At 70.0% G+C, this 42,780-nt stretch carries 32 protein-coding genes; 18 read left to right on the plus strand and 14 right to left on the minus strand.

What is annotated here, in order from left to right; genetic code table 11:
• Nucleotides 1–104: 104 nt before the first annotated feature.
• Both ABZT49_RS02325 and dnaE read right to left on the minus strand, forming a co-directional pair.
• Nucleotides 105–1,952 (minus strand): DUF4209 domain-containing protein, encoded by a 1,848-nt coding sequence (locus ABZT49_RS02325; RefSeq protein WP_355282501.1) that lies wholly within the window; start codon nucleotides 1,950–1,952, stop codon nucleotides 105–107.
• A 346-nt stretch (nucleotides 1,953–2,298) separates the two neighbouring features.
• Entirely contained in the window at nucleotides 2,299–5,754 is a 3,456-nt protein-coding gene (dnaE, locus tag ABZT49_RS02330; protein WP_407943432.1) for a DNA polymerase III subunit alpha, read from the minus strand.
• Between the two features lie 510 nt (nucleotides 5,755–6,264).
• Here dnaE and ABZT49_RS02335 point away from each other — a divergent pair.
• From ABZT49_RS02335 to ABZT49_RS02360, 6 genes are all read left to right on the plus strand, one after another.
• Nucleotides 6,265–7,632 carry a glutamate--cysteine ligase gene (locus ABZT49_RS02335; RefSeq protein ID WP_355282504.1) on the plus strand — a complete coding sequence of 456 codons (1,368 nt, stop codon included), beginning with the start codon at nucleotides 6,265–6,267 and terminating at the stop codon, nucleotides 7,630–7,632.
• A 433-nt stretch (nucleotides 7,633–8,065) separates the two neighbouring features.
• Nucleotides 8,066–8,500: a hypothetical protein gene (locus ABZT49_RS02340; RefSeq protein ID WP_093568036.1), complete on the plus strand. Its 435-nt coding sequence runs from the start codon at nucleotides 8,066–8,068 to the stop codon at nucleotides 8,498–8,500.
• 113 nt (nucleotides 8,501–8,613) lie between these two features.
• Nucleotides 8,614–8,871, plus strand: coding sequence for a sulfurtransferase TusA family protein (locus ABZT49_RS02345; RefSeq protein WP_355282508.1), 258 nt, complete (start codon nucleotides 8,614–8,616; stop codon nucleotides 8,869–8,871).
• On the plus strand, nucleotides 8,868–9,500 hold the full coding sequence (locus tag ABZT49_RS02350) for an NUDIX hydrolase (RefSeq protein ID WP_355282511.1): 633 nt from the start codon (nucleotides 8,868–8,870) through the stop codon (nucleotides 9,498–9,500). The genes ABZT49_RS02345 and ABZT49_RS02350 overlap by 4 nt, the downstream gene beginning before the upstream one ends.
• A gap of 163 nt (nucleotides 9,501–9,663) precedes the next feature.
• A complete protein-coding gene (locus tag ABZT49_RS02355; RefSeq protein ID WP_355282513.1) occupies nucleotides 9,664–9,966 on the plus strand; it encodes a hypothetical protein in 303 nt (100 codons plus the stop codon).
• Between the two features lie 258 nt (nucleotides 9,967–10,224).
• Nucleotides 10,225–10,380 carry a hypothetical protein gene (locus tag ABZT49_RS02360; RefSeq protein ID WP_355282516.1) on the plus strand — a complete coding sequence of 52 codons (156 nt, stop codon included), beginning with the start codon at nucleotides 10,225–10,227 and terminating at the stop codon, nucleotides 10,378–10,380.
• 894 nt (nucleotides 10,381–11,274) lie between these two features.
• On the opposite strand, the gene ABZT49_RS02365 is transcribed toward ABZT49_RS02360, so the two are convergent.
• Nucleotides 11,275–12,063 (minus strand): enoyl-CoA hydratase/isomerase family protein, encoded by a 789-nt coding sequence (locus ABZT49_RS02365; RefSeq protein ID WP_355282519.1) that lies wholly within the window; start codon nucleotides 12,061–12,063, stop codon nucleotides 11,275–11,277.
• 138 nt (nucleotides 12,064–12,201) lie between these two features.
• On the opposite strand from ABZT49_RS02365, the gene ABZT49_RS02370 reads away from it, so the two are divergent.
• The 3 genes from ABZT49_RS02370 to ABZT49_RS02380 all read left to right on the plus strand — a co-directional run bounded on the left by ABZT49_RS02370 (nucleotide 12,202) and on the right by ABZT49_RS02380 (nucleotide 15,263).
• On the plus strand, nucleotides 12,202–12,573 hold the full coding sequence (locus tag ABZT49_RS02370) for a DUF3140 domain-containing protein (RefSeq protein WP_355282521.1): 372 nt from the start codon (nucleotides 12,202–12,204) through the stop codon (nucleotides 12,571–12,573).
• Between the two features lie 321 nt (nucleotides 12,574–12,894).
• Nucleotides 12,895–14,055: a hypothetical protein gene (locus tag ABZT49_RS02375; RefSeq protein ID WP_355282524.1), complete on the plus strand. Its 1,161-nt coding sequence runs from the start codon at nucleotides 12,895–12,897 to the stop codon at nucleotides 14,053–14,055.
• Nucleotides 14,056–14,135: 80 nt separating this feature from the next.
• On the plus strand, nucleotides 14,136–15,263 hold the full coding sequence (locus ABZT49_RS02380) for an FAD-binding domain-containing protein (RefSeq protein ID WP_355282527.1): 1,128 nt from the start codon (nucleotides 14,136–14,138) through the stop codon (nucleotides 15,261–15,263).
• A gap of 332 nt (nucleotides 15,264–15,595) precedes the next feature.
• On the opposite strand, the gene katG is transcribed toward ABZT49_RS02380, so the two are convergent.
• From katG to ABZT49_RS02420, 8 genes are all read right to left on the minus strand, one after another.
• Nucleotides 15,596–17,896 carry a catalase/peroxidase HPI gene (gene katG / locus ABZT49_RS02385; RefSeq protein ID WP_355282529.1) on the minus strand — a complete coding sequence of 767 codons (2,301 nt, stop codon included), beginning with the start codon at nucleotides 17,894–17,896 and terminating at the stop codon, nucleotides 15,596–15,598.
• Nucleotides 17,897–18,512: 616 nt separating this feature from the next.
• On the minus strand, nucleotides 18,513–19,445 hold the full coding sequence (locus ABZT49_RS02390; RefSeq protein ID WP_355282531.1) for a glutathione S-transferase family protein: 933 nt from the start codon (nucleotides 19,443–19,445) through the stop codon (nucleotides 18,513–18,515).
• Between the two features lie 32 nt (nucleotides 19,446–19,477).
• Nucleotides 19,478–19,912, minus strand: coding sequence for an ester cyclase (locus ABZT49_RS02395; protein ID WP_355282534.1), 435 nt, complete (start codon nucleotides 19,910–19,912; stop codon nucleotides 19,478–19,480).
• Between the two features lie 343 nt (nucleotides 19,913–20,255).
• A complete protein-coding gene (locus ABZT49_RS02400; RefSeq protein ID WP_355282536.1) occupies nucleotides 20,256–21,308 on the minus strand; it encodes a PAS domain-containing protein in 1,053 nt (350 codons plus the stop codon).
• 115 nt (nucleotides 21,309–21,423) lie between these two features.
• Nucleotides 21,424–22,188 carry an alpha/beta hydrolase gene (locus ABZT49_RS02405; RefSeq protein ID WP_355282539.1) on the minus strand — a complete coding sequence of 255 codons (765 nt, stop codon included), beginning with the start codon at nucleotides 22,186–22,188 and terminating at the stop codon, nucleotides 21,424–21,426.
• 82 nt (nucleotides 22,189–22,270) lie between these two features.
• The gene (locus tag ABZT49_RS02410; protein WP_355282542.1) at nucleotides 22,271–23,299 is read right to left on the minus strand and encodes a UDP-glucuronic acid decarboxylase family protein; all 1,029 of its coding nucleotides are present in this window, start codon (nucleotides 23,297–23,299) and stop codon (nucleotides 22,271–22,273) included.
• 145 nt (nucleotides 23,300–23,444) lie between these two features.
• Nucleotides 23,445–24,545: a glycosyltransferase gene (locus tag ABZT49_RS02415; protein WP_355282545.1), complete on the minus strand. Its 1,101-nt coding sequence runs from the start codon at nucleotides 24,543–24,545 to the stop codon at nucleotides 23,445–23,447.
• Nucleotides 24,542–25,636 (minus strand): glycosyltransferase, encoded by a 1,095-nt coding sequence (locus tag ABZT49_RS02420; RefSeq protein ID WP_355282548.1) that lies wholly within the window; start codon nucleotides 25,634–25,636, stop codon nucleotides 24,542–24,544. The genes ABZT49_RS02415 and ABZT49_RS02420 overlap by 4 nt, the downstream gene beginning before the upstream one ends.
• A gap of 169 nt (nucleotides 25,637–25,805) precedes the next feature.
• Between ABZT49_RS02420 and ABZT49_RS02425 the strand changes: the two genes are divergently transcribed.
• The 5 genes from ABZT49_RS02425 (at nucleotide 25,806) to ABZT49_RS02445 (ending at nucleotide 33,500) form a co-directional block, all read left to right on the plus strand.
• Nucleotides 25,806–27,746, plus strand: a complete 1,941-nt coding sequence (locus tag ABZT49_RS02425; protein ID WP_355282551.1) for an SDR family NAD(P)-dependent oxidoreductase — start codon at nucleotides 25,806–25,808, stop codon at nucleotides 27,744–27,746.
• Nucleotides 27,747–28,291: 545 nt separating this feature from the next.
• A complete protein-coding gene (locus ABZT49_RS02430; protein WP_355282554.1) occupies nucleotides 28,292–30,361 on the plus strand; it encodes a glycosyltransferase in 2,070 nt (689 codons plus the stop codon).
• Nucleotides 30,358–31,299 (plus strand): class I SAM-dependent methyltransferase, encoded by a 942-nt coding sequence (locus ABZT49_RS02435; protein WP_355282557.1) that lies wholly within the window; start codon nucleotides 30,358–30,360, stop codon nucleotides 31,297–31,299. Before ABZT49_RS02430 ends, ABZT49_RS02435 begins: the two co-directional genes overlap by 4 nt.
• 40 nt (nucleotides 31,300–31,339) lie before the next feature.
• On the plus strand, nucleotides 31,340–32,659 hold the full coding sequence (locus tag ABZT49_RS02440) for a hypothetical protein (protein WP_355282560.1): 1,320 nt from the start codon (nucleotides 31,340–31,342) through the stop codon (nucleotides 32,657–32,659).
• A 10-nt stretch (nucleotides 32,660–32,669) separates the two neighbouring features.
• A complete protein-coding gene (locus ABZT49_RS02445) occupies nucleotides 32,670–33,500 on the plus strand; it encodes a PIG-L family deacetylase (protein WP_355282563.1) in 831 nt (276 codons plus the stop codon).
• Between the two features lie 249 nt (nucleotides 33,501–33,749).
• Here the strand turns inward: ABZT49_RS02445 and ABZT49_RS02450 are convergent, their stop codons facing one another.
• The 3 genes from ABZT49_RS02450 to ABZT49_RS02460 all read right to left on the minus strand — a co-directional run bounded on the left by ABZT49_RS02450 (nucleotide 33,750) and on the right by ABZT49_RS02460 (nucleotide 37,578).
• Nucleotides 33,750–34,784, minus strand: a complete 1,035-nt coding sequence (locus ABZT49_RS02450) for a glycosyltransferase family 4 protein (protein WP_355282566.1) — start codon at nucleotides 34,782–34,784, stop codon at nucleotides 33,750–33,752.
• Between the two features lie 8 nt (nucleotides 34,785–34,792).
• Nucleotides 34,793–36,637 (minus strand): alpha/beta fold hydrolase, encoded by a 1,845-nt coding sequence (locus ABZT49_RS02455; protein ID WP_355282568.1) that lies wholly within the window; start codon nucleotides 36,635–36,637, stop codon nucleotides 34,793–34,795.
• Nucleotides 36,638–36,768: 131 nt separating this feature from the next.
• Nucleotides 36,769–37,578: a WecB/TagA/CpsF family glycosyltransferase gene (locus tag ABZT49_RS02460; RefSeq protein ID WP_355282571.1), complete on the minus strand. Its 810-nt coding sequence runs from the start codon at nucleotides 37,576–37,578 to the stop codon at nucleotides 36,769–36,771.
• Nucleotides 37,579–37,937: 359 nt separating this feature from the next.
• Here ABZT49_RS02460 and ABZT49_RS02465 point away from each other — a divergent pair, with 359 nt between their 5' ends.
• The 4 genes from ABZT49_RS02465 to ABZT49_RS02480 all read left to right on the plus strand — a co-directional run.
• The gene (locus ABZT49_RS02465) at nucleotides 37,938–39,320 is read left to right on the plus strand and encodes a lipopolysaccharide biosynthesis protein (protein ID WP_355282574.1); all 1,383 of its coding nucleotides are present in this window, start codon (nucleotides 37,938–37,940) and stop codon (nucleotides 39,318–39,320) included.
• A gap of 1 nt (nucleotide 39,321) precedes the next feature.
• Entirely contained in the window at nucleotides 39,322–40,338 is a 1,017-nt protein-coding gene (locus tag ABZT49_RS02470) for a glycoside hydrolase family 5 protein (RefSeq protein ID WP_355282577.1), read from the plus strand.
• A gap of 8 nt (nucleotides 40,339–40,346) precedes the next feature.
• Complete coding sequence (locus ABZT49_RS02475; protein ID WP_355282580.1) at nucleotides 40,347–41,504, plus strand: glycosyltransferase family 4 protein; 1,158 nt, start codon at nucleotides 40,347–40,349, stop codon at nucleotides 41,502–41,504.
• Between the two features lie 261 nt (nucleotides 41,505–41,765).
• A partial coding sequence (locus ABZT49_RS02480) for an IS4 family transposase (protein WP_355282583.1) occupies nucleotides 41,766–42,780 on the plus strand: 1,015 nt, incomplete at its 3' end.

Consider the following 42,780-nt stretch of genomic DNA (forward strand, 5'->3'; position numbering starts at 1 on the left):
GGGGCGCGGGAGGCGTTGGGGGTGGAGTTAGGAGTTTTGGCGGAATGGTTGGGTTTGAAAGAGGTATTCGATATGTTATCAATGAATTTTTATTAAATTAACCCCTAACTATATCCCTCTTTTGCAATTACTGATGCAACTTTATCCCACTGATGCACCAAAGGAGCCATCATCATTCGGTAAATTATCCAACATCCGAAAATGTGGCTCGCTGACCAAAATTCGCGATCCCTCGTAGTTCCGTGCGAAAGAGAATTACGTACATTAAACCCATGCCTACTATGAAAAATCATTTCAATTTGGAACATAACTGCCGATCCAAATATCTTGTCAAGTGGCTCGCGGAACCTTTCCAATAAAACTGAAAGCATTACATCTTCTTGCGTCAAAGAGTTTGTAATTTTTGTAACATCTATTCCAGTTTGCTTGAGCACATGCCTAAGCGAATTTTCTAACTGCGGTACTAGTATACAACACGCCTCTAAAATCGAACCCGCAAAAAATCGACTCAACCCTAGCGCAAACGCTCCTTCATGTCCCCTAGGAACAAAATCACTAGCTTGAGATAATATATGAAAAAGATTGTCGTCTAAATTGTGCTCACTCATAATGACATGCAAAGCTGGATTAATAGCGCATTTTACGCCAGTGACATGCTCAAAACTCATCATTTGCCCACAACGGACGCGAACATCATCATCGCTAATTTCTTTTCCCGGATCCAACGCAGGAATGTGCGATATTATTTTTCCTTCTTCATCATGCACCGTCTTATCAATTAATGCCATAAATGAAAATTCACGAACATTTTCTCTCACTTGGTTCTTATATTCATCCATGCCGGCCGGATCAAAAATGCATGCAAGTCCCACTAGGCAATCGGCGATTGGCTTTCCGCTATATGCCTCGACTATAGCGTTAAACTGCTCCGTAATATCCTCATAATATTCGTAAACACCCATTTCGTCATGCAGATCACGCTGTCTTTTCACTAGATCGGCCTGCAATTCCTCCAACCTTCCTTGTGGTCTATGTATTTTAGGAACTTCACGATATTGCTCTATGGCACGAATTATAGACCCTGTGGCATTCATAGCGGAGCCAGCCATAGCGATTGCTTCACGCACATGGCACTCAGCCGCATTTACTAAGCAAGCAGATCGCTCCGCAACATTTCGTGCAAGCTCGTATGCGTCTGCTGCGAGGAGCCAATTCCGACGCGCACCATCTTGGTCACCTCGCTTCTCATCTTGCTCAGCAAATTCTGTAGCTTGGCGGGCCACAATCGACACATCCGAGATACCATACTCAAGATCTAACTTCGCTGCCCTAACAAAAATTGCATGTACTTTGGTGTCGAATCCCAAATTTCGCATGCGTTGCAAAATTATTTTTGTTTCATTATATATGCCGACATCAGTGCCACGCGTACGACCTATCGATAATGCTCTCTGCAAATAATTTATACCAGTTGAAATATGATGTCTTTCCTCTTTCTCAAATAGAGCTTCACCATCAAGCACAAGGGCAACACTTTCGTTGAGGCCACTTATAGCAGCAGCTTTGGCGGCGGCGTCACTGCGGCGGCAAAGCCATGCAATGTCTGCCAAGCGTGCCCGCAAAGCTGGATTTTTCGTCATCAGAGCAATTTCACCTAATACAATAGCTTGATCCCCTCTGAAATCAGAGGGAACTAAAGTTCTTCTACCATCATCGAATGTCATCATCGGACCGTAAGGCTCGCCTCCATCACCGGGCTTGAAGTGGAAGCTACAAATACTGCATAGAAGACCGTAAACTCTTGCCTGAACATCATTGCCATTTGCTTCCGCTTCGATTTTTGCATTCTGATATAAATTACGAATATGATAATATCCAACATTTTTACTTCTAGACAATGGAGCTTCATAATCAAAAGATTTAAAGTCGGAAGACGCAACGATATTTCGCACCCTTTCTCCCGTTTTGACATTCGGCATAATTTTATAACCCCATCCATTGAGGGAGAATCACTTTCGACTTGTCATATTTTAGTAAAATGCAGCCCATTGTCAAACTTACGCAAGTGAAGTATGTTGAACTTAAATATTGAACAAAATCAACAAAATATCTGAAATATCATTCTATTGGAATCTGATCTTGTTTAACAATTCGAAAAATATATTATTATATATTTACCGAAACCGCGTTTGGTAAATCGCCTAAAACTGCCGGGGTCCGGAGTTTGCTGTACTCTTCCGAAATCGCAGCGCGCGCATAGTTCGCGAAAATCAAAAAGGATTTTGGATGGGATGAGAATCAACTCACCTCCACCTCCCGCTCACCCCCATCGAGGATCAGGATCAGCGACACCTCCCCCTCCCCCCGCACCTGCAACCGCTGCTGAACGCTCGAAATCGGGCGCTCGTCGCGCAGGTAGATTCGCATGCCCTTCTGGTGGCGGGAGGCGGCCTGGTCGAGGGGTTCGCAGGTCTGGATGCGGGCGCGCACGTCCTCGCCCTCGGTGCTGGCCTGGAGCTGGAGCACCAGGGCGGCGCCGGGCTCCAGCAGGTCGCGGTAATGCGAGAGCCCCTCGGAGAAGATGATCGCCTCGAAGTGGCCGGTCTGGTCGGAGAGCGTCACGATGCCGAGCTTGTTGCCGGTCTTGGTGCGGCGCTCGGCGCGGTCGAGCACGCTCGCCGCCACCCGGCCGACGCTCGAGGTGCCGGCGCGGACCGAGCGGCAGAACTCGGCCCAGGTCTGGACCCGGAGTTTTTGCAGCAGGTCGCCGTACTCGTCGAGCGGGTGGCCGGAGAGGAAGAAGCCGACGGCATCGTATTCGCGCTTGAGCCGGTCGGCCATCGGCCAGGGCTCGTAGGGCGGGATGCGCAACGACACCTCGGCCGCCGCGACGCCGCCGAACATGTCCATCATGCCGACAGTCTCGGCCTCGGCGGCGCCTTGCGCGAGGCGCATCATCGGCTCGACGGCGGCGAAGGCCTTGGCCCGGTCGGGCTCGATCGCGTCGAGGGCGCCGGCCGCCACCAGGTTCTCGAGCGTGCGCTTGTTGACGAGCTTCGGGTTGAGGCGCCGGGCGAAGTCGCCGAGATCGCGGAACGGCCTGTCGCCGCGGGCCTGCACGATCGCCTCGACGGCGGCGCGGCCGACGCCCTTGATGGCAGCGAGCGCGTAGCGGATCGCGCCGTCATGCACCTCGAAGGTGACGCCGGAGCGGTTCACGTTCGGCGGCTCGACCTTGGTGCCGAGGCGCTGCGCGTCCTGGCGCAGTTCGGCGAGCTTGTCGGTGTTGTCGATGTCGAGCGACATCGAGGCGGCCATGAACTCGACCGGAAAGTTCGCCTTGAGGTAGGCGGTCTGGTAGGTGATCAGCGCGTAGGCCGCGGCGTGCGACTTGTTGAAGCCGTAATCGGCGAACTTCGCGAGCAGGTCGAAGATCTCGTTGGCCTTGCCCTTGTCGAGGCCGCGCTCGACCGCGCCCTTCACGAAGCGGTCGCGCTGGGCGTCCATCTCCGCCTTGATCTTCTTGCCCATGGCGCGGCGCAGAAGGTCGGCGTCGCCCAGCGAGTAGCCGGCGAGGACCTTCGCCACCTCCATCACCTGTTCCTGGTAGACGATGATGCCGAAGGTCTCGGCGAGGATCGGCTCCAGCTTCTCGTGCGGATACCAGTTCTTCTCGTTGCCGGCATCGCGGCCGAGCTTGCGCTCGCAATAGACCGGGATGTTGGCCATCGGGCCCGGGCGGTAGAGCGCCACGAGGGCAATGATGTCCTCGAACCGGTCGGCGCACATCTCGACCAGCGCCTTGCGCATGCCGGCCGATTCCACCTGGAACACGCCGACCGTCTCGCCCTTGCGCAGGCGCTCGTAGGTGAGCGTGTCATTGATCGGCAGCGACGGGAGATCGACGTCGATGCCGCGCAGCTTCAGCAGGTCGGTCGCGGCGCGCAGGACCGTCAGGGTCTTGAGGCCGAGGAAGTCGAACTTCACCAGCCCCGCCTGCTCGACCCACTTCATGTTGAACTGGGTCACCCGCATCCCGGTCTTCGGATCGCGGTAGAGCGGCACCAGCTCCTCCAGCGGCCGGTCGCCGATCACCACGCCGGCGGCGTGGGTCGAGGCGTGGCGGTGCAGGCCCTCGAGCTTCTTGGCGATGCTCATCAGCCGCGCGACGACCGGCTCCTCCTCGATCGCGCTCTGGAGCTTCGGCTCGCCCTCGATCGCCTGGGCGAGCGTCACGGGGTTGGCCGGGTTCTGCGGCACCAGCTTCGTCAGCTTGTCGACTTGGCCGTAGGGCATCTCCAGCACCCGGCCGACGTCGCGCAAGACGCCGCGGGCGAGCAGGGTGCCGAAGGTGATGATCTGGCCGACCTGTTCCTCGCCGTAGCGCTCCTGCACGTAGCGGATCACCCGCTCTCGGCCCTCGACGCAGAAATCGATGTCGAAATCCGGCATCGAGACGCGCTCCGGGTTGAGGAAGCGCTCGAACAGCAGGCCGAAGCGGATCGGATCGAGGTCGGTGATGAGGAGCGACCACGCGACCAGCGAGCCGGCGCCCGAGCCGCGGCCCGGCCCGACCGGGATGTCGTGCTCCTTGGCCCACTTGATGAAGTCCGAGACGATCAGGAAGTAGCCCGGGAACTTCATGTTGGTGATGACGCGGATCTCGTATTCGAGCCGGTCGCGATAGTCCTTCTCGGTCAGCCCCTCGGCCGGGCCGTGCTGGCGCAGGCGCTCGGTCAGACCCTCTTCCGCTTGGCGGCGCAGCTCGGCCGCCTCGTCGGGGGCGATCTCCTTCGCCACCGCGGTCGTGGCCGCGGCGGCGAGCGCCTGCTGGGCCGCGCCCTCCGGCGTGCCCTGCGCCGGGGTGGTGAGGCTGGGGGCGCCGAAGCTCGGCAGGATGGGTTTCCGGGTGCGCGCCCGGCAGGCGCAGCGCATCGCGATCTCGACGGTGGCCTGGAGCGCGTCGGGCAGATCGCGGAACAGCTCGGCCATCTCGGCCCGGGTCTTGAAGGCGTGGCGCGGGGTCAGGCGCCGGCGCTTGTCGTCGGAGACGAGGCGCCCTTCGGCGACGGCGAGCAGCGCGTCGTGGGCCTCGTAATCCTCGGGCTTGGCGAAGTAGGGCTCGTTCGTCGCCACCAGCGACAGGCCGTGCTTGTCGGCGAGCCGAATCAGCTCGCCCTCGACCATGCGCTCGTCGGGCAGACCGTGGCGCTGCACCTCGACGTAGAGCCCGTCCTCGCCGAAGGCGGTCCTCAGGGCTTCGAGGCGAGCCAGCGCCAGCTCGGTCCGGCCGGCGCGGAGCGCCGTATCGACCGGACCGCCCATGCCGCCGGTGAGCGCGACGAGTCCGCCCGCGCATTCGGCCAGCGCCTGCGCGGAGACGCGGGGCGATTCGCCGACCTCGTTGTCGAAATAGGCCCGGCTCGCCAGGCGCAGCAGGTGGCCGTAGCCGGTCTCGTCCTTGGCGAGCAGCACGATGTGCGGGTGGACGGCGTTGAGCTTGGCGCCGGCCTCCGGCGCCTCGAAGGCGACGCTGAGCTGCATCCCGGCGATCGGCTGGAGGCCTGAGCCGGCCGCCTTCTCGGAGAATTCGAGCGCGCCGAACAGGTTGTTGGTGTCGGTAAGCGCCAGCGCCGGCTGCCGGTCGGAGCAGGCAGCCTTCACGAGGTCGCCGATCTTCAGCGCCCCCTCGAGCAGCGAGTAGGAGGAGTGGACGTGCAGGTGGACGTAGCCGACGGGCTTCAGGATCTGCAAGGCGACTCACTCCGAACTGAGCGCGGCAGGATTCCCGCCCGAGCCCGGAGAGTCACGACCCGGAGCGCCTCACCGGGCCGAAAATCGCGGGGGATTCACCGCGGAATCGATGGAACCTCCCTTGCCGTTGCCTTGCGGCAACGCGCTGCCTCAGTGCATCGGCGACAACGCCACAGCCCACATCACGATCGCGCCGGTGAGCAGGCCCATCGAGGCGACCTCCGTGACAGCGAGGAGGATCTTGCGTATGTTCATGGTCTGTCCCCTTTCGTCGGCCCGATGTTTGTTCCTGTTTTGTTCCATGTCAAAGGGGGATCGGCTCGGATCCGGTCGTGGTGGTGAATGGTTGGTTGACGGGCTGGGACGCGGGGCGCCCCAGGGTGGGGCCCGGGGGTATATCGCAGGCGCGTTGCGGGTCGGTCGCCCACGGCCTATCTAAGCGCAACCTTGACGGTGGGTCGCCGGCCCGCCGGGAGTCATCGTTTTTCTAATTCAAGCACGAGGTGGCGCATGGCGCGCGACGTGTCCGACGCGACCCCGCTCAGCGCGCGGTCCGAGCTGATCGAGTGGTTTGCCGCCGGCGAGAAGCCGCACGACGCCTTCGCCATCGGGACCGAGCACGAGAAGGTCCCGTTCTACCGCGCCGACCTCTCGCCAGTGCCCTACGAGGGCGAAAACGGGATCGAGGCCCTACTCGACGGCCTGCGGGCGATCACCGGCTGGGAGACGATCGAGGATGCCGGCCGGGTGATCGGCCTCTCGGCGGTCGAGGGCGGAGGCGCGATCTCGCTCGAGCCCGGCGGCCAGTTCGAGCTCTCGGGCGCGCCGCTGCCGGACGTCCACGCCACCGCCCACGAGCTGAGCCAGCACCTCGACGCGGTGCGCCAGGCCGCCGACCCGCTCGGGATCGGCTTCCTGACCCTCGGCATGAGCCCGAAATGGACTCAGGGTGAGACTCCCGTGATGCCGAAGAGCCGCTACCGCATCATGAAGGGCTACATGCCCAAGGTCGGCTCGCTCGGCCTCGACATGATGCTGCGCACCGCCACCGTGCAGGTGAACCTCGACTTCGCGTCCGAGGCCGACATGGTGACGAAGATGCGGGTCGGGCTGGCCTTGCAGCCGGTGGCGACCGCGCTCTTCGCCAATTCGCCCTTCACCGACGGCAAGCCCAACGGCTTCCTGTCGCGGCGCTCCGAGATCTGGCGCGACACCGACCGCGACCGCACCGGCATGCTGCCCTTCGCGTTCGACGACGGCTTCGGCTACGAGGCCTATGCGGACTGGCTGCTCGACATGCCGATGTACTTCGTCAAGCGCGACGAGACCTATCACGACGTCAGCGGCGCCTCGTTCCGCGACCTGATGGAGGGGCGGCTCGCCGCCCTGCCGGGCGAGCGCGCCACGGTCTCCGACTGGGCCAACCACGCCTCGACCGCCTTCCCCGAGGTGCGCCTGAAGCGCTTCCTCGAGATGCGCGGGGCGGATGTCGGCGATGCCAACATGATCGCCGCCCAATCCGCCTTCTGGGCCGGGCTGTACTACGACCCGGCCGCCCTCGACGGCGCCTGGCAGTTGGTGCGCGACCTGACCGCGGAGGAGCGCGAGACGATGCGGGCCGAGGTGCCGCGCCTCGGCCTCGACGCGCCGGCCGGCAAACGGCGCCTGCGGGACCTCGCCCGCGACGCGCTGGCGCTCTCCGAATCGGGCCTGCGGGCGCGGGCGCGCCGCGACGCGCAGGGGCGCGACGAGACGCTCTACCTCGCCCCGCTCCAGGCCATCGCCGCCTCGCAGAGCCGCGCCGAGGACCTGCTCGCGCTCTATGACGGGCCGTGGAACCGCTCGGTCGATCCCGCCTTCGGCGCCTGCGCGTTCTGAAGGGCTGTCGGCGTCCGTTCCTCACGGCAAAGACGACTCCTGCGGCATCATCCCGGGGCCGCGCAGCGGAACCCGGGATCCATAACCGCTGAAGTGTCAGGACGAGGCGGAACGCTCTTCGCTCCTTTCCTCAGCGTCAGCGGTTATGGATCCCGGGTTCTCGACTGCGTCGAGCCCCGGGATGACGCGGAGGATGGGAGATCTGCAAGAGTTCAGCGATCGGGCACCGGAGCGGACGCCGGCGCCACTCCCCCAGTCGAGCCAACGCCGCGAGCCGCGATTCGACGAACGGTCAAGCTTATCCACGCCGCGCAAGCGTAGCCGCTACCGATTGACGGTTCGTCAATTCGCACCGAATCTTGGAACAGAGGCCGGTCCTTGGCCGTTCTTGAGGCCTACGGGACATGATCCTCACACGATCGGAGACATCTTTATGTCGCGCATCACCACCCTCGCCCTCGCGGCCGGCGCCGCCGCCGCCCTGACCGCCGGCACCGTCGGGGCGCAGGCCGCCCCGCTGCCGGCCGCCACCTCGGCCGCCATCGCCGGCTCGGGCGCGACCGTCGACCAGGTGCGCTGGCGCGGCGGCGGCTATTACGGCGGCGGCTACCGCGGCTATCGCGGCTACGGCTATCGCCGCGGCATCGGCGCCGGCGGCGCGCTCGCGGCCGGCGCGGCGCTCGGCATCATCGGCGGTGCCATCGCGGCCGGCTCGGCCTCGTCCTACGGCTACGGCGGCTACCCGGCCTATGGCGGCTATTACGGCGGCGGCTACGCCCCGGTCGGCGGCTATGGCTACGGCTACAGCTACCCGTCCTACGGCTACAGCTACCCGGCCTACGGCGGATACTACGGCTACGGCTACTGATCGCCGGACCTCGTGACGTAACGGAAGCCCGGCGCGGGATGCCCCCGCGCCGGGCTTTCTCGTTCGCGCCGGATATGCTCAACCGGTCGACGGCGAGTTGTATCTGAGCGACCATGCGACACCACGACCTCGACCTGCGCGGGCTGAAATGCCCGCTCCCGACCTTGCGCACCGCCAAGGCCCTGCGCGGCCTCGCGCCGGGCGACGGCCTGTCGGTGCGCTGCACCGACCCGATGGCCGTCATCGACATTCCCAACCTGCTGCGCGAGCGCGGCGACCATCTCGACCGGATGCTGCGCGACGGCGGCATCCTGATCTTCGAGATCCGCCGCGGCGCGGTGCCCGATGCCGCTGAGGAGAGACCCGCGTGAGCCGAGACGAGACCCCGCCGCGCATTCTGGGCGCCCGCACGGTCTACGAGGGTTGGGCGCGCTACCTCGTGGCCGAGGTGCAGATGCCGGACGGCACCCGGATCGGCCGCGAGGTCGAGGATCACGGGCCCGCCGTGGCGGTGCTGCCCTACGATTCCGAGCGACGGGTCGCCCTGCTGGTGCGGCAGTTCCGCACGCCGCCCTGCTTCGTCGACGGCACGGCCTCGATGCTGGAGACTCCGGCGGGCCTGCGCGACGAGGACGATCCGGAAACCTGCGCCCGGCGCGAGGCCTTCGAGGAAGTGGGCCTGCGCCTGTCGGTGCTGGAACATGCCGGCCGCGTCTGGTCGCTGCCGGGCCTCTCGACCGAGCGGATGGACCTCTTCCTCGCACCCTACCGTGCCGCCGACCGCGAGGGCGCCGGCGGCGGCCTGGCGGAGGAGCACGAGAGCATCGAGGTGGTGGAGGTCGCACTCGCGGACCTCGCCGTCCAGGCCGAGCGGGGCGAGATCGCCGACATGAAGACGCTCTGCCTCATTCAGACCCTGCGCCTGAGGCATCCGGCGTTGTTCGCGCCGCCATCCGACAGGTCACCGGGCGGAGGGCCCTCGCCCGAAGGACGGTCTTGAGGCAAGGGAGCGGTGCCGTCATCCTGGCTTGCATCCTGAACGGCCGGTGTACAAGCACCTCCGTTCACGGTTTCGTGATCAGGGCTAGCGTCTCGTTCAGCAGCTGTTAACTTTGAGCGGTTCCGATAGCCCTCCGTCGCAGGGGCCTCGACAGGAGACGCCGATGTTCAGCATTGGACCCTTCCACCGTCCGACCGGCCAGCCCGTCGGTTACGACAGCTCATTCCTTCCGCTGGAGCCCGAGCCGCTGGATCTCGCCCCGGCCGCGCCGCGGACGCAAGCGGCAGCTCCGGCGGAGCCGAGCATGGCCCGTCACGCCGTCTCGATGCTGGTCCTGCTCTGCCTCACCCTCGCGGTACACTCGGCGGTGGGCTGGTGGACCCTGCCCGGTAAGACCCCGATCCTGGCGCCCTCGGCCCAGACCGCGCCGACGATCCACGTATCGAGCGTCCGCTCGCCGTCCTGAGCCCGATTACTCTTACCTCCCTCTGCGGCATTTTTCTTGAAACTTTACGCCGGCTAAGCCGGATCCTGGAGCGGGCCGGCACGTTGCCAGTCGGGGGAGATGGCGCGGCGCCCTCCCTCGCCCGACTGTACTTTGGTCAAGATCGTGTCGAGAAGCCGGCGGTTTCGCGGTCACCCCTCTTGCGCGTGTCCGCCGTTTCGTTAACGTCACGTTCAAATCCAAGAAAATCAGTCGTGATTCGCGCAAGGGAGCCAGCGCATGTCCCAGGTCATTCGCGTCAAGCCCACCCAGGACGGCACCTACACGGTCTACCGCGGCACGCTCGTGCTCGTCAGCGGCCTGACCCGTGCGCAGGCCGAGAGCTACGAGGCCTCGCTCGCCCAGAACGAGCGCAAGGACCACGTGATCCACTGAGACGCGACGCGCCGCACGACGGCGCGTTCCGAATCCGGCGCTCGACGCGCCGGCCCGCGCCGACGACGTTTTGCGCCGTCGGCTTCATTATGTGATGGCGCTGGGTGTTCCGTAGATTCCATCGGAGCTGCGAACAGCGCAGGGCTGCATCGGCGATTCATAGATTGATGAAAATCTCGGCGCCTGCTCAGTCCTGTCGACGCACGTGACATCCTCGATGTCATTCGAGGCCGCGCTGCGGAGCCCAGCGCGTCGAAGGCAAGTTCAGAACCTTGGATGGATCAGGACAGAGCAGCTGGCGTTCCGCTCTATCTTGCGCCGTCCGGGAGCCTGTTTGATCAAACGCGTCGAACGCTCCACCGCACAGGCCGATATCCTTCGGCGTCATCCCGGGGCTCGCCGAAGGCGAGAACCCGGGATCCATAATCGCTGATGGTGCAGAACCCGGCTCGACGCGTTCCGCCTCATCCTCAAATGTCGGCGGCTATGGATCCCGAGTTCCGCTGTGCGGCCCCGGGATGACCCTGTGGATATCGATAACGTCGAGACCAGTCGATCGAGCCACATGACACAGATCTGAGAAGTCTCGGCTGCGATCTCAGAGCCCGTTTGACTTGCGAGCCAGCACCAAGAGACATTTTCCTTTTCCCACCCACGTCCTCATCCTGAGGTGCGAACGAAGTGAGCCTCGAAGGAGGCCTCCAGTTGCCTCCGCGATATCTGGAGGCCTCCTTCGAGGTCAGTCGATTTTCGATCGACTAACACCTCAGGATGAGGTCATGGGTGGGATAAAATTCAACCGTCAGTCAAACAGGCTCTCATACTGGGATCATCGCTGAAACAGCCCACCACTTCTCGTGACCTGTCATCCCCGATACGGACATGGATGACGCCTCACCGCCCGGTCCATTGCGGCGGACGCTTCCCCAGGAAGGCTTCCATCCCCTCGCGGAAATCCGCGCTCGTGTAGCATCGCAGGATCAGGTCGTCGCCGGACTCGGACGGCGCCTCGTCGCGCACTCGGCGCAGGCCCTCCTTGGTGGCGGCGAGCGTCAGCGGCGCGTGGCCGGCGACCAGGCGGGCCAGCGCCGTCGCCCGCTCGGCGAGGGCGTCCGCATCCGCCACCACCTCGCTCACCAGACCGATCGCCCGGGCCTCCTCCGCCTCGACCAGGCGGGCGGTGAAGATCATCTCCTTGACGCGGGCCGCGCCGACGAGCGCCGAGAGCCGGCGCAGGTTGCCGACCGAGAGGCAATTGCCGAGGGTGCGGGCGATCGGGAAGCCGAACCGGGCGTCGCGCGTGGCGATGCGCAGGTCGCAGGCAGCGGCGATGGCCGCGCCGCCGCCGGTACAGGCCCCGGCGACCGCCGCGATGGTCGGCTTGGCGCAGCGTTCGAGCGCGCCGAGCACCCGGTCCATGAAGCGCTCGTAGCCGAGGGCGTCCTCGGGCGTCGAGAAGGCGCGGAACTGCGCGATGTCGGTGCCGGCCGCGAAGGCGCGCCCGCCCGCCCCCTGGATCACCACCGCGCGGATCGCCGGATCGGCGTCGATCGCCTCGGCCAGGCCGTGCAGGCGCTCGTACATCGCGAAGGTCAGGGCGTTGCGCGCCTGCGGCCGGTTGAGGGTGATCCGGGCGATGCCCTCGGCATCGACCGCGTAGAGCAGTTCGTCGGTGACGGTCATGGTGGACGTATCCGCGTGGTGAGGCCCGACCCTAGCGCCCTCCTCCCGTTCCGTCTCCCGACGATCCACCGGCCCGCGACGAACGCCGGGGCCCTCGCGACGTTGATGCGCGACATGCGAGCATCAGGAGACGACCCCGTGAGCAAGCAGAGCGAGTCCGACGACCACGAGGAGACCTACGCGGCCTTCCGCGAGGCGGTGAACATGGCGCCCGGCGAGCTGGAAAAGTGGCTCGACACCGAGGAGAGCCGGTCGGTCGGCTGGAGCGAAGGCGCCAAGAAGGAGAGTGCGAAGGGCGGCGAATCGGTTGGCCACCACCAGGGGCGCCGAATCGTCGAGATCAAGCACACCAAGAAGGCGGACCTCACCGACGACGACTACGCCGACATGCGCAAGGTCGCGGCCTACGTGAAGCGTCACCTCGCGCAAGGAGGGCCGAAGGAGGACGTGAAGACTTCGCGCTGGCGCTACTCCCTCATGAACTGGGGCCACGATCCGCTCAAAGATTGAGGCAACTCCGCCGCCGCGACACGGTGGCGCGGGCCGGAGCGCAAGTTTCTCCCGCGCCGCCGCCCGCGCGAGAACTGTTTCTGCCGCCGGACCCATTGGCGGAACGAACCATGCTCCGGCCCCAGTTCGGCCCGGATCTTGCTGACCCTTAGCCGTACCTCAACGTCTTCGCATCGCCCCGGCGATGTGGCTGAGTGGGGTCAAGGACAAAGGGCGAAGCCCGGCCAGGCATGGGGGACCGGAATGAGGAGAGCGGGTGTGCGGCGGAGCCGTGGATGGCTCGGCGCCGGTGTCGTGGCGGCGTGCCTGGGACTCGCCGGGATGGCGGGGGCCCTGACCCCGGCCTTCGGGGGCCTGTCGCGCAACCTCGAGGCGGTCCTCGACACGAGCCCCGACGGGCCGCCAGCCCGCGTCACCCTTGGCCCGGGCGGCCGCGACGTGCGGCTGTGGGGCGACCTCAACGACGGTACCGCCGAGCGCCTGCGCCGCCTGCTCGACGCGAATCCGGGCGTGACGCGGCTGCACCTGACCAGCGACGGCGGCCTCGTCGATGAGGGAGCGGCGATCGGCGAGCTCGTCGCCGCGCGGGGGCTCGTCACCTACGTGCCGGATTACTGCGTCTCGGCCTGCACGCTGGCCTTCGTGCGCGGGCGCGAGCGGCTGATCGTGGACGACAGCCGCCTCGGCTTCCACGCCCCCTACGAGCCCGGGCTGTTCGGGCAGATGATCCCGGTCGATGCCAGCGACGAGCGCGGCCGCTACCTCGCCGCGGGCCTGGAGCCCGCCTTCGTCGAGCAGGCCCTCGCCACCCCGTCGCGGGACGTCTGGATTCCCGATTCCACCCACCTGCGCGCCGCCGGGGTCGTCACCGGCGTGGTCGGGCCGGGCGACCTGCCGGATTCGACCCTCGACGACGACGATTCGCCGGGCGGCGCCCGGGCGGCGGTTTTGCGCGCCGTCGCCCTCCTCGCCGGCTTCGCGGGCCCGCGGCCGGGCGTGCTCGACGGCATCGCTGCCCGCTACCGCGAGTCCTACCGGCAGGGGCGCAGCGAGAGCGACGGGCTCGACCTGATCCGGACCGAGGCGGCGGGCGCCATCAGGGCGGCCTTCGCGGGCGCCGACGACGCGACCCTCGCCGGCCTCGGCCGCCTCGTCCTCGACGCCATGACGGCGAGCGGGAGCGAGGAGGCCTGCCGCGCGATCGGCCGGGACGGCGACCTGCTCGCCGCGGCGGACGCGCTGCCGGGCCGCCGGGGCGGCGTCGCGCGGATGCGCGCCCTCCTCGACCGGGCGCTCGCCGGGCCCGCCCCGATCGCGCCGGATGCCGCGCCGCACGCGCCCGCCCCCTCCCCCGGCTGCGCCGCGCTGCGCCGCCGCCTCGCCGAGACCCTGGCCCGGGGCGACGCCCTGCGGCTGCGGGAGGCCTTGTTCGGCCGCAGCGCTCGGCGCCTGGAGGCCTCGGCCCTGCCGGGTGAGCCGTGAAGCCGCGACCGATTCGCTCAGGACCCGGATGAGATGGCCGCCGCCGCTGCCGACGCGCGCGACCGGCCTAAATCCGCGTGATGCCCACCTTTCCCCCGATGACCCGCGCCGCCGGCCTCGACGCGCTCTCCGCCTTCCTGGCCGGCCCCGGCGGGGATTACGCCGCCGCCCGCAACACCGATCGCGGCCGGGCCGCACCGACGACCTCGGCGCTGTCGCCCTGGCTGCGCCGCCGGCTCCTGACCGAGGAGGAGGTCGCCCGCGCGGCGATCCGGGCGCTCGGTGAGCGCGGCGCGGAGAAATTCGTGTCGGAGGTCTTCTGGCGCACCTACTTCAAGGGCCATCTCGAGACCCATCCCGAGGCCTGGTCGCGCTACCGCGCCGGGCGCGACGCCGCGCATGAACGCCTCGCCGCCGAGCCCGGCCTGCGCCGGACCTACGAGCGGGTGATCGCAGGACGAACCGGGATCGACGGCTTCGACGACTGGGCTTTGCAGCTCGTCGAGGAGAACTGGCTGCACAACCACGCCCGGATGTGGTTTTCCTCGATCTGGATCTTCACCCTTCGCCTGCCCTGGGAGCTCGGGGCGGAGTTCTTCCTGCGCCACCTCCTCGACGGCGACCCGGCGAGCAACACCCTGTCCTGGCGCTGGGTCGCGGGCCTGCACACGCGGGGCAAACCTTATATCGCGCGGCGCGACAACATCCGCGAGTTCACCGACGGGCGTCACGACCCCGCCGGCCTGAACGAGGGGGCCACGTCCCTGCAGGAGGAGACGCCGCCCCGGGAGGTGCCGCTGGCCTCGGCGGATCCCGCGCTGGAAGGCCCGGTCGCCCTGCTCCTCCACCTCGACGACCTGCATCCGGAGAGCCTGCCCCTCGGCGCGGCCCGGGTGACGCGGGTGGGCGGCCTGATCGCCTCGGCCGAGGAGGCGGCGGAGCCGGTGCGGGCGGCGGAAGCGGCGGCGATGGCGGATGCGCTGGAGCGGGCCGCCGTGCATTTCGGCTGCCCGGCCGGGCCGGTGCGGGAGGGCTGGACGGGCGACCTGCCGGTGGTGACGGCGTGGGCTCCCGTCGGGCCGTCGGCGGATGCCCTGCCGGCGGGCTGCCGTCGCATCCGCCGGGACTGGGACGAGCGGGCCTGGCCGCTGTCGAACCGGGGGTATTCGCGCCTGCGCGGGGCGATTCCGAAGGTGATGGGGAGTTGAGGGCGCGACGTGGCGCTCTCGTGTGCCGTCGTCACGATCGCCGGGGGCCCGGCCTCACCTCGCTCAACCTTATGAACACCCTCCGCGTCATCCCGGGGCCGCGATAGCGGAACCCGGGATCCATAATCGCCGACGGTTCAGGATGAAGCGGGTCGCTACCCGCTTCTTCTGGATACCTCAGCGGTTATGGATCCCGGGCTCTCGCCTTTCGGCGAGCCCCGGGATGACATCGAGGGTTTCAACCTCGGCAGTGGATAGACATAGTCCATGCCAGCCACATAATCCCCCCTCCCATGGGAGAGGGGAAGTGCTTCATTCCCGAAGCAGCGTCCTCACGCCGCCGTGGTCATTCCCGCCTCGTTGCGCTTCACGTCGTAGCGATCGAGCATCATCAGCTTGTGCCAGACCTTGACGAAGTCGCGCACGAACCGGTCCTGCCCGTCGCGGCCGGCATAGATCTCGGCGACGGCCCGGAGCTGCGCGTTCGCGCCGAAGATCAGGTCGCAGCGCGTCGCCGTGAACTTGGTCTCGCCGGTCTGCCGGCCGTCGAGGGTGAAGACGAGGCCGGCCGCGTCCGTCTTCTTCCACTCGTAGTCCATGCTGGTGAGCACGGTGAAGAAGTCGTTGGTGAGCACGCCGACGCGATCGGTGAAGACGCCGTGGCGTCCCCCATCGTGGTTCAGGTTGAGCGCCCGCAGGCCCCCGGTCAGCGCCACCCATTCGGGGGCGGTGAGCGCGAGCAGGTTGGCCTTGTCGAGGAAGACCTGCTCGGGGGCGACACGGCCTTGCGTGATCTCGGCGAAGGACGGATCGACGTAGTTGCGAAAGCCGTCGACGACGGGCTTGAGCCACTCGAAGCTGTCCTCGTCGGTGAGCGCCGGGGTCGTGTCCATCCGGCCCGGGACGAACGGCACCGCCACGGGCGTGCCGGCGTCCTTGGCCGCCTGCTCGACCGCGGCGCAGCCGGCCAGCACGATCAGGTCGGCGAGGGAAACCTTCTTGCCCCCGGCCGCCTCGGCGTTGAACCCCGCCATGATGCCGCGCAAAGCCTCGATCACCGGCAGGGTGCGCCGGTTGACGGCCCAGCCCGATTGCGGGGCGAGCGCCAGCCGCGCGCCGTTGGCGCCGCCGCGCTTGTCGCTGTTGCGGTAGGTCGAGACCGACGAGAACGCCGTGAAGGCGAGGTCGGAGACCGACAGGCCGGCACCCAGAATCTCCGCCTTCAGGGCGGCGATGTCGGCTTCGTCCACCAGCGGGTGGTCGACCGGCGGGATCGGGTCCTGCCAGAGGAGGTCGTCCTCGATTCTGGTCTCCGGCCCGACGTAGCGCTCCTTCGGACCCATGTCGCGGTGGGTCAGCTTGTACCACGCCTTCGAGAATTGCAGCGTGAAGTAGTCGAAATCGGACAGGAACTTCTCGCAGATCGCGCGGTAGACCGGGTCGGTCTTGAGCGCGATGTCGCTCGTCATCATCATCAGCGGGTGGGACCGGCCCGGGATGTGGGCGTCGGGCGTCTTCGGTGCGTCAGGATCGACCGGCTCCCATTGCAGGGCGCCGGCGGGGCTGCGGGTCTGCTTCCACTCGAACTTGAACAGGTTCTCGAGGTAGCTGTTGTCCCATTTCGTCGGATCCTGCGTCCACGAGCCCTCGATGCCGTTGGTCATCGTGTTCTCGGCGGCGCCCGTCCCTTGCGGGTTGTGCCAGCCTAAGCCCATCGCCTCGATCGGGGCGATCTCCGGCGGCGGGCCGATCCGGTCGGCCTTGACCATGCCGTGGCTCTTGCCGAAGGCGTGGCCGCCGGCGATCAGCGCCACGGTCTCCTCGTCGTTCATCGCCATGCGGGTGAAGGTGACCCGGATGTCGTGGGCAGAGCCCATCGGGTCGCCGTTGGCGTAGGGCCCTTCCGGGTTGACGTAGATCAGCGACTGGTGCGACGCGGCGAGCGGATTCTCGAGGTCGTAATCGGCCTCACCGTTCTTGCCGCGCCAGCGCTTGTCGCGGTTCACCATCTCGTCGAACGACTTGACGGTGGTCGGGTCCCACAGCTCCGGGCCCCAGTAGGTGGCGTTGTCGGCCTCCCAGGCATCCTCGCGGCCGCCGGCGAAGCCGTAGGTCGGGAAGTTCATGATCTCGAGGGCGACGTTGCCGGTCAGCACCATCAGGTCGGCCCAGGACAGGGCGCTGCCGTATTTCTGCTTGATCGGCCAGAGCAGGCGGCGCGACTTGTCGGTGTTGCCGTTGTCCCACCAGCTGCTGATCGGCGCGAAGCGCTGCAGGCCCTGGCCGGCGCCGCCGCGCCCGTCGGCGATGCGGTAGGTGCCGGCGGAGTGCCACGCCATGCGGATCATCTGCGGGCCGTAATTGCCGTAATCGGACGGCCACCACGACACGGAACTCGTCAGGAACTGCTTAATGTCGCGCTTCAGCGCCTCGTAATCGAGCGACGCGAAGGCCGCGCGGTAATCGAACTCGGCCCCGAGCGGGTTCGCCTGCGGGCCGTTCTGGTGCAGCGTCTCGACGCGCAGGCGGTCCGGGTACCAGTTCTCGAGGGTGGGCGGCGTGCCGAGGGCACCGCCGACGCGGTCGCCACCGAACGGGCACTTCCCCGACAGGACGTCTTGATAGGTTTCCACGTCGTCGCTCCTCCTGAGCCGATCGCGCGCCGCGATCGTGATGGGCAAGCATGGGCCGTCCGGCTGCGCAGGGCGCGCCGCTCAGGCAGCATTCGTCGATCCAGATCGGCGCACTATACTCATGCAGAGTATACGGAGGGGGCCGCAATGTCCGGCTGTGGACAGATCGATCCACGGCGCAGACTTGGACACGCGACCCTTCATCCCGGACTCGACACGATCATACGGTGCGCCGACGCAGATAGGCGCCACTTCCGCTGCGACCACTCCATTCGCGTTCACCGCGTCACGGGGTCTCGGAGGAGGCCGGCTGTTCGGCGATACGGGGGATCAGGTGCGAGCCTGCGCGGGCACAAGCCCCGCGGCTGGGAGGGTTGGCCGCAAGGGCCTTTCAGCTTGGCCGCATCGATTGTCACATCCACCATGTCATTCCGGGGCCGCGCAGCGGAGCCCGGAATCCAGAACCTCAGATCGCTCAGAAAGAGGCGGAGAACATTCCGCTTGATCCTGCACCATCAGCGTTTCTGGATTCCGGGCTCCGCTGCGCGGCCCCGGAATGACCCTGTTGGTTCCAGTTCGGCCTATGCAACGAGGCAGTTGATCGCTCTGAAACTGGTCACCCCTTCGCAAGCACGAACCCCGCCCGCGGGAAGTGCAGGTGCAGCGCCCCCGCCTGCGGGTCGTCGCGGCGGATGACGACCTCGTCCGCGCTCACGGCGACGAGCCGGCCCTCGACCGGCACGCGGGCGAAATCATCCGGCGTCACCGTCACGGCGTCGCCCGGGGCCGCAGCGACGAGGTCCGGCACCGCGTTGACGGCCTCGACCGGGGCCGGCTCCGCTTCCCGGGCCGCCTCCAGGGCCGCTTCGGCGCTCATCTCCTGCGGCCGTCCGTGGCCGAGGCCGGCGACCCGATCGAGCCAGCCGTGAAGCGGCCCGAGCCCGAGCAGCCGGTCGACCGCGCCGGCCCGCTCGCCGCCGCGCATCAGCCAGAGCAGATGGTAATGCGCCAGGTCCGCCGCCCCAGGCTTGTCCCCGGCGAGGAAGCGGCGGCCGTCCGCCAGCGCCTGCGTGAGCCAGGCGGTCCAGGCCGCGACCCGCTGGGCGTTGCGGGCGAAGTCCGGCTCCATCGCGGCGTGGCTGATGTCGACGTACAGGTAGTCGTCCTTGCGGTCGCGCAGGAAGGCTTCGGGCAGGTCGCCGGCGAAGTGCACCGTGACGCCGATGACCGCGAGCCAGAGGTCGCGTTCGAGGCCGTAGGTCAGCCCCTCCGTCAGCGCGGACCCGAGTGTCGGATACAGGCTGGGCTCGGGTGCCAAGCGCTCCAGCGCCGGCAGGATCGCGTGGGTGTCGCAGTAGATGTCGGCGCCGACCTGCAGCACCGGGATGCGCCGGTAGCCGCCGGAGAGCGGCTCGAGGAGCGGACGTGGCGGCATCATCGCGACGTCGACCGAGCCCCAGTCGAGCCCCTTGAGCCCGAGGGCGAGGCGGACCTTCTCGGCGTAGGGCGAGAAGGCGTAGTGGTGCAGGATGATCCGGGGCGTGGACATGCAGACATCTCCCGAGATGGAGGACGAGGGTCTCACGCCGGAAGGGCGCCGACCTGCTTCAGGAGGCCGAGATTGTCGAGGAGCGCCCAATGCTCCACCAGCCGCCCGTCGACGATGCGAAAGAGGTCCATCACCGCGATGTCGATGCGGCGGTCGCTGGCGGGGAGCCCCATCAGGTCGCCGGTATGGCGGCCCTGGAAGCGCAGGCGGACCAGCACCCGGTCGCCCTCGGCGATCACCTCGTCGATCGGCAGCCGCATCTCGGTGACGCCGCCATGCAGCACCTCGCCGAGCCGGCGCACGCCCTCGGGGCCGTGCACCGCGAAATTCAGGCCCGGATCGTGACGCACGAATTCGGGTGCGATGTGCCGCTGCCACCACGCCTCGTCGCGTTCGAGGAAGGCGGTGAAGTAGGCGCGGGCGAGGTCCTTGTTGGTTTCGGTCGACGTGCCGGTTTCGCTCGACATGGCGTCCTCCCTGGCTGCGCGCTCCCTCTCCGGGGTGCGCGATTGCCATGATTTATTTGCGCACGACCGATTATTTGGCAATCCATCCCGCGTGACGCGGAGGCATCGGCGTGCCGTCGCGCGGGTCCGCCGTCGTCCCCTCCCCCGAAGGGGCCTCGGCGGCATCCCGCGTCCTACCGGGGAGATGGGCCGCTCCGGCGGCGCGGTCGAGGGTCGGCGCTGGTCTTTCCGCGCCGCCTCATACAATTTCCGATTGATCGCTTCGCGATGCGGAAATTGGCTTCGCTCAGTCGCCGCGCGGGCTCGTGATACGCTTTCCGGAAGTTTCCTTCCGGAAAGCGTATCACCCCTCCGCCACCTCGCGCCCCTTGGCAAGCGCGATGGTACCGTCGTCGAGGGCGATGAAGCGGATGCCGGCCTGGCGCAACGCCGCGACGGCGCCGTGATGGGAGCGGGTCACGGGCTGGCGGGTCCCGTCCGGCTCCGCCTCGTCCTCGAGGCGCCGCACCGTGGACAGCGACAGGCCGCTCGCCCGCGCCAGGTCCTCCCGCGACCAGTCGAGCAGGCCGCGGGCGGCCCGCAGGTGGCGCCCGCGCAACGCCTGCTCGAGCCCGCGGCGGAAGGGGCCGGCGGCCGGCGGCGAGGGTGCGCCGAGCGGAGCCATCAGGCAGTGCCAGCCAGTGATCCGGCCGCCCTCGTCGCGCACAGGCGCCGACACGACCCGGAACCGCAGCGGGCCGGGGTCCCGCAGGTGGAAGAGCGGCCGGGCCTGGAACAGGGTGCCCTCGCCGTGGTGGTGCACGGCGCGGGCGCGGAACTCGTCCCGCTCCGCCGCGGCGACCTCGGCGAACGGGTCGGCGTTGACGTCCGACAGGGAGCGCCCGGTCCGGGCGGCCGCCTCGGGCGGGAAGTCGAAGCGCAGGTCGGGGGTGACCGGAACCAGGATGACGCCCGCCTGCAGGAACAGCGCGCTGCGCTGGCGTTGCGCCGCGCGCCGGGCCTCGGCGAGGGCGTGCGGGTCGGTCACGTCGAGGACAAGGCCAACGGCGCCCACGGGCCGGCCGCCCGGCGCCAGCCGGATCTCGGTGCGGAGGCCAAGGCGGCGCACGCTCCCGTCGGGCCGCACGACCCGGACCTGCGCGTCGGGCAGCGCGAAGCCCTGCCGGAGTTCGGCCGCGCTCGCGAGCGCCCCCTGGTCCTCCGGGTGGACGAGGCGCGCGAGCAGGTCGTAGCCGGGCGGGACCGCCAGCGGATCGAGCCCGAGCAGGTGGAACAGGCCGGGCGACCAGGACTGGCGCTCGGGCGCGAAGCGCCAGCTCCAGCTGCCGCTCAGCTGTGCGGCTTCGATCAGCCGCAGAACGTCGGCGCAGGCGAGATCCGGATCGAACGCAGACATCGGCGACCAAGGCAAGGCGACCACACGCGGCCGCCAGCCATAACGCGGATGACACCAACAAATGTTAGTCGCCGAGCCCGCATCACGGTTATCCGCGGCGGCGCCCGCGCCGCCGTCAGGGCCGGGCGTCGAGGAACTCCAGCACCCCTGCCTTGTGCACCTTGTCGCCGACCGCGAGGTTGTGGTCGCGGTTGGGGATGTCGAGGGCCTTGGCCTCCGGGATCAGGGCGGCGAGCGCCGGCCCTGAGCCCGCCACGGTGTCGGTGGTGCCGACGGCGACCAGGACCGGGACCTCGATCTGCGCGACCTCGGCCCGCGACAGGGTCTGGCGCGAGCCGCGCATGCAGGCGGCGAGCGCCCGCAGGTCGCTGCCGGTCTGCTCGGCGAAGACCCGGAACATCCGCGCCGTCGGCTCGGTGACGTCGTCGCGGGAGGGCGCCTCCATCGCCTCCGAGATGCCGGCCGGCAGGCCACGCCCCTCGACGAGGTGGATCCCCAACCCTCCCAGCAGCGCCGAGCGGACGCGGCCGGGATGGGCGAGCGCCAGGAAGGCGGTGATCCGCGCGCCCATCGAGTAGCCCATCACGTCGGCGCGGGGGATGTCGAGGTGGTCGAGGAGCCGGCGGGCATCCTCGGCCATCAGGTCGGAGCCGTAGGCCTCCGGGTCGTAGAGCTTGCCGCTGCGGCCGTGGCCGCGATTGTCGAGGGCGATCACCCGCCGCCCGGCCGTCGTCAGGCTGCGCACCCAGGAGGTGTTGACCCAGTTGACGGCGTGGTTCGACGCGAAGCCGTGGATCAGCAGGATCGGCTCGGCCGCGCCTTCCTTCGGCGGAACGTCGACATAGGCGATCGAGACGCCGTCCGAATCGAAGGTCTGCATGGCGATGGGGCTCCCGCGCGAGGTCGGACGCGGGCTTAGCTCAGGCGCAGGCCGGCCCGCAACGCGGACAGGGCTGCCCGCGTCAGGCCACCACCGCCGCCGGCGCGGCGAGCCCCGGCCGCCGGCCGGCGCGCGGGCCGTCCTCGGCCTCGTCGGAGAACCACATCACGGTGGCGCGCAGGCCCTGCTCCAGCGGCACCCGGGGGGCCCAGCCGAGCAGCGCGCCGGCGCGGGTGATGTCGGGCCGGCGCCGGCGCGGATCGTCGACGGGCAGGGGATGGTTGACCACCGTCGCGGTCGAGCCGGTGAGGGCGAGCACGCGACGCACCAAGTCCGACACCGTCAGCTCGACCGGGTTGCCGAGATTGACCGCGCCGATGTCCCGGGCCTCGGCCGGGTGCTCCATCAGCCGGTGGAGCCCGTCGATCAGGTCGTCGACGTAGCAGAAGGAGCGGGTCTGGCTGCCGTCGCCGTAGACCGTGACGTCGTCGCCGGCCAGCGCCTGGCAGATCACGTTCGAGACCACGCGCCCGTCATCGGCGCGCATCCGCGGCCCGTAGGTGTTGAAGATGCGGGCCACCCGCACGGCGGCCCGGCCGGCCCGGGCGTAGTCGGCGCAGAGCGTCTCGGCCGCCCGCTTGCCCTCGTCGTAGCAGGCGCGGGGACCCGTCGGATTGACGTGGCCCCAGTAGCCCTCGGCCTGCGGGTGCATCTCCGGGTCGCCGTAGATCTCGGAGGTCGAGGCCTGGAGCAGGCGCGCGCCGCTCTCCTCGGCGGCCAGCAGCAGGTGGCGGGTGCCGAGCACGCTGGTGAGCAGCGTGTGCTCCGGGTCGGCCTGGTAATGCGGCGGCGAGGCCGGGCAGGCGAGGTTGTAGATCCGGGCGAAGCGCTGACGTCTGAGCCGGGCCGGCAGGGGCTCCACCACGTCGTGGGTGACGAGGTCGAAGCGCGGCTCGCGCTCGAGATGGCGCAGGTTGCGCCGCCGTCCGGTGCCGAAATGGTCGAGGCAGACGACCTCGTGCCCCTCCGCCAGGAGCCGGTCGCACAAGTGAGACCCCAGGAACCCCGCGCCGCCGGCGACCAGGACGAGCGTGCTCTCGCGGTGTCTCATGCGGTCGATCCTCTCCAGGCTGGCCGGGCGAAGACCGCCCGGGGCGCCCGTTCGGCGCCGCGGATCCGGGATCGTCGGTCCTGGATCCGCACCCGCACACAACGCGTCGCTCCCGCGCCTCGTTGCGATACAGGGTGTGAGTATTTTAGGGTGCGGCGCGGATGCGGCCAGCCCCCGCTTCGTGCAAGGCGGTTTCGAGTTCCGCCGCCCGGCAGGCGGCGGTGTGGCGGGCCAGCACCCGGGCCCGCGCGGCCTCGGCCTGGGCCGTTCGGGCGGCCTCGTCCCGGCTGCCCAAGATCGCCAGCACTGCCTCGGCCCCCTCCGCCACCAGGATCTCGCGGCCGGGGGTGAGCACGGTGTCGAGCCCGTCCCAGGAATCGGAGATCAGCGGCGTGCCGCAGGCGGCGGCCTCGAACAGGCGCACGCTCGGGCTGTAGCCGGCGGCGATCATGTCGGCACGGGTGACGTTCAGGGTGTAGCGGCTGGCGGCGTAGAAGGCCGGGTGGTCGGCCGGCGCGACGTGGTCGAGGCGCGCGACGTTCGGGGGCCAGTCGATCCCGTCCGGATATTGCGGCCCGGCGACCGCGAAGGCGAGGTGCGGCGCGCGGCGCGCCGGCTCGATCAGGAGCCGCTCCAGGGTCGGTTGCCGGTCGGGGCTGTAGGTGCCGAGATAGCTGAGGTCGTAGCGCAACGGCGCCGGGACCGGGGCGTAGCGCGCCGGATCGACCGAGCAGTACAGCGCCCGGGCCATCGGGGCGCCGTGCTCGCGCTCCAGCCGTGCGAGCGTCGGGCCGCCGGTGAAGGAGAGGTAGAGGTCGTAGGACCGGATCAGCTCCGGCGTGAGGTATTCGTGGTCGCCGCGGGCGAGCTTGGCCAGCGTCACCGGGGTGTCGATGTCGTAGAAGGCGGCGACGGCGTTCGCCCGGCGGGCGGCCCGGATCGCCATCTGCCCGACCGCGACCCCGTCCGGCACGTAGGAGCCGACCATCACGGCATCGGCGGCGTCCAGCCGCCGCGTCAGGTCGGCGAGCTCGGCGAGGTCCCGGTAGAGCACGAGGTCGCAGTAGCCCGGATCCGCGAGGTCGCGGTGGGCGGCGTACCAGGGCACGTCGCGCTCCAGGAAGGTGACCCGGTGGCCGCGGGCGGCGAAGGCCCCGAGCAGTGCCCGGTAGGTCGTGGCGTGGCCGTTGCCCCAGGACGAGGACAGGCTCAGGCCCAGGACCACGAGGTCGAGGGGCCGGCTCACGCGGCCGTCCCCCGGCGGGCCGAGAGCGCCCGACGCAGCAGCGCGTCGACCTCGGCGCCGCGGCGCGCATAGGTGTGCTCGGACAGGATGCGCCGGCGCGCCGCCGCCCCGATCGCCCGCGCCGCGTCTTGCGTCAGCACCTCGACATGGGCGGCGACGTCGCGCCCGTCGCGGGCGACCAGCACCTCGCTCCCCTGGCTAAGGAACATCTCGAGGCCGGTCCAGGCATCGGTGATCAGGCAGGCGCCGGCGCCGGCGGCCTCGAACACCCGGGTCGCCGGCGACCAGCCGGTGGCCGCCATCGAATCGCGGGCGATGTTGAGCACGGCGAGGGGCGAGGTGTTGAAGGCGTTGTGGTCCGCCGTCGGCACGTGGCCGATGCGGCGCACGTTGTCGGGGAGCGCCCGCCACTCCCAGCCGTTGCCGCCGATGAGGAAGCGCCGCTCCGGCAGGCGCGCGGCGGGATCGAGAAAAAACTCCTCCACCCGCGCCTCGCGGTCCGGCAGGCGGTTACCCAGGAAGGCGAGGTCGGCGGAGAACCGCGGTTCCGCCGGCACCGGGTGGTGGGTGTCGGGATCGAGCGCGTTGTAGATCGGCACGCAGGCCCTGGCCCCGAAGCCGCGATAGGCCTCCACCACCGGCGGCCCGCCGCCATAGGTCAGCACGAGGTCGAGGTCGGGCAGGACCCGCCGCAGCGGGTGGTCGGGCGACGCGCCGATCTCGGCGAGCGTCGCCGGCGCGTCGACGTCCCAGAACAGCCGCACCGCGTCGGGCCGGGCCGTCCGCGCCAATTCGACGAGCAGGAGGTCGTCGAAGACGCCGACGCCGGAGGCCTTGACCACCACGTCGGCCGTCGCCGCTTCGCCGATCACGTCCCGGGCCGCCGCCTCGGTGGCCGGATAGACGACCACCCTCGCCCAGTCCGGCGGGTCGATGTCGCGGTGCTGCTGGCGCTCGAAGGCGTCCGGCTCGTAGAAGGTCGTGTGCCAGCCCCGGCCGGCGAGATCGCGGATCAGGCCGCGGTAGTAGGTGGCGGCGCCGTTCCAGTAGGCGGAGAGCAGGCTGGAGCCGTAGAAGGCGAGGCTGGGCATGCGGCGCGGGGGTCTCCCTCTTGCGCATCGCGCACCCGCGATGCTCCCTGTCTGTATGTCCAGATGGCGGAGCGCCGGCATTTGGCAAATCCCGCCGCCCGAAAGAAACCGGGCGTCCCCGCCGCGTTGACACCGCGGGAGCCCCGGCCGATACCGCGCCCGGCTCCCGATGCGCAGACAGATCCTCAAGACCGCGACGATCATCGTCCACGACCTCGTGGCGACGGCCCTCGCCGTGCTCCTCACCTTCGTGATCCGGTTCGACGGGCCCCTGCTCGCCGAGCGGCTCGCCCATATGCCGGTGCTGCTGCCGCCCTTCGTGGCCTGCGCCGGCCTGGTCTATCGCGCCTTCGGGCTCTACCGGACCAAGTGGCGCTTCGCCTCGCTGCCGGACCTCGCCAACATCGTGCGCGCCGTGGCAGTGCTCACGCTGCTGCTCCTCGTGCTCGACTACGTGCTGGTCTCGCCGGTCGCGTTCGGCATCTACTTCTTCGGCAAGATCGCCATCGGGCTCTACTTCGTCCTGCAGGTTTTTCTGCTCGGCGGGCCGCGACTGGCGTTCCGCTACCTGAAATACAGCCGCTCGCGCCAGAGCGCGGCGCGGGCCGCCAGCACGCCGACGCTGCTGATCGGGCGCGGCCACGACATCGAGGTGGTGCTCCGCGCGATCGAATCGGGCGCGGTGCGCAAGCTCGACCCGAAGGGCATCCTCTCGCCCCGGGCCGAGGAGCAGGGCCAGACCATGCGCGGCGTGCCGGTGCTCGGCGCCGTCTCCGATCTCGACGAGGTGGTGGCGGGACTGGCCGCCCGCGGCGTGCCGATCCGCCGCCTCGTCGCGACGCCGAGCGCGCTCGCGCCGGAGGCCGAGCCCGAGGCGCTGATCGCGAAGGCGCGCCGACTCGGCCTGCCGCTCGCCCGGGTGACGAGCCTCGGCGATGCCGGCCGCGGGGCGGAGCTGGCCCCGATCGAGATCGAGGACCTGCTGCTGCGCCCGACCGTCGCCATCGACCGGCCGCGACTGGAGCACTTCCTCACCGGGCAGCGGGTGGTGGTCACGGGCGGCGGCGGCTCGATCGGCTCGGAGATCTGCGCCCGCGCCGTGGCCTTCGGGGCGAGCGCCGTGCTGGTGCTGGAGAGTTCGGAGCCCGCCCTGCACGGGGTGCTCAGCCGTCCCGGTCTCTCCGGCCAGGAGGGGGTGAGCGGCGTCATCGCCGACATCCGCGACCGCGACCGGATGGTCCGGGTGCTCAAGGACTTCCGGCCCGACTACGTCTTCCACGCCGCCGCGCTGAAGCAGGTGCCCTACCTCGAGCGGGACTGGAGCGAGGGCATCAAGACCAACGTCTTCGGCTCGGTCAACGTCGCGGACGCGACGCTGGCGGCCGGCGCCAAGGCGCTGGTGATGATCTCGACCGACAAGGCGATCGAGCCGGTGTCGCAGCTCGGCGTCACCAAGCGCTTCGCCGAGATGTACGCCCAGGCCCTCGATGCCGGCCGCGGGCCCGCCGAGACCCGTCTCGTCGCGGTGCGCTTCGGCAACGTGCTGGGCTCGGTCGGCTCGGTGGTGCCGGTGTTCAAGGCGCAGATCGCCCGCGGCGGTCCGGTCACGCTGACCCATCCCGACATGGTGCGCTACTTCATGACGGTGCGCGAGGCCGCCGACCTCGTCCTCACCGCCGCCTCCCACGCCGACCGCGAGGCCCGCGCGCCTGGCGCCGGCGACCAGCGCGCCGCCGTCTACGTGCTCAAGATGGGCCAGCCGGTGCGCATCCGCGACCTCGCCGAGCGGATGATCCGGCTCGCCGGCTTCGAGCCCGGCGAGGACATCGACGTCGTCGTCACCGGCGCCCGCCCGGGCGAGCGCCTGAACGAGATCCTGTTCGCCCGCGACGAGCCGATGGTGAACCTCGAAGGGATCGACGGGGTGATGGCGGCCAAGCCCGTCTTCGCCGATCGCGCCCAGCTCGCCGCGTGGCTCGACCGTCTGGCGGCGGCGGTCGCGGCCGACGACCGGGCGGCGGCCGACCGGGTATTCGGCGAGGCGATCCCGGACTTCCTGCACCGGGCCGGCCACGCGGACGAGGCCGCGCCTCTCTCCCGCGCGGGGTAGGGCCGCGTCGACGGAATCAGAAGTCCGCTCGATTCCATCGACGGGAATGGCCCGATGGGGGCTCACTCCGTGGGCGCCCATCGAACAGGCTCGCGGTGCCGCAGCGCATGTCCGGACGGAAGTCACGCCGTCGCCGGTCCCTCCTCCCGCCCGTCCGCACGCGACGGTACACCCTTGCGTCGCGCTGCCGATCATCACACGCGCCGAGTGGACGATTCGCGCCTCGTCATCGGCTCGTCGCGGCTCTGCAATCTTGGATTGCGCGAGCATGCGGACATTGTCTCGTATGACCTGCACGACAGTCTCGCTCTGGATCTTCGCGGCGCGGTAAGTGGTCGTCCACACCTTCGTTACTTTACAGGACCAGCTTGGCCTGATACGGCGTGCAGACCGTAAGTCAGTAAGCCGGCAAGTTTGTATTTCCGTGGTGCATTGGTCTTGCGCGGCGAAGCATGAAGCTAATCAAGAATCTATCAAGAAATATTCACCTGCTTCGCAGACATCGCCCGGCAACACCAGGCGACGATCAGCGTCTTCCCAATGAATTGCGCACAAATTTAAGTGAAAATTCCTATCCCGACCTGGGCGGCCCGGAGCCGCTGCGGGATGGCGCCGGCGAATCCGGCAGCACTACGGCGCGCGGCACCCCGTGCCTGCCGGCCGATTTCAGCCCGCAGGGCTACCGCGACCGCAACCCGGAGCTCCGGGGCCTGTCGGACGACGAGGCCGGCCTGCACTACGCCGTGACCGGCAAGGCCTCGGGCCTCGCCTACCGGCCGGACCAAGTGGCGGGCTTCGATCCGGACCATTTTCGCGAGACCCATCCGGCCTTCGCCCATGCCGACGACACGACCTGCCTCGCCGCCTGGCAGGCGCAGGGCGGAGCGGAGGGCGCCCCCGGCCACCAGGCGGCGCATCTCGCGCGCCTCGGCTTGTCCCTGCGGGCCTACCCCGCCGCCTTCCCATGGCGCTTCTACACGCGCCTCTACCCGCGCGCCGCCGCCCATCGCTGGGCGGCCCTTGCCCATTTCCTGCGCGAGGGCTTCGTCGAGTCCGGCGAGCAGATCCCGTACGGCGAGGGCGCCGCGGCGTTCCTCATCGCCGTCGCCGACCATTTCGCCGCACGGCAACACCCCGCGGCGATCCGGGCCTACGAGCTGGCCGCGGCGCTGGAACCCTCGCAGAACACGCGGGAATGGCTCGCAGAGGCCTACGGCCGCATGGGCGCCTGGAGCGCCGCCCTCGATCTCTACGACGACCTTCTGGAGGGGACCTCGGCCCACGGCGCGGTCGACGAGGCGTGCTTGCGCGGCTTCGCGACCGCGGCGGCGGCGCGCGCGGCTTGGCCGCGCCTGTTCGCCCGTCTTTCCCGGCTGATGGCCGGCCCGAGGCCCGTGCCCACGGGCGAGGCCGTGGTCCGCGACGCCGCCGAGCGCTACTTCGCCGAGCGCGGCCGCGCCGCCCGGGCGCTCTACGCGCAAGGGTTCCGGGAGGAGGGCGACGCCTGCCTTTCCGAGGCCATCCGCGGCGTCGCCGACCTGTCGGCCGCCTGCCTGCCCGCCGGCACGCGGGCGCCGGCGCCCGAGCCGTTCGTCGCGGTGCTGGCCGACGGCCTGCCGGACGGCGCCCGCCGCCGGCTGGAGCGGTCGGTCGACCTGCTCGGCTGCGCCACGCGGATCTTCGACCTCGGCGCGGTCCGGGCCTTCGAGGAGGCCCTGCCGGGGGCGCAGGCCGCCATCGTGGTGCGGATGCCGGCCTGGCCCACCGTCGTCCAGGCGCTCGTGCGCGCCCGGCGGCTCGGCGTCCCGACCCTGTACGAGACCGACGAGCTCACGATCGACCCGCGCCATGCTCCGCCGCCGCTCGCGGACTTCGCGGGCCGGATCGGCGAGCGGGCCTACGACGACCTGGTCTTCGGGGTGGCGCTCTACCGCGGGGCGGCCGCGCTCTGCGAGTACGGCCTCGCGCCGACCCGGGCGCTGGCCGCGCATCTCGACCGGATCGTCGGGGCGGGCCGCAGCTTCGTGGTCCGGGACGTCGCGGTGCCGGGCGCGTCCTCACCCGAGACCGGCGACGGGATCCGCCTGTTCCTCCACGCGGCGCGGTCGCGGGTCGTGGGCCCGGCGGATGCCACCGGCGCGGCGCTGCTGCACGTCCTGGAGCGGGACAAGCGGGTCAGGCTGACGACGGCCGGCTTCGTCCTGCTCGACGACGCCTTCGCGCCGTTCTCCGACCGCATCACGCAAGCCGGCCCCGTCCGGGACTGGGAGGAGGCGCTGCGGGACAGCGACCTGAACCTCGTCCCGGCGGATGGGAGCGAGGCCGAGGCCTGCCTGGCGCCGACCGGCTGGCTCGCCGCCGCGCGCTTCGGGATCCCGACCCTGGCGGGCGACACGCCCGCCCACCACGAGACCCTGCAGGACGGGGTCGACATCCAGCTCGCCGCGGGGCGGGACGCCTGGACGACCGCGCTCGCCACGCTCGTCGCCGATTCGGACCGGCGCGCGGCTTTGGGCGCGGGGGCGGCGCGCCGCCTGCGCACCGCGCACGCGCCCGAGGCCGCCGCAGCAGAGTACCGCGCCATGTTCGACACCCTCCGGAGCCGCCGACCGTGACGCGCCCGACCACCCACCCCGGCCTCACGGCCCTGCGCCGCACCCTCGCGCGGATCCTCGATCCCGACCGCGGCAAACCCGCCCCGGCGCCCGACGCCCTGCCGGATCCCGGGCCAGCCGCTCCGCCGGAGCCGGCGCCCGAGACCCTGGACGCGCAGCTCGAGCGCCTGATCGGCGCGATCACCGCCCGGGCGACGACGCTGGCCATGGACGGCTCGTTCTACCACGAGGTCGGCCCCGCGGTGCGCGGCGACAGCCTGGAGGCGGCGTCGGCCGAGGAGCTGCTCGCCGCCGCCTTCCGGCCCGGCGCGCGGCTGCTCGATTTCGGCTGCGGGGCGATGCACAGCCGGCCCTTCATCGAATCGCTCGGCTATGCCTGGCAGGGCGTCGACTACCTCGACAGCGTCTCGGGCACGGTGCGGGACGAGGTGGCGCGCCTCGGCGACGCGGTGCGCTTCTACGACGGGCGGGTGCTGCCCTTCGCCGACGGGGAATTCGACGTGGTCTGGGCGATGGTGGTGCTTCACCACGTGCAGCACATCGATCTCAGCTTCGGCGAGATCGCCCGGGTGCTGCGGCCCGGCGGCAAGCTGATCGGGCAGGTCGCCTACCTGGAGCAGATGCAGGATTACGGCACCTTCAACTTCACGCCCTACGGCATGAAGGTCGCCGCGCGGGCAGCGGGCCTGCGGCTGACCCGGGTCGAGCCGAAGCACGACGCCTTCGTGTTCCTGCTCCGGCGCCTGCTGATCACCTTGACGGCGAGCGACGAGACGCCGTTCAACCGCATGATGGGGCCGGAGGGCTTCGTCCACCGCAGCCTGATCGAGACCGGGCAGCGGCTCGGCCTCGACATCCGCACCACCAACCTGCTCCGGCTCCTGTTCTGCACGCATTTCGTGTTCGAGATCGAGAAGATCGCGGGCGACGCGCCGTGAGCGGGACCGGCGTGCCCTCCCCTGCCGCGACGGGCGCATCATGACGGGTGCCGGGCTGAGGCAGCAGGCGCCGTCGCGCGGCGGCTGGGCGCGGGCCGGCGCCGATCCCGTCGCGGCGGTCCGGGCCGCCGAGGCCCTGCGGGATCGCGGCGACATCCTCGGCGCGGCGGCGATCCTGGCGGAGCTGTGCCGGCTTTTTCCGCACCTGCCCTATGGCTGGCGCGAGCGCGCGGTCCTGCGCCGGCGGGCGGGCGACGGGCCGGGCGCCGCGCGCGACTTCGCGCGGGCGCGGGCGGCGGATCCGGGCGACCTCCTCACCCTGGTCCAGTCCGTGCGCCAGCTCGCCGGTGCGGGACGGTTCGCCGAGGCGCAGGCCTGCCTCTCGGCCTTCCCGGCCAGGCCGGCGCAGTTGAGCCGGGTGGAGCGGCTCGACCAGCTGATCGCCTACATGCAGCGCCATCCCGAAGCGGAGGCGATGCGCCTTGCCATGGCGGTCCGCGAAAGCCCGCGCCACCTCGACACCGCGTCGGTGGAGGCGCGCATCGCCGCGGCCCTGGCCGGGCGGCATCCCTTCTCGCTGATCCGGCTCGGCGATGGCGAGGGCGCCTGGATCAGCGATCCCGACGAGGAGGACGGGCGCTTCCGCAGCCTTTACCGCCGCAACCGCAAGCGCATCCTGCGAACCTGGTTCGGCAGCGACGCCCTGGTCGACCGCCCGGACTTCCTCGCCCTGCGCGAGCGCGTCCTGGAGGCGATCCGGGCCGCCTCGGTGGTCGGCGTGACCTACCCGGAGCGGATCCGGCACGAATACGGGATCGCCAGCCCCGACGGCGTGCCGAGCTGCACCAACGTGCTGCGCCATGTCGCGCCCCTGCTGGAGCAGGGCGACACGGCCTTCTGCACCCACGACATCCACCTGGACCTGCACCTCTCGGGCGCCCTGCATCGGCTGCTCGCGGCCGGCCACCCGGTCGGCCTGATCTCCTGCCACCCGGCGCTGGCCGCCGCGCTGGCGCGCCGGCCCGGCACACGAGTCGCGGCCGCCCTGCTCGTGCCGGAGGAGAAGCGCTTCGCCGCCGTCATCGGCGCGACCGGGATGCCGGGTCCGCACTACCCGGATGCCTTCGGGCGGGTGACGGCGCGCCTGCGCGACCGGGACTGGCCGGGCGTGCTCTGGCTCGTCGCGGCCGGCTACCTGGGCAAGCTCTACTGCCGCGAGATCGCCGCCCGCGGTGGCGTCGCCGTCGATATCGGGTCGATCGCGGATGCGTGGTCCGGCAAGGCGACCCGCCCGGGCCTCGCCGACCTCGCCCGCTATCGCCTCGATGGCAGCGACCAGCCCGTCCCCGCGGGCGCCTGAGGAGGCACGCATGACCACCCGGGACGACGACGCCGTGACGACCACCATGACGACCGATCCTGCCGCGGCCGGGGAGCGGGTGCTGCGCGCCCTGGCGGCCCGCCAGCCCCTCGACCTGGCGGTGGCGGTCGTCACGGCGCATCCGGACGACGAGACGATCGGGCTCGGCGGCGTGATGGCCCACCTGCGGGACCTCACCCTGCTGCAGATCTCGGACGGGGCGCCGCTCGATCCGGCCTTCGCGGCGCAGGCCGGATTTCCGGCGCGCCAGGCCTATGCGGCGGCCCGGCGCGGCGAGCTCGTCGACGCGCTCGCCGTGCTGGTCGAGGGCCGCCTCGCCCGCCAGGCCTTCTACGAGGTCCCGGACGGGCGGCTCGCGGACCAACTGGAGGCCGTGATCGAGCGACTGGCCGAGGACCTGATCTGCGTCGACGCGGTCCTGACCCATCCCTACGAGGGCGGGCATTTCGACCACGACGCGGCGGCCTTCGCGGTGCAGCGGGCCTGCGCGCGCCTCGCGCGCCAGGGCGGCCACGCCCCGGCGCGGCTCGAATTCGCCAGCTACCACCGGGTGAACGGCTCTTTGCGCACCGGGCGGTTCCTCGACGACCCGGACTGTCCGGAGATCGTGGTCCCGCTGACGCTGGAGGCGGCCCGCCGCAAGGAGGCGGCCCTCGCCTGTCATCGCAGCCAGACCGCCAACCTCGCCTTGTTCGGGTTCGGCCCCGAGCGCTTCCGGGCGGCGCCTGTCTACGACTTCTCCCGACCGCCGGGCGGCGAGGTCATGTACGGGATGGACGTGTGGCAGGGCCTGAGCCGGGCCTTCGCGGCGGCGGGCTGACCCGGAGACCCGTGTCCCGCTCGCCCGGCAGTCCTGACACCCTCGATGTCATCCCGGGGCCGCGCAGCGGAACCCGGGATCCATAACCGCTGACGGCAGAGGATAAGGCGGAACGGATCCGCTTCCTCCTCCAACGTCAACGGTTATGGATCCCGGGTTCTCGACTTCGCCGAGCCCCGAGATGACGTGGAGAGATGTCGGTGTGCGTGCCAGATTAACCGTGACGTCACCGGTCAAACAGGCTTCGCGTCACCCCACCCCGTACAGCGCCAGGTGCCGCTCGGCGATGCTCGGCCAGGTGCGAGCGCGCAGGGCGTCCGGATCGCGGCCGGCGAGGGCGGCGCGGTGGCCTTCTGCCGAGACCAGGCCGTGGATGGCGGCCGCCGTCGTCTCGACCGAGAGGTGGGGCACCGTCGCGGACTTAAGCCAGTCCGGCGTCTTGGCCGAATAGGTGGTGACGACCGCCAGGCCGTGCTCTAGGCAGGCGAGCGCCGATCCGCGCTTCTCGCTCACCCCGTCGGGAAACGGCAGGAGGGCGACCCGGGCCCGGGACAACTCGTCGGAGACCCGCTCCGGCTCGGCGTTGAGGACGAGCCGGAGTCCGAGCCGCTCGGCCCGCGCCGAGACCTCCCGGAAGACCGGACAATCGGGACCGGACGGCGAGCCGATGACCGCGATGCCGAGCCGATCGCCCTCGGCGCGCAGCCGCTCCGCCACCGCCAGGAAATCCTCGAGCCCCTTGTCCGGGCCGATCTGGCCGAAATAGACCAGCGTCGGCTCGCGCGCCTCGGAGGGGACGTCCGGCCGGCCGACCGCGATGTTCGAGCCGATCGGCACCACCAGCGTGCGGCAGCGGCGGACAGGGAAGAACCCCTCGAAGGCGCGGCGCTCGAACTCGTTCGAGAAGATCACCGTGGCGCGCGACAGCGCGAAGGTCAGGAAATAGCATTTCCGGACCCGGTTGAAGATCGTGAACTCGTGCAGGGTCAGGTAGAGGCGCGCGCCCCCGACCAGGACCGGCGCGAGGGCGACGGCCGGCGACTTGCCGAGGTTCATCGACGGGTACTGCACGTGCAGGACCGAGCGGCGGCCGGCCCCCTGCCGCCAGACGCGCAGCAGGCCCCGGACCGACCAGGTCGGCAGGCGCTCCACCCGCACGTCGAGGCCGCGCTCGCCGATGATCGTGCGCAGCTTCTCGGTGTAGTCGGAGACGCCGCAGCGCGCTCCCGGCTTGGCGGTCACGACGAGGGTCGCGCGCGCGGCCCCGGGGCCGACGGCGGTCATCGCCCCCCTCACGCCCGCACCGCCGCGACGGGGGCCGGACGGGACCCGGACTGGTCCGGAACGTCGCGCGGGCGGGCCGCCAGACCGGCTTCGGGTTCCGGGTTGCGGGCGCGCCGCGCATCCTCGACGGCGTCCCGCACGATCGCGAAGAGCCGCTCCTGGTCGGCGGGCCGGCTCAGGTTGTGGTCGACGTCGTCCAGGACGGTGACCGGATAGCCGAGCTGGCGCGCGATGCCCTCGGGCGACTGGCCGAGATTGGCGGCGAGCGCGGCGATGCCCCGGTCGCCCCGGCCGTAGACCGCGTGGATCCGTGCGCCGCGCCGGCGCAGCCGCGCCACCCGCCGGGCCACCGTCACGCCGCCCGGCGCAAGGCCCGGGATGCGCGCCGTCCAGGCCGCGAGCCGGGCCCGGGCGTCGCGCCCGACCGCCCGCAGGATCCGGCCGATGGGCAATTCGCCACTGACGATCCGGCGCCAGAGGGCGCCCTGCCGCGCCCGCTCCGCGTAGCTCACCTCGCCGCGGAAGGAATCGCGGATCATCGTCTCGACGTCGGTGCCGGGCCCGACGTCGAAGCAGTACAGGTTGACCAGGACCGCCGCGGACAGCCGCTCGTCCCGGCAGATCGATTGGAAGGCCAGGAAGGCGCCGCTGCAGACGCCGAGGACCACGCAGGGCGTGTGCTGCCGGGCCTCGAGATGGGTCAGCGCGGCCTGGACGTCCTCGACCGCGTCCACCGTGTAGAGCGGCGGCGATCCGTCGGGGCGCTCGGCGCTGTCGCCGACGCCGCGCAGGTCGAAGCGGAACGAGGCGATGCCGGACGCGGCCAGGCGCCGGGCGAGTTGCGTCGTCTGCCGGCCGTGGCCGGCGCGCGGGTTGCGCCCGGAATTGACCACCAGCACCGTGCCGCCGCCCCACGCCCCCCGCGGCCGGCACAGGATGCCGACGAGGCCGGGGCCGAAGCGCGACACTTCCTCCTGCCAGCCTGCATCGGCGAGCCGGCAGGGCGCGGGCGACGGGCTGGGCAAGGATGCGACCGGTGCGGGCGCCTGCGCCACGGCGAAGTCGCGCACCCGCGCGAAGGTCTCGGCCGGAAGGCGGGGGAAGAGCGGGTCGGAGACGAGCTGGGTCAGGTCGGGGAGCGGCCCTGTCTCGACGACGCTCCCGAGCGCCCGGTAGCGCTCGGCCAGGGTCTCGACCTTGGGCCCGAGCATCAGGATCTGCGGCGCCGGGGCGCGTTCCGCGGCCGCGAGGTCGAGCCGGGCGAGGTCGACCAGCGTCCGCGGCCCGAGGAGGAAGCTGCCGACCATCAGCGAGTCGGGCCCCTGCGGCATCGGCGTGCGGTCGGGCATCACGTCGATGAGCCGCGATTGCATCGCCATCTCGCGGCGATAGGCCTTGCCGGTGGCGAACGGCGCCAGCATCACCAGCCGGTCGATTCGTCCGCCCGAGAGCGCGGCGAGGGTCGCGCCGAGGCGCAGGCTCACCACCACGACCTCCTCCGCCCCCGCCTGCTCGCGGAGATATGCGAGGCCGGCCCGGATCGCGTCGAGAGCCGCCGGGATCTCGGGGCCCGCCGGATCGCGGGAATCGCCCTGGCCCGGATAGTCGAAGCGCAGGGTCGGGCAGCCGGTGCCGGCGATCATCGCGGCGAGTTCGCGCCAGGAGCGGTAGGCGCACCATTGCTCGAACCCGAAGGTGCCGCACAGGAGCACGCCGCGCCGGCGCCCGCCCGGGCTGAACCAGCCGAACGCGTCGCCGAGCACGACCGGGACCGGCTCCGCCGCAAGACTCTCCGCAGCCGGCCCCAAGGTCGGCCCCGAGTTCGGTCCTTTGCCTGCGCGGTCGGTCAGCATCTGAACTCGTCCCCGTCCTGTCCGCCGAGCAGCGCCCGATGCCGTTGCCCTCGTCGATTGTTCTAGGTCTTCAAGTTTGCCGAATTGTCTACGAGAGGCCAGCCCCTTTCGCGCCGGCGCGGGCGCCGGGCTCACGAGCGGGCGACGCGGACCGGGCGGTCGCGCACGAGGCTCGCCAGCCGCAGGCGGAGGATCATCGCCACGAAGACCACGATGTCGACGGTGTAGCGGCGCCCGAGGCGGCGCGGCTCGCGCAGGAGGCGGAACAGCCATTCGAGCCGGACGAGGCGGAACGCCGCAGGGGCCCGGACCGACGCGCCGGCCGTGTAGTCGAGCAGTGCCCCGACCCCCATCAGCAGCCGCGCGTCGATCCGGTGCGCGTGCTCGGCGATGAAGATCTCCTGGCCCGGATTGCCGAGGGCGACGAGTAGGATGTCGGGCGAGGCGGCGTTGATCCCGGCGATCACCGCCCCCAGCTCCTCGGCCGCGAAGTAGCCGTCCTGCACGCCGACGACCCGGTGCTGGGGGTAGAGGAGCGCCAGGTTGCGCGCCGCCGCCTCGGCGATGCCGGGCTTGGCCCCGAGCAGGAACAGCGTGCGTGGCGCCGTCTCGGCGGCCAGGAAGGCCGGGACCAGGTCGGTGCCGTTGAGGTTCTGGCGGAAGAAGCGGCCGCGGAACAGGGCCGAGCACAGGTCGATGCCGAGCCCGTCGCTGACGAGCAGGAAGCTGCGCAGGGACGCCGCGTAGGCCGGATTGCACAAGGCCTTGAGCAGCATGTTGGCGTTGCAGAAGCCGAGGCACAGCTGGGCGCGCCGGTCGAGGACGTCGCGCAGGCGGGCGAGCAGCTCGTCGCGGGTGAGGTCGCTGACGGTGACGCCCTCGAGATCGAGACGGTCGACGCTCGCGGCTCCGGGCGTCATGTCGAGGACGCGGTCAGGCATGGGACGCTTCCGATCGGGGTTGAGGCGATTCATGTCGAGGCAAGACCATCGCCAGGATCGGTGAAGAATTACCGGCCGGCTGCACCCCGCGCAAAGTGAATGCACCCTCCCCCATCCGAGATGCAGTCTTAATTCAGTGCAGGGTTAACGACAGATTGGACGAATGCCGACAACCACGTGTCGGAGTCGTTGCGAATGGCTAAGCTTTTCCTCCCGGGCCGGCGCGGCATTGTTTTCTCGGCATTCGGCACGGGTGCGAGTGATCGCGTTAAAGTCCCGATAGGGGATGGCTGCTACCCCGAGGGTCGGAGCGGCGGGCGCGAAAAACGCCCCGCGCCCAGCGAGAGGCCACGGACACGATGCTGACACTCGTCGCGCGGCTGCGCCGGTCGGGCCGCACGCAGCAATTCGCCTCGGCCTTCGTCGCCCGCATCGCGAGCGCCGTTCTCGGCTTCGTGATGCTGCTCGTCGCGAGCCGCCTGCTCAGCACCTACGAGTACGGCGTCTACGTGTTCCTGTTCACCTTCGGCAGCGGTCTCGGGCTGATCGCGGCCCTCGGCCAGCAGAACCTGGTGCTGAAGCATTACCGGGCGCGCGACGGGGTGGTGCCGCACAACGACGCGCTGGTGCGCTACAACCTCGGCTGGGTTACGGCCGCGATTCTGCTGATGCTGGCCTCGAGCGCGGTGGTCTTCGTCGCCGAGGAGGCCCTGCTCGACCCCTATCACCGGCTCCACCTCGCCTGTGCCTTCGCGGGCGTGTTCGCCCTGTCCGAGTACCTGCAGAACTACTTTCGCGTGCACGGCCGGATCTGGCTCGCGCTCCTGCCCCGCGAGGTGGTGTGGCGCGGCGCCTGCTCGGTGCTGCTCTGGGGCGCGGCGTCGGCGGGCCTCCTCACCGGCGCGACGGTCGCGATGGAGATCGTGCTCGGGCTGCTCCTCGCGATGACGCTCTACCAGATCCGCCACCTCGCGGGGCTGCACGGCTGGGATTCCTGGCGCGGGGGCTTCCGCCACCCGCAGAAGGGGCCGGCCTGGCGCGGCGAGAGCCTGCTGTTCACCGCCAACAACGTGATCGTGGCCGCGGCCGCCTTCCTCGAGACCGTGATCGTCGGCGCCGCCCTCGGCATGGAGCAGGCGGCGTTCTACTTCGTCGCCCTGCGCTACGCGACGCTGATCAACCTGCCGAGCGCGGCGATCGACACGGTCAGCATGCCGATGATCGCGAGCCACTTCCAGGCCCGCGACCGGGAGGGGGCGCAGCGCCTGATCGGCCGGCTGTCGCTGGCGAGCTTCGCGATCTCGTCGGCGGGCGCCGTGGTGATGGCGGTCGGCGCGCCCTTCGCCCTCGGCCTGTTCAAGCCGGATTTCGCCGCGCATACCGACGTGCTGATGGTGCTCAGCCTGTCGGCGGTGGTGGGCGCCTTCTTCGGCCCCGGCCCGACGCTGCTGACGATCGGCGGCGGCGAGCGCTACATCCTGATCAGCAACGCGGTCCTGTACTCCGTCTACGCGGTCCTGCTCTGCCTCGTCGCGGTGCCGTTCGGCATCATGGGCGTCGCGGTAGCGAATGTCGGCTGGACGATCGTCATCAACCTGGTGCTCGCCCGCTGGGTGCGGGCGAACTGGGACATCGACAGCCGCGCGACCGCCTTCTTCACCCGCCGGGCCTGGGCCCCGGCGCAACCCTTCTCCCCGGCCCCCGCGCACGTGGCGGCCGCTCCCGCGCACGCGGCGGAATGAGATGCGCCGCCTCCTCGCCCTCGCCTGCCTGATCCTGGCGCTCCCGCCCTCCCCTGCCGCGGCCGCACCCGCCTGCCTGCGCGGCGTCAACATCAGCGGGGCCGAGTTCGGCACCGTGCCGGGCCGCTACGGCTTCGACTACCTCTACCCCTCGGCGCCGACGATCGGCCGCTTCGCGGGTCTGGGGATGACGACGATGCGGCTGCCGATCCGCTGGGAGCGGCTGCAGCCGGCCCTGCGCCAGCCCCTCGATCCGGAGGAGCTCGCCCGCCTCGAAGCCGCGGTCTCGGCCGCGACGCAAGCCGGGATGCGCACGGTGATCGACCTGCACAACTACGCCTATTACGGCAAGGCGCGGATCGGCACCGAGATGGTGACGGCGGAGGCCTTCGCCGACGTCTGGCGGCGGCTGGCGCGGCACTTCCGGGGCGACGCCTCGGTGGTGTTCGGGCTGATGAACGAGCCGCATGACATCCCGGCCGAGCGCTGGCTCACCGCCGCCAACGCCGCCATCGCAGCGATCCGGGAGACAGGCGCGAAACAGCTGGTGCTGGTGCCGGGCTCAGGCTGGACCGGGGCGCATAGCTGGACCGCCGACCTGCCGACCGGCAACAACGCCGCGATCATGCTCGGCACGGTCGATCCGGGCAACAACGTCGCCTACGAGGTGCACCAGTACCTCGACGCCGACTACTCCGGCACCCATGCCGAGTGCAGCCGCGGCGCCGACGCCCTGCAGGCGGTGGAGCGGCTGACCGGCTGGCTCGCCCAGAACGGGCGCCGCGCCTTCCTCGGCGAGATCGGCGCCTCCGGCAACCGCGGCTGCGCGGAGGGCCTGGGGGCGATCCTGCGCCACCTCAACGCGAACCCGCAACAATGGGTCGGCTGGACCGTGTGGGCCGCCGGCGACCTGTGGGCGCCGGACTATCCGCTGCGGCTCGACCCCGCCGGCGCCACCGCCCCCGTCGTGGCCGCGATCCAGGCCGCCGCCCGGACCAAGCCCTCCTGCGAGCCGTGAGCGACATCGTGAGCACCCCGACGCGTTCCTCCCTCTCGATCCTGCACGTGGTCCGCCAGTTCCTGCCCAACCGCGGCGGGCTCGAGGATTTCGTCGCCAACCTCGCCCGCGAGCAGGCCCGCCTCGGCCACCGCGTCCGGGTGCTGACCCTCGACCGGCTGTTCTCGGCGCCCGAGGCGCGGCTGCCGGCGCGGGAGCGGCTGGAGGGGATCGACATCGAGCGGATCCCGTTCTTCGGCTCGCACCGCTACCCCGTCGCGCCCTCGGTCTTCCGGCACCTCGGCGACGCCGACCTCGTCCACGTCCACGCCATCGACTTCTTCTTCGACGCCTTCGCGCTCGCGAAGCCCCTGCACCGCCGCCCGATGGTGGCGACGACCCATGGCGGCTTCTTCCACACCAGCGCGCATTCGCGGCTGAAGAAGCTGTGGTTCGACGGCCCGACCCGGATGAGCGTGCGCGGCTACGACGCGATCGTGGCGTGCAGCGACAGCGACGCCCGGCTGTTCCAGGGCATCACGCCCGGCGGCGTCCCGGTGATTCAGAACGGCGTCGACCTCGAGAAATTCGCCGGCGCGGCCTCCCCCGAGCCCCGCCGCGCGCTCCTGACGATCGGGCGCTTCGCCCACAACAAGCGCCTCGACCGGCTGCTCGCGACCATGCAGGCGCTGAACGCCGACGGGGCCGGCTGGCGCCTGCGGATCGTCGGCGTGCCGTCCGACGTGACGGCCGAGGACCTCACCGCCGAGATCGACCGCCTGGGTCTCGCCGGGTCAGTGACGCTGCATACCGGTCTCGACGCCCCGGCGGTCCGCGACCTGATCGGGCAGTCGAGCCTGTTCGTCTCGGCCTCGGAGTACGAGGGATTCGGGATCGCGCTGATCGAGGCCCTGAGCGCCGGCCTCGTCCCGGTGGCCCACCCCAACGACGCCTTCGCCTGGCTGAAACAGCGCCACCCCTCGATCATGCTCACGGATTTCGCCGATGCGTCCGGCGCGGCCGCGGCGATCCGCGGCGCCTACGACCGGCTGGAGCACGGCGCGATCCTAAGCGGCGCGGAAGACCTGTCGGATTACCGCTGGTCGAGCGTCGCGGCGCGCTACGTGGAGGTCTACGAGGCGGCGCTCGCGGGAGCCGGGCCGGTGGTGGAGGCCAAGGCGGCGTAAGTGCCCCGGGCGAGGGGAGGTACGCGCCCGCTGAACCCTCCCCCCTCTGCGGGGGAGGGTGCCCCGCGGATGCGGGGCGGGAGAGGGGACGCCGCTTCCGGATATGACTGAACCGGTGTGAAGGACGCCATCTGAACCAGCGTCGCGCTCCCCTCTCCCGGCCTGCTTCGCAGGCCACCCTCCCCCGCAGAGCTACGGCCTTGACGGAAATGCTTTGGCTTGGGCGAGTTGGATGTCTTTGCGGACGAGCGGAGACGGCCGATGCGCGGACTGGGATCGGGCGACGTGCGCACCGAGGCGCGTGGGGCGTGGCTGTTTGAGCGGATCGTCACCACCGGCAGTGTGGTGCTGAGCACGGTGGGCGGCAGCGAAGCCGGCACGGCCGCCGCTCACCGCTACCTGTCCTCCCCCTGCAGCGACTGGTCGGGCATCCTGCAGGCGTTCGCGGCCCGCACCGTCCAGGCCTGCGCCGGACGGCCGATCGTGGCCGTCCAGGACACCAGCGAGATCAACTTCACTCCCCCCGCCGCCGGACGCCACGGCCTGGGACCCGCCGGCAACGGCTGCAATCCCGGCTTCTTCCTGCATCCCGTCATCGCCGTGGATGCCGAGGACGAAGCGGTGCTGGGCCTGGTCGATGCCCAGATCTGGACCCGCTCCCCCCGTCCGACGCCGCCGCGCCACCGGCGGGCCGTCGAGGACAAGGAGAGCTTGCGCTGGATCACCGGATCCACGGCCGCTGCGGCGGCTCTGGCCGGCACGGCCCAGAGCCTGATCGTGGTCGCCGACCAGGAGGGCGACATCTATAGCCACTTCGCGCGCCAGCCCGCGGGCAGCGATCTTCTGGTGCGGGCCCGTCACGACCGACCGCTGGTGGAGGGGGGTAGCCTGCAGGCCAAGACGTCGTGGCCGGTGAAGGCGACCGGGACGGTGGAGATACCCGCTCGCCCCGGGCAGCCGGCTCGGACTGCTTCGGTGACGCTGCAGGCTGGGCCGGTCGAGGTGGTGCGGCCCTCCGGCCTGGGTGCCTGCGCGCCGGCCAGCCTGAGCCTGCACTGCGTCTGGGTGGAGGAGCCTGATCCGCCTGCCGGGGTGACGCCGTTGTGCTGGCGGCTTCTGACGACGCGGGCGGTGCTGGATGCGGCGGCCGCGCAGGAGATGGTGCGGCTGTATCGGCTGCGCTGGCGGATCGAAATAGTCCTTCCGCAACTGACAAAAGCGTCCGCGCTCGCCATCCGGGCCGACGGGAACCACGTAGCGGATCTCGACCTCGGCC

It is taken from the genome of Methylobacterium sp. EM32 (genome assembly GCF_040593685.1).
Classification (GTDB): Bacteria; Pseudomonadota; Alphaproteobacteria; order Rhizobiales; family Beijerinckiaceae; genus Methylobacterium.

Bases quoted from the DNA above. Each gene is read 5' to 3' on its own strand.
- ABZT49_RS02355 (WP_355282513.1), top strand. From the start codon at position 9,664: ATGTTCAGCATTGGACCCTTCCACCGTCCGACCGGCCAGCCCGTCGGT.
- ABZT49_RS02425 (WP_355282551.1), top strand. From the start codon at position 25,806: ATGCGCAGACAGATCCTCAAGACCGCGACGATCATCGTCCACGACCTC.
- ABZT49_RS02365 (WP_355282519.1), bottom strand. From the start codon at position 12,063: ATGACCGTCACCGACGAACTGCTCTACGCGGTCGATGCCGAGGGCATC.
- ABZT49_RS02465 (WP_355282574.1), top strand. From the start codon at position 37,938: ATGCTGACACTCGTCGCGCGGCTGCGCCGGTCGGGCCGCACGCAGCAA.
- ABZT49_RS02460 (WP_355282571.1), bottom strand. From the start codon at position 37,578: ATGCCTGACCGCGTCCTCGACATGACGCCCGGAGCCGCGAGCGTCGAC.
- ABZT49_RS02470 (WP_355282577.1), top strand. From the start codon at position 39,322: ATGCGCCGCCTCCTCGCCCTCGCCTGCCTGATCCTGGCGCTCCCGCCC.
- ABZT49_RS02420 (WP_355282548.1), bottom strand. From the start codon at position 25,636: ATGCCCAGCCTCGCCTTCTACGGCTCCAGCCTGCTCTCCGCCTACTGG.
- ABZT49_RS02345 (WP_355282508.1), top strand. From the start codon at position 8,614: ATGCGACACCACGACCTCGACCTGCGCGGGCTGAAATGCCCGCTCCCG.
- ABZT49_RS02390 (WP_355282531.1), bottom strand. From the start codon at position 19,445: ATGTCCACGCCCCGGATCATCCTGCACCACTACGCCTTCTCGCCCTAC.
- ABZT49_RS02400 (WP_355282536.1), bottom strand. From the start codon at position 21,308: ATGTCTGCGTTCGATCCGGATCTCGCCTGCGCCGACGTTCTGCGGCTG.
- ABZT49_RS02450 (WP_355282566.1), bottom strand. From the start codon at position 34,784: ATGACCGCCGTCGGCCCCGGGGCCGCGCGCGCGACCCTCGTCGTGACC.
- ABZT49_RS02455 (WP_355282568.1), bottom strand. From the start codon at position 36,637: ATGCTGACCGACCGCGCAGGCAAAGGACCGAACTCGGGGCCGACCTTG.
- ABZT49_RS02445 (WP_355282563.1), top strand. From the start codon at position 32,670: ATGACCACCCGGGACGACGACGCCGTGACGACCACCATGACGACCGAT.
- ABZT49_RS02335 (WP_355282504.1), top strand. From the start codon at position 6,265: ATGGCGCGCGACGTGTCCGACGCGACCCCGCTCAGCGCGCGGTCCGAG.
- ABZT49_RS02375 (WP_355282524.1), top strand. From the start codon at position 12,895: ATGGCGGGGGCCCTGACCCCGGCCTTCGGGGGCCTGTCGCGCAACCTC.
- ABZT49_RS02360 (WP_355282516.1), top strand. From the start codon at position 10,225: ATGTCCCAGGTCATTCGCGTCAAGCCCACCCAGGACGGCACCTACACG.
- ABZT49_RS02395 (WP_355282534.1), bottom strand. From the start codon at position 19,912: ATGTCGAGCGAAACCGGCACGTCGACCGAAACCAACAAGGACCTCGCC.
- ABZT49_RS02440 (WP_355282560.1), top strand. From the start codon at position 31,340: ATGACGGGTGCCGGGCTGAGGCAGCAGGCGCCGTCGCGCGGCGGCTGG.
- ABZT49_RS02340 (WP_093568036.1), top strand. From the start codon at position 8,066: ATGTCGCGCATCACCACCCTCGCCCTCGCGGCCGGCGCCGCCGCCGCC.
- ABZT49_RS02380 (WP_355282527.1), top strand. From the start codon at position 14,136: ATGCCCACCTTTCCCCCGATGACCCGCGCCGCCGGCCTCGACGCGCTC.
- ABZT49_RS02405 (WP_355282539.1), bottom strand. From the start codon at position 22,188: ATGCAGACCTTCGATTCGGACGGCGTCTCGATCGCCTATGTCGACGTT.
- ABZT49_RS02410 (WP_355282542.1), bottom strand. From the start codon at position 23,299: ATGAGACACCGCGAGAGCACGCTCGTCCTGGTCGCCGGCGGCGCGGGG.